General features: G+C 71.4%; 53 protein-coding genes (2 of these 53 only partly in view). 28 read left to right on the top strand and 25 right to left on the bottom strand.

Annotated features, from left to right (window positions below; all coding sequences use genetic code 11):
• Positions 1-1,051 carry the 5' portion of a glycosyltransferase family 2 protein gene (locus V5E28_RS33785; RefSeq protein WP_336213042.1) on the bottom strand. The gene continues 392 nt to the left of window position 1, outside the view, so only the first 1,051 of its 1,443 coding nucleotides appear in the window; it begins with the start codon at positions 1,049-1,051; its stop codon lies off the left edge, out of view.
• 121 nt (positions 1,052-1,172) lie between these two features.
• Between V5E28_RS33785 and V5E28_RS33780 the strand changes: the two genes are divergently transcribed.
• Together V5E28_RS33780 and pseI are read left to right on the top strand one after the other, a co-directional pair.
• Positions 1,173-1,673 (top strand): GNAT family N-acetyltransferase, encoded by a 501-nt coding sequence (locus tag V5E28_RS33780; RefSeq protein ID WP_336213040.1) that lies wholly within the window; start codon positions 1,173-1,175, stop codon positions 1,671-1,673.
• Positions 1,670-2,713 (top strand): pseudaminic acid synthase, encoded by a 1,044-nt coding sequence (gene pseI, locus V5E28_RS33775; RefSeq protein WP_336213038.1) that lies wholly within the window; start codon positions 1,670-1,672, stop codon positions 2,711-2,713. Before V5E28_RS33780 ends, pseI begins: the two co-directional genes overlap by 4 nt.
• Here pseI and V5E28_RS33770 read toward each other — a convergent pair.
• Both V5E28_RS33770 and V5E28_RS33765 read right to left on the bottom strand, forming a co-directional pair.
• Positions 2,694-3,692: a PseG/SpsG family protein gene (locus tag V5E28_RS33770; protein ID WP_336213036.1), complete on the bottom strand. Its 999-nt coding sequence runs from the start codon at positions 3,690-3,692 to the stop codon at positions 2,694-2,696. The genes pseI and V5E28_RS33770 overlap by 20 nt on opposite strands.
• Positions 3,689-4,417, bottom strand: a complete 729-nt coding sequence (locus V5E28_RS33765; protein ID WP_336213034.1) for a glycosyltransferase family protein — start codon at positions 4,415-4,417, stop codon at positions 3,689-3,691. The genes V5E28_RS33770 and V5E28_RS33765 overlap by 4 nt, the downstream gene beginning before the upstream one ends.
• A gap of 96 nt (positions 4,418-4,513) precedes the next feature.
• Between V5E28_RS33765 and pseB the strand changes: the two genes are divergently transcribed.
• Both pseB and V5E28_RS33755 read left to right on the top strand, forming a co-directional pair.
• On the top strand, positions 4,514-5,497 hold the full coding sequence (gene pseB, locus V5E28_RS33760; protein WP_336213033.1) for a UDP-N-acetylglucosamine 4,6-dehydratase (inverting): 984 nt from the start codon (positions 4,514-4,516) through the stop codon (positions 5,495-5,497).
• Positions 5,497-6,621: a DegT/DnrJ/EryC1/StrS family aminotransferase gene (locus V5E28_RS33755; RefSeq protein WP_336213031.1), complete on the top strand. Its 1,125-nt coding sequence runs from the start codon at positions 5,497-5,499 to the stop codon at positions 6,619-6,621. The genes pseB and V5E28_RS33755 overlap by 1 nt, the downstream gene beginning before the upstream one ends.
• Positions 6,622-6,624: 3 nt before the next feature.
• Here the strand turns inward: V5E28_RS33755 and V5E28_RS33750 are convergent, their stop codons facing one another.
• Genes V5E28_RS33750 through V5E28_RS33740 form a run of 3 tightly spaced genes read right to left on the bottom strand, consistent with a single transcriptional unit; the run spans position 6,625 to position 10,790 of the window.
• Complete coding sequence (locus V5E28_RS33750; protein ID WP_336213029.1) at positions 6,625-8,511, bottom strand: glycosyltransferase family 2 protein; 1,887 nt, start codon at positions 8,509-8,511, stop codon at positions 6,625-6,627.
• Between the two features lie 15 nt (positions 8,512-8,526).
• Positions 8,527-10,164, bottom strand: coding sequence for a hypothetical protein (locus tag V5E28_RS33745; protein ID WP_336213028.1), 1,638 nt, complete (start codon positions 10,162-10,164; stop codon positions 8,527-8,529).
• Entirely contained in the window at positions 10,161-10,790 is a 630-nt protein-coding gene (locus V5E28_RS33740; protein WP_336213026.1) for a hypothetical protein, read from the bottom strand. Before V5E28_RS33740 ends, V5E28_RS33745 begins: the two co-directional genes overlap by 4 nt.
• 368 nt (positions 10,791-11,158) lie before the next feature.
• On the opposite strand from V5E28_RS33740, the gene V5E28_RS33735 reads away from it, so the two are divergent.
• From V5E28_RS33735 to V5E28_RS33690, 10 genes are all read left to right on the top strand, one after another.
• A complete protein-coding gene (locus tag V5E28_RS33735; protein ID WP_336213024.1) occupies positions 11,159-11,407 on the top strand; it encodes an acyl carrier protein in 249 nt (82 codons plus the stop codon).
• Positions 11,382-12,140, top strand: coding sequence for an SDR family NAD(P)-dependent oxidoreductase (locus tag V5E28_RS33730; RefSeq protein WP_336213022.1), 759 nt, complete (start codon positions 11,382-11,384; stop codon positions 12,138-12,140). Before V5E28_RS33735 ends, V5E28_RS33730 begins: the two co-directional genes overlap by 26 nt.
• A 15-nt stretch (positions 12,141-12,155) precedes the next feature.
• Positions 12,156-13,517 (top strand): AMP-binding protein, encoded by a 1,362-nt coding sequence (locus V5E28_RS33725; protein WP_336213020.1) that lies wholly within the window; start codon positions 12,156-12,158, stop codon positions 13,515-13,517.
• Entirely contained in the window at positions 13,514-14,545 is a 1,032-nt protein-coding gene (locus V5E28_RS33720) for a LuxE/PaaK family acyltransferase (RefSeq protein ID WP_336213019.1), read from the top strand. Before V5E28_RS33725 ends, V5E28_RS33720 begins: the two co-directional genes overlap by 4 nt.
• Positions 14,545-15,789, top strand: coding sequence for an acyl-CoA reductase (locus tag V5E28_RS33715; protein WP_336213017.1), 1,245 nt, complete (start codon positions 14,545-14,547; stop codon positions 15,787-15,789). Before V5E28_RS33720 ends, V5E28_RS33715 begins: the two co-directional genes overlap by 1 nt.
• A gap of 614 nt (positions 15,790-16,403) precedes the next feature.
• Entirely contained in the window at positions 16,404-18,596 is a 2,193-nt protein-coding gene (locus V5E28_RS33710) for a hypothetical protein (RefSeq protein ID WP_336213015.1), read from the top strand.
• A gap of 175 nt (positions 18,597-18,771) precedes the next feature.
• On the top strand, positions 18,772-19,989 hold the full coding sequence (locus V5E28_RS33705) for a glycosyltransferase (protein ID WP_336213013.1): 1,218 nt from the start codon (positions 18,772-18,774) through the stop codon (positions 19,987-19,989).
• Between the two features lie 6 nt (positions 19,990-19,995).
• Positions 19,996-20,691, top strand: coding sequence for a class I SAM-dependent methyltransferase (locus V5E28_RS33700; RefSeq protein ID WP_336213011.1), 696 nt, complete (start codon positions 19,996-19,998; stop codon positions 20,689-20,691).
• 118 nt (positions 20,692-20,809) lie between these two features.
• Positions 20,810-21,487 (top strand): polysaccharide deacetylase family protein, encoded by a 678-nt coding sequence (locus V5E28_RS33695; RefSeq protein ID WP_336213010.1) that lies wholly within the window; start codon positions 20,810-20,812, stop codon positions 21,485-21,487.
• A 45-nt stretch (positions 21,488-21,532) separates the two neighbouring features.
• Entirely contained in the window at positions 21,533-23,050 is a 1,518-nt protein-coding gene (locus V5E28_RS33690; RefSeq protein WP_336213007.1) for a hypothetical protein, read from the top strand.
• 44 nt (positions 23,051-23,094) lie between these two features.
• On the opposite strand, the gene guaA is transcribed toward V5E28_RS33690, so the two are convergent.
• A complete protein-coding gene (gene guaA, locus V5E28_RS33685; RefSeq protein WP_336213005.1) occupies positions 23,095-24,642 on the bottom strand; it encodes a glutamine-hydrolyzing GMP synthase in 1,548 nt (515 codons plus the stop codon).
• A 91-nt stretch (positions 24,643-24,733) separates the two neighbouring features.
• Positions 24,734-26,227, bottom strand: coding sequence for a DUF885 family protein (locus V5E28_RS33680; protein WP_336213003.1), 1,494 nt, complete (start codon positions 26,225-26,227; stop codon positions 24,734-24,736).
• 95 nt (positions 26,228-26,322) lie between these two features.
• On the opposite strand from V5E28_RS33680, the gene V5E28_RS33675 reads away from it, so the two are divergent.
• Together V5E28_RS33675 and V5E28_RS33670 are read left to right on the top strand one after the other, a co-directional pair.
• Positions 26,323-26,502: a hypothetical protein gene (locus V5E28_RS33675; RefSeq protein WP_336213001.1), complete on the top strand. Its 180-nt coding sequence runs from the start codon at positions 26,323-26,325 to the stop codon at positions 26,500-26,502.
• A 12-nt stretch (positions 26,503-26,514) separates the two neighbouring features.
• On the top strand, positions 26,515-27,498 hold the full coding sequence (locus tag V5E28_RS33670; RefSeq protein ID WP_336212999.1) for a PLP-dependent cysteine synthase family protein: 984 nt from the start codon (positions 26,515-26,517) through the stop codon (positions 27,496-27,498).
• Here the strand turns inward: V5E28_RS33670 and V5E28_RS33665 are convergent.
• Both V5E28_RS33665 and V5E28_RS33660 read right to left on the bottom strand, forming a co-directional pair.
• Positions 27,479-28,222, bottom strand: a complete 744-nt coding sequence (locus V5E28_RS33665) for an N-acetyltransferase (protein WP_336212997.1) — start codon at positions 28,220-28,222, stop codon at positions 27,479-27,481. The two genes, V5E28_RS33670 and V5E28_RS33665, sit on opposite strands and share 20 nt — an antisense overlap.
• A gap of 11 nt (positions 28,223-28,233) precedes the next feature.
• On the bottom strand, positions 28,234-28,707 hold the full coding sequence (locus tag V5E28_RS33660; RefSeq protein WP_336212996.1) for an Lrp/AsnC family transcriptional regulator: 474 nt from the start codon (positions 28,705-28,707) through the stop codon (positions 28,234-28,236).
• Positions 28,708-28,770: 63 nt separating this feature from the next.
• On the opposite strand from V5E28_RS33660, the gene V5E28_RS33655 reads away from it, so the two are divergent.
• Positions 28,771-30,120, top strand: a complete 1,350-nt coding sequence (locus tag V5E28_RS33655; RefSeq protein ID WP_336212995.1) for a pyridoxal phosphate-dependent decarboxylase family protein — start codon at positions 28,771-28,773, stop codon at positions 30,118-30,120.
• 20 nt (positions 30,121-30,140) lie between these two features.
• On the opposite strand, the gene V5E28_RS33650 is transcribed toward V5E28_RS33655, so the two are convergent.
• Positions 30,141-30,668: a MerR family transcriptional regulator gene (locus tag V5E28_RS33650; RefSeq protein ID WP_336212994.1), complete on the bottom strand. Its 528-nt coding sequence runs from the start codon at positions 30,666-30,668 to the stop codon at positions 30,141-30,143.
• Between V5E28_RS33650 and V5E28_RS33645 the strand changes: the two genes are divergently transcribed.
• Positions 30,654-30,974 carry a hypothetical protein gene (locus tag V5E28_RS33645; protein ID WP_336212993.1) on the top strand — a complete coding sequence of 107 codons (321 nt, stop codon included), beginning with the start codon at positions 30,654-30,656 and terminating at the stop codon, positions 30,972-30,974. The two genes, V5E28_RS33650 and V5E28_RS33645, sit on opposite strands and share 15 nt — an antisense overlap.
• Before the next feature lie 290 nt (positions 30,975-31,264).
• On the opposite strand, the gene V5E28_RS33640 is transcribed toward V5E28_RS33645, so the two are convergent.
• Together V5E28_RS33640 and V5E28_RS33635 are read right to left on the bottom strand one after the other, a co-directional pair.
• On the bottom strand, positions 31,265-32,926 hold the full coding sequence (locus tag V5E28_RS33640) for a GMC family oxidoreductase (RefSeq protein WP_336212991.1): 1,662 nt from the start codon (positions 32,924-32,926) through the stop codon (positions 31,265-31,267).
• Positions 32,923-34,428 (bottom strand): succinic semialdehyde dehydrogenase, encoded by a 1,506-nt coding sequence (locus tag V5E28_RS33635; RefSeq protein WP_336212990.1) that lies wholly within the window; start codon positions 34,426-34,428, stop codon positions 32,923-32,925. Before V5E28_RS33635 ends, V5E28_RS33640 begins: the two co-directional genes overlap by 4 nt.
• 73 nt (positions 34,429-34,501) lie before the next feature.
• Here V5E28_RS33635 and V5E28_RS33630 point away from each other — a divergent pair, with 73 nt between their 5' ends.
• Positions 34,502-36,511 (top strand): serine/threonine protein kinase, encoded by a 2,010-nt coding sequence (locus V5E28_RS33630; RefSeq protein ID WP_336212987.1) that lies wholly within the window; start codon positions 34,502-34,504, stop codon positions 36,509-36,511.
• Between the two features lie 32 nt (positions 36,512-36,543).
• On the top strand, positions 36,544-38,532 hold the full coding sequence (locus tag V5E28_RS33625) for a beta-propeller domain-containing protein (RefSeq protein ID WP_336212986.1): 1,989 nt from the start codon (positions 36,544-36,546) through the stop codon (positions 38,530-38,532).
• On the opposite strand, the gene V5E28_RS33620 is transcribed toward V5E28_RS33625, so the two are convergent.
• Both V5E28_RS33620 and V5E28_RS33615 read right to left on the bottom strand, forming a co-directional pair.
• Positions 38,527-40,263 carry a glycerol-3-phosphate dehydrogenase/oxidase gene (locus V5E28_RS33620; RefSeq protein WP_336212984.1) on the bottom strand — a complete coding sequence of 579 codons (1,737 nt, stop codon included), beginning with the start codon at positions 40,261-40,263 and terminating at the stop codon, positions 38,527-38,529. The genes V5E28_RS33625 and V5E28_RS33620 overlap by 6 nt on opposite strands.
• A gap of 96 nt (positions 40,264-40,359) precedes the next feature.
• Positions 40,360-41,130, bottom strand: coding sequence for a DeoR/GlpR family DNA-binding transcription regulator (locus V5E28_RS33615; protein ID WP_336212982.1), 771 nt, complete (start codon positions 41,128-41,130; stop codon positions 40,360-40,362).
• 130 nt (positions 41,131-41,260) lie between these two features.
• Between V5E28_RS33615 and V5E28_RS33610 the strand changes: the two genes are divergently transcribed.
• Genes V5E28_RS33610 through V5E28_RS33595 form a run of 4 tightly spaced genes read left to right on the top strand, consistent with a single transcriptional unit; the run spans position 41,261 to position 45,005 of the window.
• A complete protein-coding gene (locus tag V5E28_RS33610) occupies positions 41,261-42,133 on the top strand; it encodes an SIS domain-containing protein (protein WP_336212981.1) in 873 nt (290 codons plus the stop codon).
• Positions 42,130-43,266: an N-acetylglucosamine-6-phosphate deacetylase gene (gene nagA, locus V5E28_RS33605; protein WP_336212979.1), complete on the top strand. Its 1,137-nt coding sequence runs from the start codon at positions 42,130-42,132 to the stop codon at positions 43,264-43,266. Before V5E28_RS33610 ends, nagA begins: the two co-directional genes overlap by 4 nt.
• Positions 43,263-44,171: a 1-phosphofructokinase family hexose kinase gene (locus V5E28_RS33600; RefSeq protein WP_336212977.1), complete on the top strand. Its 909-nt coding sequence runs from the start codon at positions 43,263-43,265 to the stop codon at positions 44,169-44,171. The genes nagA and V5E28_RS33600 overlap by 4 nt, the downstream gene beginning before the upstream one ends.
• Before the next feature lie 9 nt (positions 44,172-44,180).
• Complete coding sequence (locus V5E28_RS33595) at positions 44,181-45,005, top strand: class II fructose-bisphosphate aldolase (protein ID WP_336212975.1); 825 nt, start codon at positions 44,181-44,183, stop codon at positions 45,003-45,005.
• 240 nt (positions 45,006-45,245) lie between these two features.
• Here V5E28_RS33595 and V5E28_RS33590 read toward each other — a convergent pair whose 3' ends face one another.
• Complete coding sequence (locus V5E28_RS33590) at positions 45,246-46,022, bottom strand: phosphotransferase family protein (RefSeq protein WP_336212973.1); 777 nt, start codon at positions 46,020-46,022, stop codon at positions 45,246-45,248.
• A 9-nt stretch (positions 46,023-46,031) separates the two neighbouring features.
• Positions 46,032-46,445, bottom strand: coding sequence for a hypothetical protein (locus tag V5E28_RS33585; protein WP_336212972.1), 414 nt, complete (start codon positions 46,443-46,445; stop codon positions 46,032-46,034).
• On the opposite strand from V5E28_RS33585, the gene V5E28_RS33580 reads away from it, so the two are divergent.
• A complete protein-coding gene (locus tag V5E28_RS33580; protein WP_336212970.1) occupies positions 46,446-46,760 on the top strand; it encodes a dihydrofolate reductase family protein in 315 nt (104 codons plus the stop codon).
• Here V5E28_RS33580 and V5E28_RS33575 read toward each other — a convergent pair whose 3' ends face one another.
• Together V5E28_RS33575 and V5E28_RS33570 are read right to left on the bottom strand one after the other, a co-directional pair.
• A complete protein-coding gene (locus V5E28_RS33575) occupies positions 46,761-47,444 on the bottom strand; it encodes an SDR family oxidoreductase (RefSeq protein ID WP_336212969.1) in 684 nt (227 codons plus the stop codon).
• Positions 47,445-47,520: 76 nt separating this feature from the next.
• A complete protein-coding gene (locus V5E28_RS33570; protein WP_336212967.1) occupies positions 47,521-48,489 on the bottom strand; it encodes a DsbA family protein in 969 nt (322 codons plus the stop codon).
• Between the two features lie 57 nt (positions 48,490-48,546).
• Between V5E28_RS33570 and V5E28_RS33565 the strand changes: the two genes are divergently transcribed.
• On the top strand, positions 48,547-49,104 hold the full coding sequence (locus tag V5E28_RS33565) for a TetR/AcrR family transcriptional regulator (RefSeq protein ID WP_336212965.1): 558 nt from the start codon (positions 48,547-48,549) through the stop codon (positions 49,102-49,104).
• 76 nt (positions 49,105-49,180) lie between these two features.
• Here V5E28_RS33565 and V5E28_RS33560 read toward each other — a convergent pair whose 3' ends face one another.
• Together V5E28_RS33560 and guaB are read right to left on the bottom strand one after the other, a co-directional pair.
• Positions 49,181-50,302, bottom strand: coding sequence for a GuaB3 family IMP dehydrogenase-related protein (locus tag V5E28_RS33560; RefSeq protein WP_336212964.1), 1,122 nt, complete (start codon positions 50,300-50,302; stop codon positions 49,181-49,183).
• A 3-nt stretch (positions 50,303-50,305) separates the two neighbouring features.
• Entirely contained in the window at positions 50,306-51,787 is a 1,482-nt protein-coding gene (gene guaB, locus V5E28_RS33555; RefSeq protein ID WP_336212962.1) for an IMP dehydrogenase, read from the bottom strand.
• A 432-nt stretch (positions 51,788-52,219) separates the two neighbouring features.
• On the opposite strand from guaB, the gene V5E28_RS33550 reads away from it, so the two are divergent.
• Positions 52,220-53,239: a helix-turn-helix transcriptional regulator gene (locus tag V5E28_RS33550; protein WP_336212960.1), complete on the top strand. Its 1,020-nt coding sequence runs from the start codon at positions 52,220-52,222 to the stop codon at positions 53,237-53,239.
• A 39-nt stretch (positions 53,240-53,278) separates the two neighbouring features.
• The gene (locus tag V5E28_RS33545) at positions 53,279-53,656 is read left to right on the top strand and encodes a DUF5319 domain-containing protein (protein WP_336212958.1); all 378 of its coding nucleotides are present in this window, start codon (positions 53,279-53,281) and stop codon (positions 53,654-53,656) included.
• On the opposite strand, the gene V5E28_RS33540 is transcribed toward V5E28_RS33545, so the two are convergent.
• The 4 genes from V5E28_RS33540 to groES all read right to left on the bottom strand — a co-directional run.
• A complete protein-coding gene (locus V5E28_RS33540) occupies positions 53,617-53,772 on the bottom strand; it encodes a hypothetical protein (protein ID WP_336212957.1) in 156 nt (51 codons plus the stop codon). The genes V5E28_RS33545 and V5E28_RS33540 overlap by 40 nt on opposite strands.
• A complete protein-coding gene (locus V5E28_RS33535; protein ID WP_189141441.1) occupies positions 53,769-54,404 on the bottom strand; it encodes a sigma-70 family RNA polymerase sigma factor in 636 nt (211 codons plus the stop codon). The genes V5E28_RS33540 and V5E28_RS33535 overlap by 4 nt, the downstream gene beginning before the upstream one ends.
• 878 nt (positions 54,405-55,282) lie before the next feature.
• Positions 55,283-56,902 (bottom strand): chaperonin GroEL, encoded by a 1,620-nt coding sequence (gene groL, locus V5E28_RS33530; RefSeq protein ID WP_336212955.1) that lies wholly within the window; start codon positions 56,900-56,902, stop codon positions 55,283-55,285.
• A 72-nt stretch (positions 56,903-56,974) separates the two neighbouring features.
• A protein-coding gene (gene groES / locus V5E28_RS33525) for a co-chaperone GroES (protein WP_043623565.1) crosses the window boundary here: on the bottom strand, positions 56,975-57,169 show its 3' portion. Its footprint extends 117 nt past the window's final position; the window shows 195 of its 312 coding nt (coding positions 118-312); its start codon lies beyond the right edge, outside the window; the stop codon is at positions 56,975-56,977.

Raw genomic sequence — 57,169 nt, 5'->3', positions numbered from 1 at the left:
TGCGGTTGCGGAAGTACGGGTAGTCGCCGTACCACTTCGTCTCGCGCCAGCCGCGCGGCACGATGCGGGTGCCCTCGGGCGAGGCTCGCCTGAAGTTGCGCACCCGGCACAGCTGTTTGATCAGGCCGCGCTGCACCAGGTGAAGTTCCAGCCGCCGCAGCGAGGGCGCGGCGGCGCGGGCGGCGGGGCTCAACTCGGCCACCCACTGCCTGGCCAGATCGAGCACCGGCCCGGCGTCGACGCCGCTCTCCAGCGCCTGGAAGAGGAAGAGGATGTCCTTCTCCAGCACCAGGCCGTCGAAGGTGTCCAGCAGCTCGGGCGCCGTGTCGTCGAGGAAGGCGCGCACCGAGCGGATGGCTGCCAGGCGTTCGGCCAGGTTGGACAGCTCGGTGCGCCGCTGGGTGATCGAGACCTCGCCGCTGTCGCGCCTGCGCCAGTGGTAGACGACGTCGTCGAGCACGTCCACGCTCGTGGCCAGGACGTGGGCGCGCATGGCCACCGGCACGTCCTCGTAGATCCCGGCGGGGAACTCCAGCCTGCGCCGGCGCCAGAAGTCCGTCCGGTAGACCTTGTTCCAGACCGTGCGGTCCCTGACGAGCGAGCGCCTGTCCATGATGTGCGTGCACAGCACCCGCCGCCTGAACACCTTCTCGTGCAGCGATGACGGCCCCGGCTCGCCGTCCTCGATCCGCAGCACCGCGCCGCACGCGAGGTCCGAGCCGGTCTCCTGCAACGAGCCCACGAGCAGGTCGTACGCCCCGGGCGGGACGACGTCGTCGGCGTCGGCGAAGGCGAGGTAGGGGGCGCTGGCATGCCGCACGCCCAGGTTGCGGGCGGGACCGGGGCCCTGGTGCGGCTGGTCCAGCAGGACGAACCGGGCGTCGCGGCAGGCGAAGTCCTCGGCCAGCCGCCTGCTGCCGTCGAGCGAGCCGTCGTCGACCATGATGACCTCGAAGTCCTCCAGCGTCTGGGCGGCCAGGGACTTCAGGCATTCGGCGAGGTACGGCTCTACGTTGTAGATCGGGACGATGATGCTGAGCAGGGGGATCATGCCGAGCACTCCTTCGTTCGCTGGGGTGGGATGAGGGCAGGATGCCGCGACGACCCCGCGAAGAAGCGATTCTTTACGCTACGTTGTGCAATGAATCGAGCACAGTACGTAAGGAGAGCCGGTGCTCAGACCCGTCGAGGAGCACGAACTCCCCGCGATGCGCCACTGGCGCAACCACCCGCGGGTGCGGGCGTCGAGCTTCACCACCCACGTGATCAGCGAGGCCGAGCACGCCCGCTGGTGGACCGCGGTGAAGGGCGACCCGGCCAGGCGGGCGCTGATCTACGAGCACCAGGGAGTCGCCGCCGGAGTGGTGTCCTTCTCCGGCCTCGTCCCCGGCAGGCGGAGCGCCGACTGGGCCTTCTATCTGGACCTGGCCGGGCTGGAGGGGTCGGGCGCGCTGCTCGCCGCGTGGATCGGGCTGGAGCGGGCGGCGATCGAGCACGCCTTCGGGCCACTTGGCCTGACCACGCTGCGCGGCGAGGTGCTCGCCTGCAACGAGCCGGTCAGGCGGCTGCACCGCCGGTTCGGGTTCGCCGAGGTGGCCGCGTACGAGCTGAAGCTGGCCGGGCTGTGCCGGGAGGTCGTCGCCATCGAGCTGACCAGAGGGGAAAGCACATGATCCAGATCGCGGGCCGGACCATCGGAGCCGGCGAGCCGCCGTTCGTCATCGCCGAGATGTCCGGCAACCACAACGGCAGCCTCGATCGCGCGCTGTCGATCGTGGACGCGGTGGCCGGCAGCGGCGCGCACGCCCTGAAGCTGCAGACCTACCGCCCGGACACGATCACCGTCGACGCCGACGGCCCCGCCTTCCGCCTGGGCGACGGGCACGAGCTGTGGGGCGGCGAGCGCCTCTACCAGCTCTTCGAGCGTGCCCACACGCCCTGGGACTGGCACGAGCCCCTGTTCGCCAGGGCGCGCGAACGCGGGCTCATCCCGTTCTCCTCGCCCTTCGACCCCACGGCCGTGGAGCTGCTGGAGAGGCTCGACGCGCCCGCCTACAAGATCGCCTCGTCGGAGATCGTCGACCTGCCCCTGATCAGGCTGGCCGCCGCCACCGGCAAGCCGCTCGTCATCTCCACCGGGATGGCCTCCATCGGCGAGATCCACGCGGCGGTCGAGGCCGCCAGGGACGCCGGCTGCGACCAGCTCGCCGTCCTGTCCTGCACCGCCTCCTACCCCGCCTCGCCGGCCGAGAGCAACCTGCGCTCGCTCCCGCTGCTCGCCGGGATCACCGGCGCCGTCACCGGCATCTCCGATCACACCCCAGGGCTCGGCGCCGCGCTCGCGGCCGTCGCCCTGGGCGCCTGCCTGATCGAGAAGCACGTGACGCTGTCGCGGGCGGACGGCGGGGTCGACTCCGCGTTCTCGCTGGAGCCGGCCGAGCTCGCGGCGCTGGTCGTGGAGAGCGAGCGGGCCTGGCAGTCGCTGGGCGACCCGGTCATCGGGCCGCGCGCCTCAGAGCGGGAGGGGCTGCGCTTTCGCCGGTCCCTGTACGTGGTGCGGGACGTGCGGGCGGGCGAGCCCGTGACGGAGCTGAACGTGCGCTCCATCCGGCCCGCCGGCGGTCTGCCGCCCGAGGCCGCGGCCGAGGTGAGGGGCCGCCGCTTCACCCGCGACGCTCCGCTCGGCACCCCGCTCACCTGGGATCTCGTCTGACCTCCAGGAGGGCGTCGGCGACCCGTTCGCGGCCCCGGCCGTCGACCAGGTCCCTGCCCCGCTTGCCGTACTCCGCTCGCAGAGCCGGCGTGGCGAGCAGGCCGGCCAGCGTGGCCACGGCGGCCGGGCCGGGCTCGGGCCCGAGCCCCGCCGCCAGGCCGCCACTCACCAGTGCCTCGTAGCCGACGAGCTGGTTGCCGGCCACCCAGGTCAGCGCGGCGGGAACTCCCAGGTGGAGCAGCTCCCAGCTCGCGGACCCGGCGGCGGTGATCACCAGGTCCGCGGCCGCCATCAGCTCAGGCAGACTGTCGGTCGGCGGGATCACCCGGACGCGGCCCCCCGCCTGGAAGGGGGCCGGGCTGATCACCGTGGCCGCGAACGGCAGTCCCGTCGCGTGCAGCGCCTTCGTCCAGGCGGGCGCGACCCCGGCGCTGTCGGTGCCGCCGAAGAAGCAGAGCACCCGGGGCGCGCTCTCCCCCTGCCGCGCGTGCGGCGACCGGCGGTTGCGGCGGACGCTGTCACGCAGCAGCACGTAACGCGCCCCGGCCAGCCGCACCCCCTCCCGGTGCGCGGACAGCGGGAAGGGACGGTGCTCGGCGCCGAGGTTCTGGTCGAGGTAGAGGTCCGCCTCCTGGCCCAGCGGGTCGCCGTCCACGATCGCCAGCACCACCGCGCCACGCGCCCTGAGCGCCGCGCCCGCACCCGAGGCGAGCGTGTAGGAGTCGAGCACCACCGCGTCGAGACCCAGCTCGCACACCTGTGACGCCAGCGGCTCGGGCTCCCGTGGCGCGGCGAGCAGCGGCAGCCCCCGGGCTCGCAGTTGCGCCGCGGCCCAGTCCGACCCGGACACCTCACCGAGGAAGACCACCTCGGTCCCGCGCGCGCACAGCTCCTCGGCCAGCGCCACGCACCGCACCAGATGGCCGACACCGATCGCGGGCCCGGCGTCGCACCGGATCCCGACGCGCCCTCCCCTCACGCCTCCTGCAGCTCCTTCTGCTCGACGTGCGCGTTGAGGCGGCGGACCTCCGGCCTGGCCCGCAGCCAGTCCACCAGCGCCCGCGCCGGGACGCACCCGTCGCCGAGCTCGCCGACCACGCGGGAGATGAGCCGCCAGTCGTCCTCGGTGTCCAGGGTGACCCGCAGGTCGGCCGCCCCGGGCGGGTAGGCGAGCCCGAGCAGCCGGGCGTCGCCGGGATGGGAGTAGACGTAGGAGGTGACGTGTGCGCGGTGGTGGGCGGCGGCCTCCCGGTCGGCGCGGCGCAGCGCCGGCAGGCCGACGATCTCCACGTCGAGCCCGCGCGGCAGCGTGCCCGCCAGGCCGGTGCTCACGTAGTCGAGCCCGGGGACCGCCCGGTAGACCTGCGCCGCCTCGCGGATCACCGCCGGGTCGAGCAGCGGGCAGTCGGCGGTGAAGCGCATGACCGCGTCACCCGGCCACCGGACCACCACCTGCATGAATCGGGTGAGGACGTCGTCCACCGGCCCCCGATGGCAGGCCACGCCGAGGGCCAGGCACTCGGCGGCCACCGCGTCGTCCACCGCCTGCGTCGTGGTGGCCACCACCAGCTCGTCGACCGCCCGCGCCTGCCGTACGGCACGCACCACCCACCCCAGCACCGACCGGCCGCCGAGGTCCCGCAGGACCTTGCCGGGCAACCGGGTGGACCCCATGCGAGCCTGAATGATTCCGACAATACGCACCGAAGCCCCATTCCCCCGTGTGACCGTGCGTTACTTTTTCGTCGCGCTATGCTACCGGCCAGCTTCTGATCCGAAGACGCGAGTTCGGGGGACCGCTTGAGCATTCTCAGTGGATCGTCAATCTTGATCACCGGGGGCACGGGCTCCTTCGGCAAGGCCTTCATCCGCCACGCGCTCGACTCACTCGCCGTGCGCAGGCTGGTGGTGTTCTCGCGTGACGAGCTCAAGCAGTACGAGCTCCGCCAGCTCCTCGGCGAGGACGAGCGGCTGCGCTACTTCATCGGCGACGTCCGCGACCGGGACCGCCTGAGCAGGGCCATGCACGGAGTCCAGTACGTGGTTCACGCGGCCGCGCTCAAGCAGGTCGACACGGCCGAGTACAACCCCTTCGAGTACGTGAGGACCAACGTCGGCGGCTCCCAGAACGTGGTGGAGGCCGCGATCGACTGCGGCGTGCGCAAGGTCGTGGCGCTCTCCACCGACAAGGCCTCCAGCCCGATCAACCTGTACGGCGCGACGAAACTGGTCGCCGACAAGCTGTTCGTGTCGGCCAACCACTACGCCGCCAGCCACGAGACCCGTTTCTCCGTGGTGCGCTACGGCAACGTGGTCGGCAGCCGCGGCTCGGTCGTGCCGTTCTTCCAGCGCCTGGCCGCCGAGGGGGGCAGCCTGCCGATCACCGACAAGCGCATGACCCGCTTCTGGATCACGCTCGACCAGGCGGTCAGATTCGTCGTCGACTCCTTCGAGATGATGCAGGGCGGCGAGCTCTACGTGCCGCGCATCCCCAGCATGCGCATCGTCGACCTGGCCGACGCGCTGGCGCCGGGCTGCCCGATCTACGAGGTCGGCATCAGGCCGGGCGAGAAGCTGCACGAGGAGATGATCGGCCCCGACGACGGCCGCCGGACGCTGCGCCTGGCCGACCGCTACGTGGTGCAGCCGACGGTCGCGGACTGGGGATATGTGCCGCCGGCCGGCGGCGAGACGCTGGCGGAGGGGTTCGCCTACCGCTCCGACGGCAACGACCGCTGGCTGTCGGTCGACGACCTGCGCGCCATGGTGTCGGCCGGCGTCTGATGCTCCCCTACGGACGGCAGTCCATCGCCGAAGACGACGTCCGCGCGGTCACCGAGGTGCTGCGCGGCGACTGGCTGACCACCGGCCCGGCCGTCGGCCGGTTCGAGGCGGAGCTGGCCCGCTGGACGGGCGGCGTGCCCTGCCTGGCGGTCACTTCGGGCACCGCCGCCCTGCACGTGGCCTACGTGGCGGCCGGGATCGGGCCCGGGGACGAGGTGATCACCTCGCCGCTGACGTTCGTGGCCACGGCCGCCACCGCCGCGCTGCGCGGCGCCCGGGTGGTCTTCGCCGACGTCCAGCCCGACACCGGCAACCTCGACCCGGACTCCGCCGCCGCCCTGGTGACCGGGCGGACCCGGGCGATCACCGCGGTGGACTACGCGGGCCATCCCGCCGACTACGACGAACTGCGCGCGCTCGCCGTGCGCTGCGGGGCCCTGCTGATCGGCGACGCCGCCCACTCCATCGGCTCCACCTACAGGGATCGGCCGGTGGGCGGGCTCGCCGACCTCACCACGTTCTCCTTCTTCCCGACGAAGACCGTGACCACGGCCGAGGGCGGCGCCGTCGCGGCGACCGACCCGGAGCGATTCGGCAGGGCGTCCAGGTTCAGAAATCACGGCCTGGTCAGGGATCCGGCCGAGCAGCGCGACCCGGACCACGGCGGCTGGCACCAGGAGGTGCACGACTTCGGCCTGAACTACCGGCTGCCCGACGTGCTCTGCGCGCTCGGCGTGAGCCAGCTGAGGCGGCTCGGGCGGTTCCGCGCCAGGCGGGCCGAGCTGGTCGCCCGCTACAACACGCTGCTGGCCGGTCTGCCTGGCCTCACGCTGCCCGCCCGGCGGCCCTACACCTCCCCCAGCTGGCACCTCTATCCGGTAAGGATCGGCGACGGCCGCAGGCGCGAGGTCTACGAACGCATGCGGGCGGCCGGCATCGGCGTGCAGGTCAACTATCTGCCGGCCTACTGGCATCCGGTGTTCGAGGACCTCGGCTACAGGCGGGGGCTGTGTCCCGCGGCCGAGTCCTACTACGCCGAGCAGCTCTCGCTGCCGCTCTTCCCCGATCTCACCGACGCGCAGCAGGACCGGGTCGTCGAACGCCTGACGGCCGTCCTGGGCTGACTCTCAGCGCTCCAGCAGCAGGAGGCAGCCGTCGTCGCTCCTGTCGACGAGGAAGTTGCGTCCCGTGACGTCCGCGGGCGGCAGGTCCCGGGCGCGGACCAGGGTCCGGATCGCCTGCCCCTGGTCGATGACGACCTCCCACCACGACTCCTCGCCGACGCTCTCGTCGATGCCGGCCAGCGGGACGCGGGCGCGGAAGTCGCGCCCGGCCAGCGTCACGGGGAAGTACATCTCCTCGCCGTCGCTCCTGCGCACCAGCCTCACGACCGGCTCGCCGTCTCCCGGGTCGGCCAGCTCCCCCGTGATGACCAGGTCACCGCCGTCCATGCGGCACTCGCCGACCAGTGCCGCCGCCTTGCGCAGCCGCAGCCCCCACGCGCCTCTGAAGCCGAGCACCGGGACCAGCCACACCCCGGCGCGGCGGCGCGGCGGCGGAACGACCGGCGGGAGCCGGCGATCGCCGCGCACCCTGCCCTCCAGCCGCAGTCCCGGCCCCTTGAGCCGGACGCGCAGGTCCCAGTGGCCGAGCCGGGCGAGCCGCCCCCTCGACAGCGCGGCCGGGTCGAACGCGAACCGGAACGGGAACCCGTGCTCCGGCACACAGCCGCCGTCGGGCACCTCGACGCTGTCCCAGACCGGCGACGCGCTCTCCTCCGACAGAGGCAGCCGGTCGCCGGTCCTGCGCTCCTCCAGCCACACGCTCACCCGCATCGGGCCCAACTCGCCCACGTCGAACCGGCCCATGCCGGCCCGTCCGGCGCCGCACAGCACGCCGTCGCGCCACTCCAGCTCCACCAGCCTGGCTGTCAGGCCCAACTCCTGCGACACCTCCGACAGGCGTCCCGGCAAGGCCGGATGCCGGCCGTACCAGCGCTTGCGCAGCATCCCCGCGGAGCTGATCCGGGGCTGCAGGCGGCCGTCACGCACCTGGGCGAACGTGCTCGCCAGCTCGTCCAGGCGGCGCTGGTGCAGCAGGTGCACCAGGAGGCGGTGCGCGAACGGCAGGTCTCGCAGCACGGCCCGCGGAACGCCGTCGAGATACCGTACGCAGAGATCGACGAGGTCGTCGCCGGCGGCGGCGCCCAGGCGGGCGATGGCCTCGACCGCGACGCCCATGTCGATCTCCATCGTGTCCCGGTCGAACTCCGGCCTGAGCCTGGGCGCTCCCGCGTCCAGCAGCGCGGCGGTCTCCAGCACCGACAGCAGCCGATCGCGCAGGTTGTCCGGCTCCAGGCGGCGCTGCGTGATCGAGGAGCCGGGCTCGTCGCGCTGGCGCCAGTGGTAGACGACCTTGTGCAGGACGTCCACCGCGTTCGCCCCCACGTGGGCGGCCATGGCTACCGGCTGGTCCTCGTACATCCGGTCGGGAAAGCTCAGTCCGAGCCCGTCCCAGAAGGAGCGCCGGTAGACCTTGTTCCACAGCATGCGGTCGCGGATCAGCAGGCGGTGGCGGGTGATGTGGGTGCGCTCGGCCGGCTCGGCGAACGCCTCCTTGTGCGCCCACGAGGGGATGAGCAGGTTGCGGTGCAGCCGCATGACGTTCCCGCAGGCCAGGTCGGAGCCCGTCGATTCGAGCGAGGCCACCAGGCGCTGGAACCCCGCCGGCGGCACCGTGTCGTCGCCGTCGACGAAGGCCAGGTAGCGGCCGCTCGCCTGCCGCACGCCCGCGTTGCGGGCCTGCCCGACGCCGAGGTTCTCCTGCCGGATGAGGCGGATGCGCCCGTCCGCCGCCGCCCTGGCCTCCACCACGGCGGCCCCGCCGTCGCGGCTGCCGTCGTCCACGCAGATCGCCTCGAAGTCCCGCAGCCGCTGCGCGGCCAGCGAGTCCAGGCAGGGGCCGAGATACTTGCCGACGTTGTGAAAGGGCACGATCACGGAGAGGACCGGCACGTGAGCTCCTGTTCTTCAGCCGGACAGCAGGCGCATGACCCTGCGGGCCACCTGCCGCGGGCGGGACAGACGTCGTGACAGGCGGTAGCCGAGAGTCCTACGGTACGCGGAGGCCTTGCGCTGGGTCCTGCGCAACTTGCCGCGTGCCCTGACCAGCTCTCGCTCGCGATAGGTGAGCTTGGTCTCCAACCGGGCGATCCTGGCCAGGGCCGCGGTGAGCTGGTCGGCCAGGCGGTCTCGGGCGCGTAGCAGGTCGCGGTAGGTGGGAGCCGTCCCGGCGAGCTCGGCCGGCCGGCCGAGCTCGGCCTCCAGCTTGCGTGCCAGATCCAGCTCCCTCTGCTCGCATGGCCGGCCGGCCATGCCGCAGAGCGTCAGCGTCAGCTGGTCGGCCTGCAGCGGCCAGGGCCACGGATGGTGATGCCCGGCGGCCAGCAGGCGGACCGCGAAGCGCCACAGGATCCGGCAGAGCACGACCTCGGGAGCGGGAGTCCGCTGCGGGGCCGGGCCGGTGCCGATGGCCGCGAACCGCTCGCCGTCCCACACCAGGCTGTCGGTCGTGGCGGAGGCGTCCCCTCCGTCCTCGACCCACCGGGCCAGCGCGGCGAGCAGCTCGCGCACCGCTCGCACGTCCTCACGGGCGCACGCCTCGACGAGGATCTCCTCCACGACCCTCCCGGCCGGGATCGGCCGGTCCTCGCCGTCGGGCAGCCGCCGCATCGCGACCGGCCGCGTGTCGGTGGCGACCGCCGGCACCACCTCGTGTACGGCCTGCCCCTCCTCTATCAGGCCGAGCGGCAGGTCAACCGGGTCGGCGGTGTCCTCGGACCTGACGGCCACCGTCAGCCAGAAGGGGGCGAGTTCCTCGCCGAGCCGGTGCCTGAAGACCAGCCGGGCCAACCGGAGCGGGTCGGACACCAGCATGCGGTCGTCGGCACGGGAGCTCAGCGGGAACGTCAGCGCTTCCGGGAGGTCGTGGGCGAGCGCCTCGCGTGACAGCAGCGCGCGCGGCGCCAGGCTGTCGGGATAGGCGGCGTAGGCGCACCGCACCTGCAGCCCGGCCGCCTCCAGCCCCGCGTCGAGGGCGGCGGGCCCGTCGGGGTAGCTCGGGTCGAAGCCGTGCGGCTCCCACTGGTCGTCGCCGCCGTCCCTGTCGGGAGGCCGCGCCTCCAGGAACCGGTCGACACCGAGGTCGTTGCGTACGCCGAGGACCAGCCGCCCGCCCGGCGCGACGAGGGCTGCCAGCGCGGACAGCGACTCGCGCCAGGCCGCCGCGGGCGCCTCCGCGGAGTGCGTGCGCTGGAGCCCGTCGAACGCCAGCACCAGGTCGTACGGCTCGTCGCCGGCGAACGCCTCCAGCCTGCCGCAGTGAACGGCGAGGTCGGGGTGGCGTTCGCCGAGCGCGCAGGCGTCGGGATAGGAGCGCAGCAGGAGTGCGGCGGACGGGGCGCGGGCGGCCACCTCGTCGACGAGGACCTGCGGATGCGGCCCCACCAGCAACACCCTGCGGGGTGCGGGAAGGTCAGCCGGGAGCAGCCGGGCCATCAGCTCCAGCGCCACGCCGCGCCAATCGGTGAACCCCGACACGTTGGACAGGTCGGACCACAGCAGCATCTCGCCGCCGATCAAGCGGACGTTCTCGGGTGCCTCGGTCATGCGCATCGCACCCGCTTCCAGCCGAACATTCGCCGTAGCTCCTCAGGTGTCGCCTGATAGTCGAATCCCAGCTCGCGCCGCGCGGCCTGCCGGGCCAGCTCGGGGTCGACGCCGACGCCGTGCAGCTCGGGCCAGAGCCGCAGGCGGCGGGCCGTGCCGCCGTACTCGGGCCGCTCGTCCTCAAGCTGCATCGGGTCCCCGTAGACGGCCACGTCGCAGCCCACCGAGGCGCCGTAGAACAGGGCGCTGCCGAGCCTGTTGGAGGCCACCCTGCGATGCCGCCTGAGCTGCGTGAGCTGCTTACGGAGGAAGTCGCGCCCTCCCGCGTCCCAGCGCGACCCGCGCTCGCCGTGGCAGATGACGCGAAACCCCTGCGCCTCGTACGCCTGCCGGATGCGGGGATTGGCGAATTCCAGCCAATAGAGGCAGACGGTGACCGGGCCGGTCTCCACGTCCTTGATCTCGGCGGCGAGCCGCGCATGGTCGCCGCTGACGGAATGTTTCTCCCAGCCATGAAAGGGATACCAGATCGTGCCCTCCCGTTTGGCCTTCGCGCCGAGATCGGGCTCCAGGTCAAGCAGGTAAATCCAGGGCGCGCCGATGAGGTAGTGGCCGCGTCGCCCCATGGACCACCCCCGCCGTCGCAGCACGTCTGACCAGACAAAACGGGGATATCCGGGACTGCACCACTGGTCATTCGGCGGAAATCCATGCAAATAGTTCCAGCCATGCTGGAGGAATCCATGAATTCTCTTGGGCGCTTCGTCCGAGAGGCCACAGTATTGCCCGAGTATGCGGGAGTGACCGTACCAGTGATTGGATTCGTCCATTGTTTCCCCTTTAGCGGTTGGCGCGCCCCATCAGACGTTCGCAGCCCCTCACGGGCGGCACGCGCCTTTATACGGTTCCATTACCTGCGACGGGGGCTTGGTTTCAGTTGACTCAGGATCACCGCTACACTAAGTCTTGGCTTGACCACAGAGAGTGAGTGCACATGAGTCATCTCGACCGCCTGCGTGCCGTCTTCCGCAGCTCGCTTAACCTGCCGGCCGACGCCGACGTCGACGGCCTCGAATACCGCGTCCTCCCCCAGTGGGACTCGCTCGCCCACATGTCGCTGATCGCCGCGATGGAGGACGAGTTCGCCGTGATGATCGACACCGATGAGATGATCGACATGAGCTCGTTCGCCAAGGCGGCCGAGTTGCTGGAGAAGCATGGCATCGGCGCAGCGGCCCACTGACCCCCGCGTCGTCCTGGTCACCGGCTCGACGACGGGCATCGGGCGGGCCGTCGCCATGAGGCTCGCCATGACCGGTCGTGCCGTCATCGCCCACGGGCGCGGCGCCGACAGGACGGCGAAGGCGGCGGCCGAGATGGCCGCACTCACCGGCGGCAGCGTCGAGGCCGTCCACGGCGACGTCTCCGATCCCACCGCGGTCTCCGCGATGGCGCGCGACATCCATCAGCGTCACGGCCGGCTCGACGGCCTGGTGATCAACGCCGGCATCCACGCGGCCGGGCTGCTCGGCATGATGCGCAGCGACACGATCCGCGACCTCTTCCAGGTCAACGCGCTCGGGGCCACGCACACCCTGCAGGCCTCGGTCAGGCTGCTGCGCAGGGGCACCAGCCCGTCCGTGGTCCTGGTCTCCTCGGTCATGGGCCGCGCCGGAGCTCCCGGCCACGCCGTCTACTCCGCCACCAAGGCCTCGGTCCTGGGCCTGGCCAAGGCCGCCGCCAAGGAGCTCGGCCCCGCCGGCATCCGGGTCAACGCCGTGTCGCCCGGTTACATCCAGACCGGCATGCTGTCCACACTCGACGACGACGCCCGCGCCGCCACTGTCGCCGCCACCCCGTTGGGCCGCCTCGGCACCCCCGACGACGTGGCCGCCGTCACCGCCTTCCTGCTCTCCAGCGACGCTTGCTTCATCACTGGGCAGGTCATCGGCGTGGACGGCGGGCTGGTGCCGTGACCGATGGGCGACCCGATGGATTACCTGCCTCACCCGCACGCCCGCCTGGTCATGGCCGGAGAGCCGGGCGACCTCGGCGGTAACCGGCTCGCCGCGCGCGTCGCCCGCGCCGCCGAGGCACTGGCGGCGCTGCCGCCCGGCCCGCTGTTCTGCGGCATGCGCAACGACCTTCCCTCGGTCCTGCGCTACCTCGGCGCCTGGCAGGCCCGCAGGCCCGTGGCGCTGCTCGACCCGGACCTGTCCGCGAGATCGCTGGCCGAGCTCGTCGCCCGGTTCAAGCCCGCCGCCCTGCTCGGCTTCGCCCAGGCTCCCAACGGCGCGAGCGTCCCGCGCGGCACGGCGGCGATCCGCCGCACCCGGCGCGACGGGGCCGGCTCGCGCGAGGAGGCTGCCGAGCCGCACCCCGAGCTGGCCGTCCTGCTCGCCACCTCGGGATCCACCGGCGACCCCAAGCTGGTGCGGCTGTCGCGGGCCGCCGTGCTGGCCAATGCGCGCGCCATCGCGCAGGCACTGGCGATCGGGCCCGAGGAGGTGGCGCCGACCAGCCTGCCGCTGCACTACAGCTACGGGCTGTCGGTGCTCAACAGCCATCTGATGGCGGGCGCGAGCGTGATGCTGACCGACGCCGGGTTGCTGGAGCGGTCCTTCTGGAGCTGTCTCGACGAGCACCGGTGCACCTCGCTGGCCGCCGTCCCCTACCAGTACGAAATGCTGCGTAGACTGCGCTTCGACCCGGCCGAGCATCCCGCCCTCACCACCCTGACCCAGGCCGGCGGGCGCCTGCGGCCCGACCTCGTCACCGAGTTCGCCGCCAAGGCGGCGAGGCTCTACGTGATGTACGGCCAGACCGAGGCGACCGCGCGCATCGCCGTGCTGCCACCGGATCAGGTGGCCGCAAGGCCTGACTCGGTGGGAGCGGCCGTCCCCGGCGGGCGGCTGACCGTCGAGGACGGCGAGGTCGTCTACCACGGGCCCAACGTGATGATGGGCTACGCCGAGACCGCCGCCGACCTCGCGAGAGGAGACGAGCTGGGCGGGGTGCTGCGCACCGGCGATCTCGGCCGGCTCGACGGCGACGGATTCCTCTACATCACCGGCAGGGTCAAGCGCATCGCCAAGATCTTCGGCGTCCGGGTCAACCTGGACGACGTGGAGCGGCTCCTGCGCGACTGCGGCCCCGTCGCGGCGACCAGCGGCGACGACCGGGTCACCGTGTGGGCCGAGGGCATCGACGCCAAGGGCTGCTCCATTCTCGCCAGGCGACTGGGCACCGAGCTGCGCCTCCACTGGAGCGGCTTCGACGTGCGAGGCGTGGACCGGCTGCCCCTGCTCACCACCGGCAAGATCGACTACCGCGCCCTGGAGGCCCGGACATGACCGTCTTCACCCTGTCCGCGGCCGAGCGGGAGGCGGCGCTGCTGCCCGAGCTGGCCGCGCTCACCGAGCGGCATCGCCACGCCTGCCCGCCCTACCGGCGGATCCTGGGCGCGATCGGATCCGCACCGCCCTACACGCGGGTGTCCGACCTGCCGTGGTTGCCCGTACGACTGTTCAAGACCCACGAGCTGCGCAGCGTGCCGGACGAGCAGGTCTTCAGAGTGCTCACCTCCAGCGGCACCACCGGCCACGAGCCCAGCCGGATCTACCTCGACAGGGAGGCGGCGGCCACCCAGCCGCGCATGCTGGCGGCGACGTTGCGGGCGGTGCTGGGCGAGCAGCGGCTGCCCATGCTGATCGTCGACAGCCGCACGGTGGTGCGTGACCCGACGCTGAGCGCCCGCGGCGCGGGCGTGCTCGGCATGATGAACTTCGGCAGGGACCACACCTTCGCCCTCGACGAGCACGGGGCGCTCGACGCCGAGGCGGTCAAGGGCTTCCTGGCCCGCTACGGCGACGAGCCCTACCTGATCTTCGCCTTCACCTACATGGCCTGGCTTCACCTGCGCGAGCTCGGCATGGACCTGTCGCAGGGGGTGCTGATCCACTCCGGCGGCTGGAAGAAGCTGGCCGAGCAGTCGGTGGACAACGCCGAATACCGCAGGCGGCTGGGCGAGGAGTGCGGGCTGAGCCGCATCCACAACTTCTACGGCATGGTCGAGCAGATCGGCACCGTCTTCCTCGAAGGGCCCGACGGCGGCGGCCTCTACTGCCCCGACTTCGCCGACGTGGTGATCCGCGATCCCGACACCTGGCAGGAGGCTCCGCCGGGCGTGCCGGGACTGATCGAAGTGGTCAGCACCCTGCCGACCTCCTACCCCGGCCATGTGCTGCTGACCGAGGACCTCGGCGTCGTGCACGGCGTCGACGACGGGATCTGGCCCGGCAAGCGCTTCTCCGTCCTCGGCCGGCTCCCCCGCGCCGAGGCCCGCGGCTGCAGCGACACCTACGCGCAGGCGGCCGCGTAATGCTCGACGTCAGGTTCCCCGCCGGTCCGCCCGTCTCCGTGGACTGCCTGCTCGACCAGGTGACGGACGGCGGCGGCCTCGCGATCGGTCAGGCTACCGCCGGCGGCGCTCTCGCGGTCGGCGACGAGCGGATCCGCGACTTCCTCACCGCGTTCGGCAGGCGGCTGCTGCGCCCCACCCTTTCGCGCCGGCACCCCGAGCTCGGCTCGCTCGGCTTCTTCCTCCGCCGCAGCGAGCTGCTGCGCACCGTCGAGAGCCTGCGAGGCGAGCATGTACGGGTGCCGCGCGGGCTGGTCTTCCACATTCCGCCCGCCAACGTCGACACCGTCTTCGTCTACTCCTGGGCCCTGTCGGCCCTGATGGGCAACCGCAACGTGGTGCGCCTGTCTCCCCGGGCGGGCGCCGTCGCCGCCACCATCGTCCGGACGCTGCAGGAGACGCTCGAAGACGCCGACCCGGTCGTGGGCGCGACCCAGCGCGTCATCTGCTACGACCGCTCCGACGGCATCACGGCCGCGCTCTCCTCCGCCTGCGACCTGCGCGTCATCTGGGGCGGCGATCGCGCCGTCGACGAGATCCGCAAGCATCCGCTGCCGCCACACGCCCGCGACCTCACCTTCCCCGACCGGTCGTCGTTCGCCGCCGTCCGGGCGCCGGCCTGGCTGTGCGCGCCGCGCGCCATCCGGCTGGCGGTCGCCGAAGGGTTCGTCAACGACTCCTACTGGTTCGACCAGGCCGCCTGCTCCTCCCCGCGCACGGTCTTCTGGGTGGGGGCGCGCGCCGACTGCGACGCCGCCCGCGCCGACTTCACCGCCCACCTGTCGCGGGCGGTGACCGAGCGGGGCTGGGCGGTGGACGCCGCGATGGCGGTGGAGAAACGGGTGGCCACCTACGGCCTGGCGGCCGACGGCGCGGCCGGGGCCATCGACTTCCACGGCAACGCCCTGGCCAACGTCACGCTCTCGACGGCCGTGGCGGCTCCCCGGCGCTGGCTCGGCACCGGCACCTTCGCCCACGCCCAGCTCGACTCCCTGGGGGAGCTGGTGCCCCTGGTGGGGCGCCGCGACCAGACGATGACCCACTTCGGCTTCCCCCGGGACGAGTTGCTGGAGCTCGCGCAGGCGCTCGCCGGGCGCGGCGTCGACCGCATGGTGCCGTTCGGCGACGCGCTGAGTTTCCACCGCGTATGGGACGGCGTGGATCTGGCCGCCGAGTTCACCCGCCTGGTCACGGTCTCCGTCTGACCCCCGCGCCATGCCGCCCACTCCGCTCCACCCCTCCACCACCTTTCCCGGCTCCCCTCCCTCCCGCTTGCCGATCTCGCCCCGCCCACCTCACCCCCGCCCCCTTCGGCAGCCCACCCCCGCGCTCTCCCTGCTCAGCCCTCCCTGCTCAGCCCTCCACTCGGCCTCTTGGCGCAGTGTCTGGCTCGGCTTCTTGGCACGGGCTCTTGGCACTGGCTCTTGGCACTGGGCTCCCAGTGCGGCCTTCCTGTACGGCCCCTGGCCTGGCCTCCCCGTCGGCCCGACCCCACTGCCACCTCGGTCCCTCTCAGGATCTGCCACATGCTGCCGTCTCGGACCGCCTGTCTCGGGCCGTACGTGTCGAGCCCCTCTCCGTCTTGGACCAGCAGTCGCAGTCCGTTCGGTTCAGTCCGTCGTTTCGGTTGCCTGCTCAGCGCGCCTGCCTGGGGGTTGGCGGCTCCCCGGAGAGGCTGGCTTCGGGGCTCGCCTCACTTGTCCGACGCGACACCCGAGGGTGTCGATCCTTTTCGGGGGTACGAATGACCGTCGCTCTGCCTGCCAGGACTCCTGCTCCCCCACGGGGGCGGGCTCTGTGGAGGCCCAGTGCTGGGTGGGTGCCGGCTGGGCTGGTCGCGGTGGCGGCGGTGGTGGTGCTGTGGCGGTTCGGGGTGCCGGCGTGGGAGGTCGGGGCGTTCGCGGGTTATGTCGGGTTCGGCGTGATGTTGCCTGGGTTGCTGCTCTGGCGGGCCCTGGGGCCGGGGGGTGGGTCACTGCCCGCGGACATGGCGGCGGGGCTGGCGGTGGGCTACGCGGTCGAGGTGCTGGTGTACATCGCGGCGCGGGCTGCCGGGGCGCCGTTGGCGGTGCTCGCCTGGCCTGTGGCCACGATCGTGGTGTTCGCGGTCGTGCCGGGGCTGCGGCGGCATTGGCGTGGGTGCGGGGTGCGGGTGCCCGTCGGGTGGGCGTGGGCGATGTCGGGGGTCGTCGGCTATCTGCTCGCGTGGAGCGCTCAGCAGTTCTATCGCGTTCATGGGCTGAGTTGGCCAGGGAACGCGGGGCCGTATGTGGACATGTCGTATCACCTGGCGCTTCTGGGGGAGATCAAGCATCATGTGCCACCGACGTTCCCCGCGGTGCTGGGTGAGCGGCTGTCGTATCACTGGTTCGTGTACGCGGAGATGGCGGCGACCAGCTGGGTCACCGGGATCGAGCCGCAGACGCTGCTCTACCGCCTGACCGCGCTGCCCATGCTGGCGGGCATCGTCGTGCTGGTCGCCGCGGTCGCCTGGCGGCTGACCGGGCGGCCATGGGTGGGGGTCGCGGCGATCCTGGTCACCTGCTTCGCCTGCTCTCCCGCGCTGCACCAGGGGAGCCTGGATCTGTTCACCACCCGGTCGCTGTTCACCGCGTGGCTGAGCCCGACGCAGAACTTCGGGACGCTGCTCTTCGCGCCGGTGGTCCTGCTGCTGATCGCCTTCCTGCGGTCGGAGCGCGGGCGGTGGTGGGCCATGCCGATCCTGCTGCTGGCACTGGCCGGGGCGAAGGCCACGTTCCTGCCGATGCTCCTCGGCGGGCTGGTGCTCGTGCTCGGCGTGCACGCACTGGCACGCCGGCGGCTGCACCGGGCCGCGCTGACCGCCGGCCTGACCACTCTGGCGTGCCTCCTGGCGGCGCAGTTCGTGCTCTTCGGCGGCGGTGCGCAGGGGATGACGATCTCGCCGATGGACATCATCCGGCGGGTGTGGGAGCTGGCCGCCGACCCGGTGGACGGGCTGGAGACCGAGGCGGCCCCCGGTCTCGTCCTCGGGCTGGCGGCCCTTTACCTGACCTGCCTGGCGTGCGTGTGGGCGGGGCTGGCCGGCCTCGCCGCGCGGCGGGTCACCCCCTTGGAGCCGGCCGGCCCCTCAGCCGCCGGGCGTCGTGCCGCGCTGCTCGATCCTGCCGTGCTGTTGCTGCTCGGCATCGGGGCGGCGGGTGTGGGCGCCATGCTCATGCTCGGACATCCGGCCGCTTCGCAGCTCTACTTCCTGGAGGGCGCCAGGCCGTATCTCTCGATCGCGGCGGTGGCCGGCGGGCTGGCGCTGGTCAGGGCGTACTCGACCTGGTGGGCCGTGGGGGCGGCGGCTCTCGGCGCGGCGCTGGCGGCGGCCGTCACGGCGGTCCTGGGGCCTGAGGTTCCCATGCCGGACCAGCGGCTGCTGCCCCTCGTCCTGCCCTATCTGGTCCTCGGGCTCGCGACCGTGGCCGTCTGGCTCGTGCTGGCGTGGCGCCGCGGGCCGGTGGCGCTGGTGCTGGTGGCGCTGGTCTCGGGGTACGCGCTGCCGTCCACGGCCGTCAAGGTGATCCAGCCGCTCGGACCTCCCGGGCAATTCACCCCTACGCTGCCAGAAGGCGGCATGGAGGCGGGCAGGTGGCTGCGGAAGCACTCCAGGCCCGATGACGTGGTGGCCACCAACGCGCACTGCCGCCCGGTGCGCACCTACTGCGACAGCCGCCACTACTGGGTGTCGGGCTACAGCGAGCGCCGGGTGCTGGTGGAGGGCTGGGCGTACGCCGAGAGCACGCTGTCGCGGGCCCCGCTGACCGAGGAGTCCTATCTGAGCCTGGGGTTCGCCGACCCGGACCGGCTCGCGGTGAACGACGCCGCCTTCATGGCGCCCTCTGCCGAGAATATCGAGCGACTAATTCGCACATATGGCGTCAAATGGCTATTTGTCGATGAGTCCCAGAACATTCCCTCGCCGGCCCTCGAAAGGTTTGCCCGGCTGCGTTTCCGCAGCGGCGCATGTTCGGTCTACGAGTTGTGAGGTCCCGGGATCCGCGCAGGCAAGACCAGCGGCGACACCCCTATCCCAGGGCAGCGTAAAAACCTCGCCAGCGCCGAGAATATTGCACGGAAATCACCCGTCCACGCGCGGTTCGCCTGAGCACCATTTCCGTAATCCCGGCCACAAGCGATCAGGGGAACCTATGGAAACGCGCGTGCGCCCAGGCATCGCCGTCGTCGACGGCCCGGCCAGACTCGCGACCGTCGACATCGTCATTCCCGTACTCAACGAGGAGCGCGCACTGCCCGGCTGCGTCCGTACGCTGGCCGCGTTCCTCACGGATTCCTTCCCCCTGCCGTGGCGCGTCACGATCGTGGACAACGGCAGCACCGACGCCACGTGGCCGATCGCCGAGGCGCTGGCCCGCGAGTTCGACCAGGTGCACGCCAAGCGGCTGGAGATCGCCGGGCGGGGAGCGGCGTTGAAGGCGGCCTGGCGCGACAGCCCGGCCGACATCGTCGCCTACATGGACGTCGACCTGTCCACGGGGCTCGGGGCGCTGTTTCCCATGGTGGCGTCGCTGGCCAGCGGGCACTCCGAGATCGCCGTGGGCTCCCGCCTGTCGCACGGCTCCCGCATCCGGCGCTCGCTGAAGCGGGAGGTCGTCTCGCGCGGCTACAACGCGCTGCTGAGGTTCGGCTTCGGCGTCGGGTTCAGCGACGCCCAGTGCGGTTTCAAGGCGGCCAGGACGGACGTGGTCAGGCCGTTGCTGGAGCGGGTCGAGGACGACGCCTGGTTCTTCGACACCGAGTTGCTCCTGCTGGCCGAGCACAACGGGTTGCGCGTGCACGAGGTGCCCGTGGACTGGGTCGAGGACCTGGACTCGCGCGTACGGGTCGTGCGGACGGCGGTCGACGATCTGAAGGGCCTGGCCAGGCTCGCCTGGTCGATGTCGAGGGGCCGGGCGGCGGTCGAGGTGCCGCGGCCGGCGGAGCCCGCGCCCACGCATCCGGACGCGGTGGTCGCCGCGCCGCGGGCGGCCACTCTGGCGAAGTTCGCCTCGTTCGCCGCCGTCGGCGCGTTCACCACGCTGCTGTACGCGCTGCTCTATCTGCCGCTGCGGGAGTTCCTGTCACCCGTGACGGCGAACCTCGCCGCGCTGGTCCTCACCGGGGTCGTCAACACCGAGGCCAATCGCCGGTGGACGTTCGCTCTCCGGGGCGGAAACCGTACCGGACTGCACTTCAGGGCGACGGCGGTCTTCGTCGCCAACTACGCCGTCACCACCACGGCCGTGCTCGGCCTGCACGGGCTCGTCCCGGAGGCGGGACGGCTGCTCGAAGTGAGCGCGGTCGTGGCCACGTACGGCCTGCTCACCCTCACCCGCTTCATCGCACTCGACCGCTGGGTTTTCGCCCGCTCACGGAGCTGATTCATCTTGGACGCCACGGAAATCCGGCAGCTGGTCGCTCTCGAGCGGACTCACTGGTGGTATCGGGAGCGGCGCGCCATCCTGCGCGGGGAGCTGCGGACGCTGCGGCCGGGGCGCGCCCTGGACGTGGGCGCGGCGGGCGGCGGCAACACGATGGTGCTGGTGGAGGAGGGCTGGGACGCGACCGCGACCGACTACTCGGAGGTGGCGGTGGAGGTCGCGCGGGAGCGCGGGCTCAGGGCTCTGCTGGCCGATGCCCGCAGCCTGCCCGTGGAGTCGGCGAGCGTGGATCTGGTGACCGCCTTCGACGTGCTGGAGCACGTCAAGGAGGACTATCTGGTCACCGAGGAGATCGCGCGGGTGCTGAGGCCGGGCGGGCACGCGCTGATCGCGGTGCCCTGCGACATGACGCTGTGGTCATCGCATGACGACGCGGTCGGCCACGTGCGCCGCTACTGCCACGACTCGCTGATCGGCGTGGTGGAGAAGGCCGGGCTCCGGGTCGAGCGGATCTGGAGCTGGAACGTCCTCCTGCGCCCGCTGGTCGCCAGGCATCGGCGCGGCTCGACCGGAAGCGACCTGCGACGGCTGCCCGCGCTCGTCAACGCGGGCCTGTCGGCGGTGGTCATCGCCGAGCGGTATCTGCCCGTCAAGTCGCGCAGGGGCGTGACGCTGTTCTTGCGCGCCCGCCTCGAAACGTGAACGGGTAGGTAACAAAAAACGGTCCATTTTGGATCCTGCCCGCGATGACCTGCGGATTCTTTCCGAAGCCGATGCGGGGCGCCCAGATGGAATGCCCCTTTCGTCATAAAGTGTCGCTGTGCTGATTCAGGGCTTGCTCGCTGTGTCGTTGGTGCTGGCCGGCTCCCCCGCGGCCACCACCCAGGCGAAGATCGACTGCGCCAAGGTCAAGTGCCTCGCGCTCACCTTCGACGACGGGCCGGGCACGAGGACGCCCGCCCTGCTCGACCTGTTCAAGAAGGAGCGCGTCAAGGCCACGTTCTTCCTGGTGGGCAAGCAGGTGGAGCGGCACCCCTCGATCGCCAGGCGCGCCGCCGCCGAGGGCCACGCGATCGGCAACCACACCTACTCGCACCCGTCGCTGCCCACGCGCTTCGACGAGGACATCCTCAACGAGCTCCAGGTCACCCAGGAGATCATTCAGGCCGCCACCGGCCAGGCGCCGAAGATGTTCAGGCCGCCGTTCGGCCACACCGACGACCGCGTCCTGGAGCTGGCGAACCAGGCCGAGCTCGCGCAGGTGCTGTGGACGGGCACCACGCTGGACTGGAGCCTGCGCGACGCCAAGAAGATCAAGGCCTCGGTCCTGCGGCTGGCCAAGCGGAACGGCGTGCTTCTCATGCACGACACCGTCCCGCAGACGGTCAAGGCCATGCCGGGGATCGTCAATGAGCTGAAGAAGCGTGGCTACCATCTGGTCACGGTGCCGACGCTGCTGCGCGGCAAGGGGCTGGAGTCCGGAGTGAGTTATCCGTAAAGCTCGCGGCGCGGGGTAGATCCTTCGGTGTCCCGGGGGTCAGCGATGCAGAGGCGGATTGCCGCCACGCGTGGGCGTGGCACGCGCATGTTCTGGGTGGCCACCTTCGCCGCCATCCAGGCGGTTCTCGCGTGCTGGTGGGCGGCGTTCTATCCGGGCCTGTTCAGCCGTGACTCGGTGCAGTATCTGAGCCACACGCTGGCCGGGCCGTGGGTGAGCGACCACTCGGTGCTGTACGACGCGATCCTGTGGCTCAGCTTCACCACCACCGGCGATCTTGGAATGGTCACCTTCGCCCAGACCACGGCCATGGCCGGGGCCCTGACCTACCTCGCCCAGTCGCTCAAGGCGCTCGGCGCGCCGCGCAGGACGACCACGGCCGTGGCGATCGCCCTGCCGTTCGTGCCGACCACGGGCGCGTTCACGGTCACGCTCTGGAAGGACGTGCCGTTCACCATCTGCGCCATCGCCATCGCCGGGGCCTGCGCGGGCCTGGCGGCGCGGCGGGCGGTCACGCCACTGAGACTGGCGGGCCTCGGCACGTTGCTGACCCTGCTGGGTCTCTTCCGCGCGAACGGCTTCCTGGTCGTGGCGATCACCGTCGCCGTGCTGCTGGTCGTCGTCACGGCGGCACGGGTCCGGCTCGCCCTCGTCGGCGCCGGCGCGGCGGCGCTCCCGCTGCTGCTCAACAGCTTGATCTTCCCCCAGTTCGGCATCTCACCGCCGTCCGGGACGTACGTCTACCACACGGCCTTCGGCGACATCGCCGTCGTCTACCGGGAGCATCCGGAGCTGTTCACCGGCGAGGACAGAGCGCTGCTGGCATCGGTGGCGCCGCTGACGAGGTGGACCGAGGGCGGCACCTGCTACACGGTCAACCCGCTCATCTGGCGCCCCGACTTCGACTGGGCGCGGGCCGACGCACACGCCGGGGAGCTGCTCGGCCTGTGGAGGCGGCTGCTGGTGGAGCAGCCCGGCCTGGTGGTGGACGCCCGCGTGTGCCGGGGTTCGATCGCCTGGAGAGTGGCCGCCGACCAGCTGGCGGTCGGCGGCTCGACGTACCGCATGTCCCTCAGGCCGAACGCCGACACCTACGTGGGCCCCAACAAGGTGTCCGACTTTCAGGGACGGCAGGTGTTCTCGCTTCGGCCGCTGTCGCCGGAGCTGTACCAGGTGGCGCAGACGTGGCTCACCGCCACGCTCGTGCCGCGGTTCGACTGGCTGCTGTGGCGGGGCGCGCTCTGGTCCTATCTGTCATACGCCGCCGTGGCGCTCGCCGCCTGGGCGCTGCGCAACAGGTTCGTCCCCGCCGTGGCGGCGGTCGTGGTGGGGCAGCAACTCGCGATCCTGGCCAACATCTCCGCGCAGGACTTCCGCTATCTGGCCGCGCCGATCTTCGTCGGAGTGCTGCTGGTGCCACTGCTCGCCGCCGCACCGGCGAAGCTCCTCAGGCGTCTGGTGCGACGGCGCGCCCCCGCCGACTCACCCCCGCCCGAACCCGGCCGCAGGCGCGACGCCGAGAGCGCGCTGTTGAGCGAGCCGCCCGACGAGGACGAGTCCTAGCCGGGGGGCCGCGGGTCGTCGCCCGCATACAGGCGACCGAGGTGTTACTCCCACTCGATGGTGCCGGGCGGCTTGCTGGTCACGTCGACCACCACCCGGTTCACGTCCCGCACCTCGTTGGTGATCCGCGTCGAGATGCGCGACAGCACGTCGTAGGGCACCCGCGCCCAGTCGGCCGTCATCGCGTCCTCGGACGTCACCGGCCGGAGCACGACGGGATGCCCGTACGTCCGCCCATCACCCTGAACACCCACGGACCGGACATCGGCCAGCAGCACCACCGGGCACTGCCAGATCTCCCGGTCCAGCCCGGCCCGCGACAGCTCCTCACGCGCGATCGCGTCGGCCTCGCGCAGCAGGTCGAGACGCTCGCGGGTCACCGAGCCGACGATCCGGATGCCGAGGCCGGGACCGGGGAACGGCTGGCGCCAGACCATGGCGGACGGCAGGCCGAGCTCCTCGCCCGCGCGCCGCACCTCGTCCTTGAACAGGGTGCGCAGCGGCTCCACCAGCTTGAACTGCAGGTCCTCGGGCAGGCCGCCGACGTTGTGGTGCGACTTGATGTTGGCGGTGCCGGTGCCTCCGCCCGACTCCACCACGTCGGGGTAGAGGGTGCCCTGGACCAGGAAGTCCACGGGCCCGTCGGCCATGATGGCGCGCTGCTCGTCCTCGAAGACGCGGATGAACTCACGGCCGATGATCTTGCGCTTCTCCTCCGGGTCGCTGACGCCGTCAAGGGCCTTCAGGAACCGGTCCGAGGCGTCCACGACCCGCAGGTTGACGCCCGTGGCGGCGACGAAGTCACGCTCGACCTGCTCGGCCTCGCCCTTGCGCAGCAGCCCGTGGTCGACGAAGACGCAGGTCAGCCGGTCGCCGATGGCGCGCTGGACGATCGCGGCGGCGACCGCGGAGTCGACGCCGCCGGACAGCGCGCAGATGGCCCGGCCGTCGCCGACCTGCTCGCGGACCGCCTCGACGGAGTCTTCGACGATGTTCAGCATGGTCCAGGTCGGGCGGCAGCCCGCCGCGTCGAGGAAGTGCTTGAGCACCGCCTGGCCGTGCTCGGAGTGCAGCACCTCGGGGTGGAACTGCACGCCGTAGAGGCCGCGGCCGGGGTGCTCGAAGGCGGCGACCGGCGTCTCGCTGGTGGAGGCGGTCACCGCGAAGCCGGCCGGAGCGGCGGCGACGCTGTCGCCGTGGGACATCCAGACCTTCTGCGCGGCGGGCAGCCCGGCGAAGATCACGCCCTCCTGCAGCACCTCCAGCGAGGTGCCGCCGTATTCCGCCACGCCGGTGCGGGCCACCTCGCCGCCCAGCGCCTGGGCCATCGCCTGGAAGCCGTAGCAGATGCCGAACGTCGGGACGCCGGTCTCGAACAGGCCGTGCGGCACGGCCGGTGCGTTGTCGGCGTAGACCGACGAGGGGCCGCCGGACAGGATGATCGCCTTCGGCTTCTTGGCCAGCATCTCCTCGACCGGCATCGTCGAGGGGACGATCTCGGAGTAGACGTGGCACTCGCGCACCCGCCTGGCGATCAGCTGTGCGTACTGCGCACCGAAGTCGACGACGAGCACTGTGTCGAATTCAGACACCGAGAGAACCCCCCAAAGGCGAATGCGGTGCCCCCAGTCTATCGGCCCCCAGGCCCAAGCCCTCGCCGCCCGCCTGCCGCGGGTCCGCCGGTCACAGGATCGCGTCGACCAGCCCCAGCGGCGGCGAGCCGAGGTCGAACATGGCCTTGTGGAAGCGCTGCAGAGAGAAGCCCGCGCCCCACTGCCCGCGTGCCCGCTCGCGCAGGTCCATGATGACCAGCTTGCCCCAGGTGTAGCGGCCGTAGGTGGGGTCGAACGAGGCCCGCCTGGCCTCCGCCAGCGCTGCCGGGCCGGCCAGATGCGTGTCGGACTCGAACCGCCTGGCCGCGTCCTCCACGGTCATGGCCCCGGTGTGCACGCCGATGGCGCAGGCCAGCCGGGTGACGCGGATCAGCGCCTCCACCCAGACGCCGATCTCGAAGCGCGGGTCCCGCTCCTCGAAGCCCTCCTCCACGCAGAGCTCCTCGGCGTAGTGCGCCCAGCCCTCGATGAACGACACCGACTGCAGCAGCCGCCGCACGTCCGACCCGGCCCGGCGCAGGGCCAGGCCGTGCGAGAAGTGGCCGGGCGCGACCTCGTGCACGTTGATCGCGGGCAGCGTGGTGTCGCTGAAGATCTCCAGCCACTCCTCGGCGTCCCGCTCCGGCCAGGAGGGGTCGGGTGGGGTGATGTGATACCACGACGGGCCGTCGGGCTCGCCCGGCGCGTTCCACGCCATCATCGCCATCGCCCACCGGCGCGACTCCGGCGCGAGCCCCACCAGGCACTCGCCGTCGTGGTAGGGCACCAGGTCCTTCTCGCGGGTGAACTCGATGGCCTTACGCGTGCCGATCCTGGCCGCCTCGATCACGCCGTCGGCGTCGGGGTGCTGCTTGACCAGCTCGCGGACCACGTCGAGCGGCGCCCTGTCCTGCTCGCCGAGCTTGGCGCAGCCGTCGGCCAGCCGGGCCAGCAGCCGGTCCCGCTCGGCGTCGGCGCGCTCGGCCAGCCTGCCCAGGTCCACCTCCAGGCCCTCACCGGCGCCCATCAGCCGGGCCAGCGCCTGCGCGCCGAGCGAGGCGTCCGGGTCGCCCTCGGTCGCGGCCCGCTCGACGTGCGCGACGAGGTCGCCGTGCGCCTTCAGCGCGGCCTCGTCGGTGATCCCCGCGGCCAGCCCCTTGACGGCGCCGAGCAGGGATCGTGCGACGGGGGCGCTGACCTGGTCGAGCGCGGTGATCGCGTGCCGAACCGCCTGCGGCCAGAGCGCGAGGTGGGCCGCCCTGGCGGCGGCTCGCTCCGGCTCGGGACCGTAGTCGCGGTCGTAGCAGGCGAGGTCGAGGTTGGACAGGTGGAACAGGGGGTTCCGGCGGTGCAGCTCCAGCTCGCCGAGCTGGATGCGCAGGCTCTGCTCGAACACGCGCATGTGCCGGGCGTCGTAGGGGTCGTCCGGCGCGGCGCCCTCGCCCAGTCGCGCCAGGCCGGCCCGCACGCCTTCGGGCGAGAGGTCCTGGATCGTGCCGTCGTACTCGTGCCTGCCGCCCGCCTCGCGCGCCTCCGCCACGGTCAGATCCGTGATGGCACGCAGTCTGGGCTGGAGTTCCGTCATGCCTGCGACGCTAGCGCAAGCCGCCGATCTTGACATTTCCGATCTGTACGGCGGCGACCGGGAATAGCCGGGCCCGCCTCCGGGTCGTGAAGTCCATGGACATCCGTTACGCAGGCGGCCCGACCGCAGTGCACTTCACCCAGGGCCGGGACACGCTGGTGAAGGCGTTCGAGGGGGCCGGGCAGCGGGTCCACCTGCTGCAGCCGGGTGAGCGGGTGACGCCGGCCGGCCCCGCCTGGCGCGACCGCCCCCCGAAGCCGACGCGCTCAAGATGAAAAGGTGAGTGGGTGAGCTGGGACATACGGGCGCTCGGCCTGCTCCAGGCCGAGCCGCCCACGCCGCTGATCGACTTTCCCGTCCGGGCGGCCGGGATCCGGCTGCTGCTCAAGGACGAGTCGGCGCAGCCCACAGGCAGCCTGCGGCACCGGCATGCCAGGGCGCTGTTCCGGCAGGCGGTGCTCGACGGACTGCTCGCCGAGGGGACGACCGTGGTGGAGGCCACCGGGGGCAACGCCGCCGTGTCGCAGGCCTGGTACGCCAGGCGGCTCGGCCTGCCGTACATCGCGATCATGCCGGGGACCCGCGCCGACGGGCGGGCGCGGCCGGTGGAGGAGTTGGGCGGCGAGTGCCGGTTCGTGACGCCGCCGGTGGCCATCTACGACGCGGCGCGCCAGGTCGAGGGGCACTTCCTCGACCAGTTCGGGCGGGCGGCCGAGCACGACCTCGCCGCCGAGTTGTTCGCGCAGGTACGGCCGGACTGGGTGGTGGTGGGGGCGGGCACCGGGGCCACGTCGGCGACGCTCGGCCGCTGGAGGCGGGACCACGCGGGCGGGCCTCGGGTCGCTGTGGCGGATCCCGAGAACTCGGCCTACTTCCCCGGCTGGACGCTCGACGCGCCCGACTACGCGACCGGGATGCCGTCCAGGATCGAGGGGATCGGCCGGCCCCGGATGGAGCCGGGGTTCCGGCCCGACCTCGTCGATCTGGTCATCCCGGTGCCCGACGCGGCGAGCGTGGCGGCGGCCCGGCACATCAGGGAGGTGACCGGGCTGCCCGTGGGCGGTTCGTCGGGCACCGCGCTCTGGGCGGCGCTGGAGCTGGTCGAGCGGATGCGCGAGCGTGGAGAGAGCGGGACGGTGGTGTCGGTGCTGGGCGACGCGCACGAGCGGCATCTGGCGACCTGTCACGATGACGGGTGGGCTGCCGCCAAGGGGCTGGACGAGCGGCCACACGGGGAGCGGTTGGGCCGGATCAGCTCAGCGGGTGGCTGACCCAGACGTTGGGCTCGACGTAGACGGCGTAGTCGCGCTCCACCTCGCAGTGGACGGGGTTGAGCGCGCCCGGCACCTCGATCGCGCCCGACCGGTCGAACGGCAGGCCCGTCCAGCGGCGCCACTCGGCGAGCGTGCCCGGGACGACCATCGAGCGGGGCGCCACCTTGACGATCTTCCCGCCGGCCCGTACGTGCACGCGCAGCCAGGCGTCGTGGGGCAGGCTGTCGGCGCGGGCGCGGAAGGCGTACTCGCTCATGGGGGTGTGCGGTTCGAGGTGCTTCTGGTTGGGCCTGACCGGTGCCAGGAGCTCGTCGAAGCCCAGCCTGGCCGCGTTGTCGCGCATCGCGCGCACCATGCGCGGCGAGATCCCGCTGCCCAGCAGGTCGCTGCGGACCGTGATCTCCAGGGCCGAGATCCTGTTGGGCCGGACGCCTCTCTGCCCGGCCAGCCAGCCTCGCCGGATCACCCCGTCCCAGCCGTCGTCGGGCGGCTCGCCGCCGTCGTGGGAGAAGGGCATCGTGCAGCCTCGCGCCACGAGCCTGCCGGGCTCTCCGTCGTCGTCGGCCACCAGCACGTACTCGGGGTAGGTGCGGGCGGCGACCGCGTAGAAGAAGTCGGCGATCGGGTCGTTCAGCATGAACTCCTGCCAGGAGCTCGGCATGTCCCACAGCGTCGCCGCGAACTCGGGGCGCTCGGCCAGGGTCGTGATCCGGAGGGTCATGCGGGCTATTCTCACATTTCGGCAGGCCGCTGGATGGGCTGGTGCTCGGTCTTGAAGATCAGCGTGGTCTGCAGGTGCACGATCTCCGGCCGGATCAGAAACCTCTCCAGGCACAGCCGGTGCAGGTGGTCGGCGTCGGCCACGGCCACGTGCACCAGGAAGTCCTCGGTGCCGGCGACGTGGAACAGCGTGATCGTCTCCGACAGCCCCAGCACGAACACCCGCAGCGGGTCCACGAGCTGGCTGGTGTGCGGCCGAACGCGCAGCGCCAGCAGCGCCTGGAGCGGGCGGCCGAGCCTTGCGGTGTCGACCGAGGCGCGGAACCCGGTGATGATCCCGCGGCGGCGCAGCGCACGCACCCGTTCGAGCGAGGTGGAGGGGGCGACGCCGAGGCGCTCGGCGAGATCCTTGTTGGGCAGCCGCGCGTCCTTCTGGAGCTCGGCCAGGATCGCGAGGTCGATCGAATCCAGTTCGGCGTTATGCACCTATGTCACCCTCCGATTCGGCGAGACTAGCCGCAGGCCGATGAAATCACCACCATCTCGAATATGTGGAACATCGAGGAGTTCACCGAGGCGGCCGGGATCACGGTCACCGAGCTGGCGGCGTACGTGGTCGAGAGCCAGCGGGGCGAGACCGCCGCGCTCAGGCGCACGTCGCCGCGCGAGCTGGCCGAGCGGCTGGGGCTCACGGATCTGATCGCGAAGGGCGGCATGACGCCCGACACCTACCGCGACTTCCTCCGGACCTTCCTGAGCGAGGGCACCAGGCTGCACCACCCGGGGTTCCTCGCCCACCAGACGGCCTCTCCCGACTTCCCGGCCGCGCTCGCCGACTTCGTGCACGGCGCCACGAACAATCCGATGGCGATCTACGAGATGGGCGCGGCGGCGGCCACGGTCGAGTTCGAGGTGCTCAGGTGGATGCTGGCCAAGGTGGGCTTCCCCGCGGGCGGCGGGGTGCTGACGCACGGCGGGTCGCTCGCCAACCTGACGGCGCTGCTGGCGGCCAGGGCGCGGGCCGTGCCGGACGCCTGGGAGGACGGCGTCCCGGACGATCTGATGGTCCTGGCCCCGCCCTCGGCCCACTACTCGATCTCGCGGGCGGTCTCGATCCTGGGCCTGGGCCGGCGCTCGCTGGTGCCGCTGGAGACCGATTCCCTGGGGAGGATCGACCCCGCCCGCCTGCCCGACATTTCGGGGAAAAGGGTGATGGCACTGGTCGCAGCGGCCTGCGCCACCGGCACCGGCCTCCACGACGACCTGCGCGCCGTCGGCGAGTGGTGCGCCGAGCGCGGCGTCTGGTTCCACGTGGACGCCGCGCACGGCGCCTCCGCGCTTCTGTCGGACCGGCACGCCCACCTGCTCGACGGCATCGCGCTGGCGGACTCGGTCATCTGGGACGCGCACAAGATGCTGCGCACCTCCTCCCTGGCGGCGGCCGTCCTGGTGCGCCGCGAAGGCGACCTGGACGCCGCCTTCAAGCAGGAGGCGAGCTATCTCTTCTACGGAGATCAGGGCTTCGACCTGATCGGCCGCGCGGTCGAGTGCACCAAGGCGGAGCTCGGCCTGAAGATCTTCCTGAACCTCGCCTGGCGGGGCGAGCGCGGCCTGGGCGCCTACGTGGACCGGCAGTACGCCGCCGCGCACCGTTTCTGGGAGCTGGCCCGGGACCGCCCCGGATTCACCCTGCCCTACGAGCCGGAGAGCAACATCGTGTGCTTCCGCTACGGCAGCGGCGACCAGGCGGAGATCCGCGAGCGCCTGATGCGGGACGGCGCCTTCTACCTCACCTCGACCGAGCTGGGCGGCGTCCGTCACCTGCGGGTCACGGTCATGGCCCCGGCCACGGACGACGCCACGCTGCGAGCCCTCCTGGACGAGATCGAGGCGCTCTAAACTGTGCGAACGTCAGATCTTCAGATGGTTGAAGGCTTCGAATCCACAAGACGGCTCCGCAGTCGGTCAGTCAGAAATCCCTGGAAATGCGGGCACGTCATGATGTCGTCGTGCGGGCATTCCAAGCCGCCCTCGAGCATGTCGAGTGCGGCCTGCGCCTGGGCGATCCGTGCCAGCAACCTCTCGCGGTGGCGGGCCATCACCTCATGGCGGGCCGGTGCGGACCGGGCGGCCAGCATCGTCCGGATGTCCGCGAGTCCGAAGCCCGCCTCCTTCGAGATCAGGATCGCCGCCACCCGGTACAGATCCGCGTCGGTGAAGCGGCGGCGGTCGCCCGCGCGGGCCAGCGTCAGCAGTCCTTCCGCCTCCCAGTGTCGCAACACGTGTGTCGGCAACCCGAACTGAGCCGCCACCTCGCCGATTGACTTCATTCGGTCACCGGCTACCGCGCCGACAAGGTCCTGCACACCCTCGCCGAGCCCGAGCGCGCCGTCGTCGAGGCCCGCCGGGTCCTCGCCAGGAACGGCCGCGCGGTGCTCGTCGGCCACGACTGGGACACGTTCGTGATCGACTCCGACGATCCCGAACTCACCCGCACGCTCGTCCACGCTCGCGCAGACGGCATGCCGAACCCTCGGGTCGCCCGCCGGTACCGGAACCTCCTGCTGGACAACGGGTTCGTCAACGTCACCGTCGAGGTCCACACGATCGTGTGGACAGACGCCGCGTGCCTGCCGATGCTCGCCACCGTCGGAGAAGGCACCTGGCTCGACGACCAAGCCGCCAGGGCACGCAACGACCGGCTGTTCGTCGCCGTCCCGGTCTTTCTCGCTTCCGGGACTCGCGCCCAGTGAGTACCGGCTCGGCTTCAGGCGATGCCCTGCCGTTGTAGTCGTTACCGGGGCCGGTGTGGTCGCCGTGCTTGGCGTGGATGCTCACGCAGATGTTCTTGCCGTAGACCTTGACCGGCCCGGCGTAGTACTTGAACGCCGGTGAGACGGCCAGGTGCAGCCCCATGGCGACGACCCCGGCCAGGGAAACGGTCAGTGTCTTCTTCAGCATGGTTAAAACCCCGAAAGAGACTGATTTCCGTAAAGTCCCCAACCGCTCTCCCCTGCGCGCCTAACCACCAGCACGCGGGTCGTTACCGTTTCGTGATCCACAGAGCGGCGGGAGCCCTGGCGGGCACCGCCGGCGAGCGCGGCGCGACGGCGGGTACCCGCAGGTAGGCGGAGCCGAGCGGCGGGCGGCCGTCGGGCTCGCCCGCGTTCGGCCAGAACGACATGGCCCGCTCGGCCAGGGCGGTGATGGTCAGCGACGGGTTGACGCCCAGGTTGGCCGAGACGGCCGAGCCGTCGATCACGTGCAGGCCGTCATGCCCGAAGACGCGGTGGTAGGGGTCGATCACGCCGTCGGAGCCGGAGGCGCCGATCGCGCAGCCGCCGAGGAAGTGCGCCGTCGCGGGGATGTCGAACAGATCCAGCCACGATCCGCCGGCCTCGCCGCCGATCTCCTCGGCCGCGAGCCGCACCGCCTCGTGGCCGACCGGGATCCAGGTGGGGTTCGGCTCGCCGTGGCCGCGCGAGGCGCGCAGTCCCCAGCGGGTGCCGCGGACCGTGATCGAGTTGTCCTTGGCCTGCATCACCAGCGCGATCAGGGTCCGCTCTGACCATTGCCGCAGGTCGAGGAGCCGCAGCGCGCGCAGTGGCCGCCTGGCCGCCTCCCGGCCGAACGCGCGCCAGCGGGACTGGCCCCCGTCGACCAGCAGCGTGCGCAGCAGGCCCATGGCGTTGGAGCCGTCGCCGTAACGGACCGGCTCGATGTGGGTCTGGCCGTCCGGATGGATGGAGGAGGTGATGGCCACCCCGCCGTTGAGCTTCTCGCCGTCCGTCGACAGCCGTTCGAAGCCGAGCAGCGCCTCGGAGTTGGTCCTGGTCAGCGCACCGAGCCGGGCGGAGATCCGGGGCAGCGTGCCGTCCGCGCGCAGCCGGTGCAGCAGCCGCTGGGTGCCGTACGTGCCCGCGGCGAAGACGACCTGCCCGGCGGTGAACACCCGCCGCTGCCGCACCGAGCCGGTCCTGCGGGCGAGCACCTCGTAGCCGCCTGAGGGCAGGGGGCGGACGGAGGTGACCGTGCACTCGGCGAAGACCCGGACGCCCGCCTTCTCGGCCAGGTGGAGGTAGTTCGTGGTGAGCATGTTCTTGGCGCCGTGGCGGCAGCCCGTCATGCACTCGCCGCACTCGACGCAGCCACGGCGCGCGGGCCCGGCGCCGCCGAAGTAGGGGTCGACGCCGTCCTCGCCGAAGTAGACGCCGACGGGCGCCAGCCGGAAGGTGTCCGCCACGCCCATCCGCTCGGCGACCTTGCGCATGATCTCGTCGGCGCGGGTGAACGTCGGGTTGACGACCACGCCGAGCATCCTCTTGGCCTGGTCGTAATGGGGCGCCAGCTCGGCCTTCCAGTCGGTGATGGCCGCCCACTGCGGGTCCTGGAAGAAGGGGTCGAGCGGCTCGTACAGGGTGTTGGCGTACACCAGCGAACCACCGCCGACCCCGGCGCCCGCCAGCACCATCACGCCGCTGCCCCGCTCACCGCGCAGCAGGTGGATGCGCTGGATGCCCTTCATCCCGAGCCAGGGCGCCCACAGGAAGTCGCGTACCCGCCAGGAGGTGGCCGGGAGCGTGGACTCGTCGAAGCGCCGCCCCGCCTCCAGGACGGCGACCCGGTAGCCCTTCTCCGCGAGCCTGAGCGCCGAGACGCTGCCTCCGAACCCGGAGCCGATGACGACGACGTCGAAGCCGCTCACTTGAGCCGGAGCCTCCGCATGGTCTTGAGGGTGTTGGCCAGCACGTCGGCCCAGGTGTCGTAGGTGAGGTCGAACGGCGGCTCGAAGCCCAGCCAGGTCGCCTGTGAGGCGACGGTCTGCGACTCGGTGTAGCGCAGCAGCCCTTCGGCACCGTGCCTGCGCCCCAGGCCGGACGCCTTCATCCCGCCCATGGGGGCGTCGTAGGAGGCGTACGCGGAGCCGTACCCCTCGTTGATGTTGACGGTGCCGGCCCTGATGCGGGCGGCGAGCGCGCGGCCGCGCGCGAGGTCGGAGGTCCAGACGGAGGCGTTGAGCCCGTAGACGGTGTCGTTGGCCAGCTCGACGGCCTCGTCGTCGGAGGCGAACGGATAGAGGGCGACCACCGGGCCGAACGTCTCGTTGCGACACAGCTCCATGTCGTCGGTGACGCCGGTGAGCACGGTCGGCTCGTAGAACAGCGGGCCGAGGTCGGGCCTGGCCTTGCCGCCGGTCAGCACGGTGGCGCCGCGGGCGACGGCGTCGTCGACGTGCGCGCTGACGGCGTCGAGCTGGCGCTGGAAGGTGAGCGAGCCCATCTGGACCGACCAGTCGCGCCCCGCGCCCAGCTTGAGGTTGCGCACCTGCTTGACCAGCCGCCCGGCGAAGGCGTCGAAGGTGGACTCGTGCACGTACAACCGCTCGATCGACAGGCAGAGCTGGCCCGCGTTGGTGAAGCAGGCGCGGATCGCCCCCTGGACCGCGTGGTCGAGGTCGGCGTCGTCGAGCACCACCATCGGGTTCTTGCCGCCGAGCTCCAGCGAGCAGCCGATGAGCCGCTTGGCCGCCTCCTCGGCGATCTTCCTGCCGCTGCGGGTGGAGCCCGTGAAGGCCACGTAGTCGGCGTCGTCGAGCAGCGCCTCGCCGACGGCATCCGGCTCGCCCGGCACGAGCTGCCAGATGTCGCGCGGCATGCCCAGCTCGACCAGCAGGTCGACGGCCCACTGGGTGGTCCGGGCCGTCTGGATGTCGGGCTTGTGGACGATCGCGTTGCCTGCCAGCAGCGCCGGCACGGCGTCGGTGACGCCGAGCGACAGCGGGTAGTTCCACGGGGAGATCAGCGCGACCACGCCCTTGGGCCTGCGCAGCTCGCTCACCCGGGTGGCCACGGGGAAGATGCCCCGGCGCCGGTGCGGGGCGAGCAGGCCGGCGGCGCGGCGGGCGTAGTAGAGGGCGCAGCCGGCGACGTCCAACACCTCCTCGAAGGCGTGCCTGCGCGCTTTGCCGGTCTCGTCCTGCAGCAGGTCCAGGATCTCGTCCCGGCGGTCCAGGATGGCGTCGTGCAGCAGCAGGAACGGCCGTGCCCGCGCCGCGACCGGCAGCGCGCCCCACCCGGCCTGCGCCGCCCTGGCCCTCCGGTAAGCCTCGCGTACGTCGTCCGCGCCGGAAAGGCGCAGCTCGGCGAGGGGTTCACCGGTGAACGGGGCGGTGATCTCCCTGGTGCTGCCGCTGGTCGTCACGTGCATGGCAGAAGGATATTCCGGAACGCTACCCGCCGGTAGGTTTTTCCCGTGGGCGGCATGGGGCCAGTATTTACCCATGCCCAACATCACGCCGCTCAGATCGGGAGACCCGCGCACGCTCGGCGGTCTGGAGCTGGTCGGCCGGTTAGGCGAAGGCGGCCAGGGCGTCGTCTACCTGGCCGCAGACGCATCGGGCGGGCGGGTCGCCGTCAAGTGGCTGCGCCCCGACCTGTCGGGCGACGAGGTGAGCATCGGGCGGTTCCTGCGCGAAGTGGAGGTGGCCCAGCAGGTCGCGCCGTTCTGCACGGCGGCCGTCCTCGGCACGGGCGTCGAGCTCGACCGGCCCTTCATCGTCAGCGAGTTCATCGAGGGCCCCTCCCTGCAGCAGGTCGTCCAGCAGGAGGGGCCGCGCACCGGCTCGGCCCTGCACCGCCTGGCCATCGGCACCGCCACCGCGCTGGCCGCGATCCACCAGGCCGGAATCGTGCACCGCGACTTCAAGCCGGCCAACGTGATCGTGGGCGCCGACGGCCCCCGGGTGATCGACTTCGGCATCGCCCGCGCGCTCAACGCCACCTCCACGATCAGCAGCATGCCGGTCGGCACACCCTCCTACATGCCGCCCGAGCAGGTCCTGGGGCATCAGGTCGGCCCCGCGGCCGACCTGTTCTCGTGGGCCGGCACGATGGTCTACGCCGCCTCCGGCAAGCCGCCGTTCGGCAGCGACACCATGCCCGCGGTGATCCACCGGGTGCTCAACCAGCCGCCCGACGTGAGCGGGCTCGACGGCCCGTTACGCGAGGTGGTGCTGGCGTGCCTGAGCAAGGATCCGGCGCAGCGGCCCACCGCCGAGCAGGTCATCATGCGGCTGCTGCAGCGGCCGGTGCCCCCGTCGGGCATCCTCGCGCAGGGTTCCGCGGCCGCGGTTCCGGCCGAGTCCTGGCCCGCCCCCGCGCCCTACCCCACCCATCCGCCGACCGCCCCCAGCAGGCGCACCCAGGCGCCGAGGGCCAGGACGTTGCTCGTCATGGGAGTGACCGTGGCCTGCGCGCTGCTGCTGCTCGGCGGAGTGATAACGATCATCCGGATGGACAAGGCCACGGGCGCCGCGCCGCCGACCGGCACACCCAGGACCACCACCAGGACCACCACCTCGGCGCCCGCCCGCGCCGTGCCCGCCAGGGGCACCGCGCGGCAGGTCCCCGGCGGCGAGATCACGATCTACGAGCACCCGTCCGACCCGATCACGCTGACGTCCTACGAGGTCTACAGCGAGAGCGGCAAGGAGTGGACCGACTACGCCAGGCAGTCGCTGCGCGGCACGTTCGTCAAGTACGCGCGCAACAAGGAGTCGCTGGTCTCGCCCGACGGCCGCTACCTGGCGACCCGCGGCAAGCAGTACTCCTCCGACGACTTCGACTTCATCGACATCCACGACCGCAAGGCGGGCGGGAAGGTGACGGTCAAGACCGTCCGCGCGCCGCTGGAGAGCACCATCCGGTCGTGGTCCAAGGACGGTTCCAAGATCCTGCTCAACATCGAGGAGGAGAAGGGCGAGGAGTGGTACTACGTCGGCTTCGCCGTCGTGGACGTGTCCACACGCGACCCCGAACTCGTCCTGGTCCGCGACAAGCAGGTGCAGGAGACCGCCTTCGGCTGGGACGGCGCCGAGAACGGCGTGGTCAACGCCTACGGCGGCAAGAACAAGGGCCTTCGCTTCTACGACCCGGCCGGCAAGGCGACCCGCAACGCCACCGGCATCGGCACCCTCGCGTCGGGCACCCTGGACATGTTCTCCCCCTCCGGCGATTCCTTCTTTACCGACTGCCCCGACGGGGGCGACGGCGACCACTGCGTCTGGAACGCCGCGACCGGCAAGCGCCTGCGCACGTTCACCTCCGAATGCGACAAGGTGCTCGGCTGGTATGACGAGACCCACCTCTACTGCTGGGAGCAGGACAACGAGACCAGGGACTCGGTCCAGGTGGTCGACTTCGAGGGCAAGCTCGTCCGCAAGCTGCTCGACATCGACGAGGATCTCGACTTCAGCCCGATCTACACCCGCAATCCCGGCGACGGCTCCTGAACCGGCGGCCGCCCGAATCCGTCAATGAGGGCATGAAGACGCTGAAGCGCCCGGCCCTGGCCGCCGCCGCCCTCGCGACGGTCCTGACCGCCTGCTCCTCTCCGGCTTCTCCCGGCGGGGAGAGCGCCACGCCGCCGCGGCAGAGCCTCGGAGCCGTCCGCCTGGTCGCCTACAGCGGCTGCGACGACATGCTCGCCGGCCTGCGCGAGAAGGCGGCCGAGAATGTCGGCCCATGGGGCTTCGGCGGCCCCAAGGTGATGTACATGGAGGACACGGCGGCGGCCAGGCAGGGGAAGGTGGCCCAGACCCCCGACCACTCCACGACCAACACGCACGAAGCCGGAGTGGACGAGCCGGACCTGGTCAAGACGGACGGCGACCGCGTCTACACCGTCAGCGGCGGCATCCTGCGGATCATCGACGCCGCCAGCAGGAAGGTCACCGCCTCGCTCCACCTCCCGGAGGACAAGGCGCGCGGCTACGCGCCCGCCGACCTGCTCGTCTCCGGCGACCGCGCGCTGGTCATGTTCCAGGGCGGCGGCAGCATGGACGGACCCACCGTCCGGAGCTTCGCCCCCATGGGCGAGACCAGATACGTCATCGTGGACCTCGCCGGCGAGCCCAAGGTGCTCGGCACGATCAAGCCCGAGGGCGGCCACGTCGACGCCCGGATGGTCGGCTCCACCGTCAGGTTCGTCACCCGCAGCCAGCCGGACATCACCTTCCCGCAGCCCAGGGACCAGACCTCCGAGGCCGAGCGCACGCGGGTCAACCAGCAGGTCGTACGGCGCGCGCCGCTGGAGGCGTGGCTGCCGGACATCGAGATCACCGACGCCTCGGGCTCCGTCAGGAAGGAGTCGGTCCCGTGCGAGCGGGTCAGCCACCCGGCCGGCTACACCGGCACCTCGCTGCTGACCCTGCACACCCTCGACCTGTCGCAGGGCCTCACGGCGGCGGGCACCGGCCCGATCAGCCTGGTCGCCGACGGCGACATCGTCTACGGCACCGGTCAGAGCCTCTACGTGGCGAGCAACCCGCGCTGGTGGTTCCCGATCCAGCCCGCCGTCGCCGAAGAGCCCGTCCCCAGCGTCAAGGACACGGCCGTGCCCCCCGCCACCGAGCCGGTGCCGACGGAGCCCACCCCCACGCCCACGATCACCGCAGAGCCGGCGCCGCCTCCCGAGGAGACGGAGGTGCACCGCTTCGACGTGAGCAAGCCGGGCGCGCCCGCCTACGTGGCCTCGGGCAAGGTGCCGGGGCGACTGCTGAACCAGTACTCGCTGTCGGAGCACGACGGCAACCTGCGGGTCGCCACCACGCTCACCTCCGCCGACGGCAGGACCAGCTCCAGCGGCGTGCACGTGCTCGCCGCGGACACGCTGGCCGAGGTCGGCAAGGTGGGCGGCCTGGGCGAGGGCGAGCGCATCTACTCGGTCCGGTTCATCGGCCCGGTCGGCTACGTCGTCACCTTCCGCCAGGTCGATCCCCTCTACACGCTGGACCTGCGCGACCCGGCCACGCCCAAGGTGACCGGCGAGCTGAAGATCACCGGCTACTCCGCGTACCTGCATCCCGGCGGCGAGGGACGGCTGATCGGCATCGGCCAGGAGGCCAGCGACAAGGGCCGGACGCTCGGCACGCAGGTCTCGCTGTTCGACGTCAGCGATCCCGCCGCGCCGCGCAGGCTGTCACAGCTGTTCCAGAAGGAGTCGGGCTCCGAGGCCGAGTGGGACCCGCACGCCTTCCTCTACTGGCCCAAGACCGGCACCGCGGTCATCCCGCTCAACTCCTATGCCGAGGGCAAGCAGGAGAGCGGCGCGGTGGTGCTGAAGGTCACCGACTCGGCGGTGAGCCGGCTCGGCATGATCACGCACCCGGCGCAGCAGAACGGCGCCTACCAGCCCGGCATCCAGCGCTCGATGATCATCGGTGACTCCATCTGGACGTTCTCCTACGAGGGCGTGCAGGTCAACGACGCCGCCACGCTGGCCAAGCAGGCGTGGATCCCGCTGGGGTCATGACCGCTCAGGGGCGGCCACCGGCACGATCTCGGGAGCGCCGAGCCTGATGGCGTCGGCCGCGTGGTCGGTGTCCTGCTCCTGCGACAGGCGCTCGGACTCGACCCGCTTGGTGAAGTACTCGACCTCGCGTTTGACCTGCTCGCCGTCCCAGCCGAGGGGATCGGCGAGCAGCTCGGCGGCCTCCTGCGCCACGGCCAGGCCGCGGTGGAAGGTCTCGATGGAGATGTGGGTACGGCGCGTCAGCACGTCGTTGAGGTGCCTGGCGCCCTCGTGGGTGGCGGCGTAGACGACCTCGGCACGCAGATAGTCGTCGGCGCCGTGCAGCGGCCGGCCCAGCGACGGGTCGCGCTGGATCAGTTCGAGCACCTCGTCGATCAGCGAGCCGTAGCGCTGCAGGAGGTGCTCGATCCTGGCCACGTGCAGGCCGGAGGTGTGGGCGAGCCGGTGCCTGGCGTTCCACAGCGCCTGGTAGCCCTCGGCGCCGGCCAGCGGGATCCGGTCGGTGCAGGAGCGCGGTACCCGCTGGTCCAGCCCGTGGGCCACGGCGTCCACGGCGTCCTTCGCCATGACGCGATACGTCGTGTACTTCCCACCGGCGATCATCACGAGCCCGGGCACCGGGTGCGCCACCACGTGCTCGCGCGACAGCTTCGACGTCTCGTCCGACTCCCCCGACAGCAGCGGCCGCAGTCCTGCGTAGACGCCTTCGACGTCGTCCCTGGTCAGCGGTACCGACAGCACCTCGTTGACATGGTCGAGCAGGTAGTCGATGTCCGCTCTGGAGGCTGCCGGATGCGCCTTGTCCAGCGTCCATTCGGTGTCGGTGGTGCCGATGATCCAGTGCCTGCCCCACGGGATCACGAAAAGCACGGATTTTTCGGTACGAAGGATGATTCCCGTGACGGAGTGGATGCGGTCGCGAGGCACCACCAGGTGGATCCCCTTGGACGCCCGGACGTGGATCTGCCCGCGCCCGCCCACCAGTTCCTGGATGTCGTCGGTCCACACGCCGGTCGCGTTGACCACCTGCTGCGCCCGCACCTCCAGCTCGTCGCCGGACTCCAGGTCGCGCACCCGCACTCCGGTGACCCGCTCCCCCTCGCGCAGGAAGCCCACCACCTGGGCGCGGGGGGCCACGTGCGCGCCGTAGGTGGCGGCCGTGCGCAGCATGGTCATCACGTAGCGGGCGTCGTCGACCTGCGCGTCCCAGTACTGCACGGCGCCGGTGAAGGAGGTGCGCTTCAAGGCGGGCGCCAGCCGCAGGGCGCGGCTCCTCGACAGGTGGCGGTGTCCCGGGACGCCTCTGGTCACCCCGGAGGCGAAACCCAGCGTGTCGTACAGGGCCACTCCCGCCCCCACGTACGGCCGCTCCCAGCCGAAGTGGGTCATCGGGAACAGGAACGGCACCGGCCGCACCAGGTGCGGCGCGATCCGCTGCAGCAGCAGGGCCCGCTCCTGCAGGGCCTCCCTGACAAGTTCGAAGTTGAGCTGTTCGAGATAGCGCAGCCCGCCGTGGATCAGTTTGGACGAGCGCGACGAGGTGCCCGAGGCGAAGTCCCTCGCCTCCACGAGGCCCACGTCCAGCCCGCGCGTAGCCGCGTCGAGCGCGATCCCCGCACCGACCACTCCCCCGCCGACCACGACCACGTCCAGCTCGCGCGCGGCCATGGTGTCCAGTGCCGCACTCCGCTCGACGGGCCCCAGCCGGGCCACGCCCCTTCCCGCCGCCATGAGTCTCCCCTGAGATACGGGCTCTGTCCCCTTGCGTCCCATACTTACCCGTTCACCGAGCCGGATGTAACGCCCACGGCTCTGTGCGGCCTCCGATCAGGCGCGGATCACCTTCACTCCGGCCTCCGTGAGCTGGGCCGCAGCCGAATCCGAAAGCTGCACATCTGTGACAAGGGTGTCGATCTGCTCGATGGGGCAGATACGGGAAAATGCCCTCTTACCTATTTTTGACGAGTCTGCCACCACCACGACCTGCGCGGCCCGGGTGATGAGCAGATGGTTCACGCTCGCCTCGCCCTCGTGGTGCGCCGAGGCGCCGAGCTCCACGTCCAGCCCGTCCACACCGAGGAACGCCACGTCGAGCGTCACCTGCTCCAGCACGCCCGAGGCGAGCGGGCCGATGAGCTCGTAGGACTGCTGCCTGGCCACCCCTCCGGTGACCACGATCTTGACGTGCTGCCGGACCGTCAGCTCCGCGGCGATGTTGAGCGCGTTGGTGACGACCGTGAAGCCCGACTCCAGCGTGGCGTGGGTGGCCAGCGCGCGGGCCAGCTCGGAGGTCGTGGTGCCGCCGTTCAGGCCGACCACGCCGCCGGGGCGGACCAGCTCGGCGGCGGCCGAGGCGATGCGGTGCTTCTCGTCGGCGTGCCTGGCCGTCTTGTAGCGCAGCGGCAGGTCGTAGCTGACGCTCTGGGCGACCGCGCCGCCGCGGGTGCGCATGAGCATCTGCTGCTGGGCGAGCTGGTCGAAGTCGCGGCGGATGGTCGCGGTGGAGACGTCGAGCGCCCGGGCCGCCTCCTCGACGGAGAGCCGGCCTTCCTGCGCGAGCAGCTCAAGGATCGCGTTCCAGCGGTCGTAACGGGACAAGATCGCCTCCCTTCGCCTGATCCGTCAGGGAGCAAGCGTGGCATACGGGCGAGGTCGGGGCCAGCACTGCCCATTGCTGCTCTATCCTGGTATAAAAAGTGCAGAAACAATCAACTTGTGGAGGTAAGCGGTGACCACCCACACCGAGGCGGAGATCGCCTCCCAGCCCGCGTGCTGGCGTCGCGCCGTCGAGAGCGTCCCCGCCGGCGCGCTGCCCGCCGCCGGGGAGCGGGTCGCCGTCGTCGGCTGCGGCACCTCGTGGTTCATCGCGATGGCCTACGCCACGCTGCGGGAGCGTGCCGGACAGGGCGAGACCGACGCGTTCGCCGCCTCCGAGGCCCCCGACGGCCGCCGCTACGACCGCGTGCTCGCGCTGACCCGCTCCGGCACCACCACCGAGGTGCTGGACCTGCTCCGCAGGACCTCCTCCAAGACCACGGCCATCACCGCCGACCCCGAGACGCCGATCATGCAGGCGGCCGACGAGGTCATCGTGCTCGACTACGCCGACGAGCGATCCGTCGTGCAGACCCGCTTCGCCACCACCCAGCTCGCGATGCTCCGGGCCAGCCTCGGCGAGGACCTCGGCCAGGCCATCGCCGACGCCGAGCGGGCCGTCTCGGCGCCGCTGCCCGACGAGCTGGTGGGCGCCGAGCAGTTCAGCTTCCTCGGCTCCGGCTGGTCGGTGGGCCTGGCGCAGGAGGCCGCGCTGAAGATGCGCGAGGCGTCGCGCTCGTGGACCGAGGCCTACCCGGCGATGGAATACCGGCACGGCCCGATCAGCATCGCCGGGCCCGGCCGCGTCACCTGGATGCTCGGCACCGCCCCCGAGGGCCTGCGCGAGCAGGTCGAGGCGACCGGCGGCACGTTCTTCGCCACCGACCTGGACCCGATGGCCGAGCTGATCCGCGCCCAGCGAGTGGCGGTGGCCAGGGCCTTCGCCCGCGGTCTCAACCCCGACGAGCCCATGCACCTCACGCGATCTGTGATCCTTTCTTCATGAGCCTCACTCTCGCCGACGCCCGCATCGTGACCCCCGAGGGAGTGCACGAGGGGTGGCTGACCATCGAAGACGGCCGCATCACCCACGTCGGCCACGGATCCGCCCCGCGCCCTGGTCACAGCATCGGCGGGCGGCACGTCGTGCCCGGCTTCGTCGACATCCACAACCATGGCGGGGCGGGCGGCTCCTTCCCCGCCGGCGAGCAGGACAAGGCCCGTGACGCGATCGCGCTGCACGAGCGCCACGGCACCACGACCATGGTGGCCAGCCTGGTCACCGACTCGCTCGACCGGCTGTCCAGGGCCGCCTCGTCGCTCGCCGAGCTCTGCGACGACGGCCTCCTGGCCGGCATCCACTTCGAGGGGCCCTACATCGCCAGGGCCCGTTGCGGTGCGCACGATCCCGCGCTGCTGCGCGAGCCGTCCCCGCAGGAGGTCGGCGAGCTGTTCAAGGCGGGGCGCGGGCACGTCCGCATGCTGACGATCGCGGGCGAGCTGCCGGGCGCCCTCGACACCATCCGGATGGCCGCCGCCGAAGGCGTGATCGCCGCCCTCGGCCACAGCGACGCCGACTACGACCAGACCCTCACCGGCATCGAGGCGGGCGCCACCGTCGCCACCCACCTCTACAACGCGATGCCGCAGCTCGGCCACCGCGCCCCCGGACCGATCGCCGCACTGCTGCAGGACGAGCGCGTCACGGTCGAGCTGATCAACGACGGCGTGCACGTACATCCGGCCATGCTGCGCCTGGCCTGCGAGGTGGCGGGCCCCGGCAGGACGGCGCTGATCACCGACTCGATCTCGGCCACCGGCCTGAGCGACGGCGAGTATCTCCTCGGCCCGATGCGGGTCGGCGTCGTCGACGGGGTCGCCAGGCTGGTGGAGGGCGGCTCGATCGCGGGCTCCACGCTCACCATGGACGTCGCCTTCCGCCGGGCCGTCCGGGAGCTGGGCCTGTCGCTGCCCGACGCGGCACAGGTGGCCTGCCTGACTCCGGCCCGTGTCCTGGGGCTGGCCAGCAGCGTCGGCTCGATCGCCGTCGGCAAGTCTGCCGACCTGGTGGTGCTCTCCGACGAGCTGGAAGTGGCCGGAGTGATGAAGCGCGGCGCGTGGATCTCGGAGCCCCGATGATCCTCACCGTGACGCTCAACGCCGCCCTCGACGTCACCTACGAGGTGCCGGGGGTCGTCTGGGACGGCGTCAACCGGGTCGGCGCCGTGCACCGGCGAGCGGGCGGCAAGGGCGTCAACGTGGCCCGCGTCCTGGCGGCGCTTGGCCAGGAGGTGCTGGTCACCGGCCTCGCGGGCGGGCCGACCGGCCGGGCCGTCGAGGCCGATCTGCGAGCCGCCGGGCTGCCCGGCGCCCTGGTGCCCATCGCCGCCGACTCCCGCACCACGCTCGTGGTCTCCGAGACGCCGGGCGGGGGCGCCACGCTGTTCAACGAGCCGGGCCCCGAGGTGACCAGGGACGAGCTCCGAAATTTCGTGAAAACGTACGAGTCCTTGCTGGAGGACGCCCAGGCGGTCGTCCTGTCGGGCAGCCTGCCACGCGGCGTTCCCGACGGCACCTACGCGAGCCTGGCCGCCCTGGCCGCGGCGGCGGGCGTCCCGGCCATCGTGGACGCCGACGGCGAGCCGCTGCGCCACGCCCCCCGCGGCCGGCCCGCGATCGTCAAGCCCAACGCCGAAGAGCTGGCCCGGGCCGTGCCGCACGGCACCCCGGAGGAGGGCGCCGAGGCGCTGCGCGGCCAGGGCGCCGAGGCCGTGGTCGTCTCCATGGGCCCGGCGGGACTGCTGGCGGTCACGCCCGAGGGCACGCTGCGCGCCCGCATGCCGTACGAGGTCGAAGGCAACCCGACCGGGGCCGGCGACTCCCTGGTGGCGGGCCTGGCGCTGGGCCTGGTGGAGCACTGCTCGTGGCCGGACCGGCTGCGGAGAGCGGCGGCGCTCGGCGCCGCGGCGGTCGCCGCGCCGGTCGCCGGTGACTTCGACCGCGCCGTCTATGCCGACATCCTTCCCCTGATCGAGATCGCATAAGGAGCCGTCATGCCTCTCGCCGGAATCGGCGACATCGTCCGCGAGTCACCCGCCGGGGTGGGCGCGTTCAATGTGATCCAGCTCGAACACGCCACCGCCATCGTCGCGGGCGCGGAGGCCCTGAGCCTGCCGGTGGTGCTCCAGATCAGCGAGAACTGCGTGCGCTACCACGGCGAGCTGGAGCCGATCGCGCTGGCCTCGCTGGCGGTCGCCAGGCGGGCCGCGGTCCCCGTCGCCGTGCACCTCGACCACGCCACCGACCGCGCGCTCGTCGAGGAGGCCGTGGAGCTGGGGCTGGGCTCGGTGATGTTCGACGCGTCCGCGCTGCCCGACGAGGAGAACGTCACCGCCACCGCGAGCGTGGCCGCATGGTGCCACGAGCGCGGCGTGTGGGTCGAGGCGGAGCTGGGCGAGGTCGGCGGCAAGGACGGCGTGCACGCCCCCGGCGCACGCACCAAGCCGGACGAGGCCGCCGACTACGTGGCCAGGACCGGCGTCGACGCGCTGGCGGTCGCCGTGGGCTCCTCGCACGCGATGACCACCAAGGACGCCGTGCTCGACCTGGCGCTGATCGCCGAGCTACGGGCCACCCTGACGGTCCCGCTGGTCCTGCACGGCTCCTCGGGCGTGCCGGACGAGATCCTCCGGGAGGCCGTACGCGAAGGCATGAAGAAGGTGAACATCGCCACGCACCTGAACAAGGCGTTCACCGGTGCGATCCGCGACTATCTCGGGCACGACCAGAAGGTGGTGGACCCCCGCAAGTACGTCAACGCGGGCAGGGACGCGGTGACCCGCGAGGTGATCCACCTGCTCGGCGTCCTCACGGGCTGAGCTCCTTGCGCATGAGCACGGCCGAGCGCCCCTCGATGCCGGCGCGCCCGGTCCCGACATAGCCGAGCGACTCGTACAGGGCGATGTTGCCGGTCATCTTGACGTTGGTGTAGACCGTAGTCGGCCTCCATCGGCATCGGCCGCATGCCGACGATCGGCACCCACGGGGAGTAGGCGTCGTGCACGAGCTGCTCGACGGCGGCCCTGTCAGCCGCTCCGGCCAGCCTCATGCGCGTCACCCTACTGCGCGTCCAAGGCCGCGAGGACCCGCTCGACCTGCCTGCGGAAGGTGCCCGGCGGGTTGCGCGGCCCCTCGCCCGACAGCAGGAACAGCCAGGTCAGGGCGTGCAGCCTGCTGCAGTCGCGGAGCCGGGCGTGCTCGGCCTCCGACAGCTCGAAGTAGCGCAGGACGTCGATCTCGCCGTCCACCCACATCGACACGTGCTGTGACAGGTCCGCCAGCTCGAAGGCCCGGTCACTGCGGCCGGAGTCCTCGAAGTCCACCATCCGCACCCGCTCGCCGTCCCACATGAAGTTCGCCAGGTTGCCGTCGCCGGCGCCGAACACCGGCCGGACCCCGCTCTCGTCCGGCCGCCACAGCTCCAGCCAGCGGCAGCCCTCCCTGATGGCACGGTCGGTCAGCGGATCCCGGCCCGGCCACCGCTCGCACCACTCGCGCACCTGCTCGGCCAGCGCCTGGCGATGCCAGTTGCGCAGCGGCACCCCGGCCAGGACCTCCCGCGGCACCGCGGCATGCAGCGCGGCGACGGCGGCGGCCATCTGGCGGGCGTGCGCCGCCGGCTCGGGCAGCGCGCGCAGCGGCTGCCCCTCGATCCGCGACATGATCACGCTGCCCTTGAAGGAGATCGGCCGCGGCGCGAGCCCCGGAGCGTAGCGGGCGAGCAGCGTCAGCGCCCGCCACTCCCGCTCGGCGGCACCCGGCCTGTCTGGTCTGTAATGCTTGGTGACGACATCACCCCGCACGTCAACCGTGTGCGTCCCCTGAAGATCGGCCACCTCCGCATGCTAGGGGAGCATGCGGTCCACCGCGCTCTCGACGAGGCCGTGAACCTCCTCCTCGCTGAAGATGTCGGGCAGGGTGAGCCGCTCCACGATCAGCCAGTTGAGCGCCAGATAGAGCAGCAGCACGGTCGTGGAGTCACCGGGCAGGCCGGACTCCTGGTGATGGGCGACGTTGGCGTCGATGTCCGCGCGGATCCGCTTGGTGAGCACGGCTCGCAGCTCCGGCCGCCGGGTCGCCTCCAGCCGCAGCTCCAACAGGGCGAGGTAGCCGGAGCGGAAGGCGGAGATCCGGTCGACGAGCTTCCCTGGCCAGCACCTCGATGGCGGCGTCCACGAGCGCCGCTCGCCTGGCCACGTTCTGTCGCACCAATTGACCAGGCCGCCCTCGACGCGGGGGTCACCAGCCCGTACGCCCACATGCGCCAGTACGTGATCTCCAGCACGATCCCGGAGATCACCGATCCTGCGGTGGAGCTGGTCTCCGGCGACCCGCTCGGCCTGGCCCGGCGCCTGAAGCAGGAGGACGGCATGGACATCTGGCTCTGCGGGGGCGGCAAGCTGGCCGGCTCGCTCCTGTCCGAGATCGACGAGCTGGTCATCAAGTGCTACCCGGTGGTGGCGGGCACCGGCGTGCCCGTCTTCGACGGTGAGTTCAGCCCCACGTCCTTCGCGCTCACCGGCACCCGCACCTTCAGCAACGGAGCGGTCGTCCTGACCTACGGCCGTGGGTGATCACCAGGGCAGCGGCCTGCCGTCACGGAAGAAGCCCCCCGTGGGCCCGCCGTCCGGCAGGTCGACCGCCCACAGCACGCTCCCGGCCCCTTCGGCGACCGGCCGCCCACCTGGCCCGCCCATGTCGGTGGCCACCCACCCCGGGCAGACCGCGTTGACCAGGATGCGATCGCGGCGCAGCTCGGCGGCGAGCATCCTGGTCAACGCGTTCAGCGCCGTCTTGGAGACCGTGTAGGCCGGGGTCCCGCCGCCCATGCCCGTCAGGGACCCGATCTCGCTTGAGACGTTCGCCACCCGGCCATGGCGACTCGCCCGCAGGAGGGGCAGCATAGCCAGCGTCACCCGCCAGGCGCCCAGGAGGTTGGTATCCAGCGCCTCCCGGACGACGTCCAGATCGGCGCCGTCGGCCCGCTGCCAGGTGTCGTAGTGAATGGCGGCATTGTTGACCAGCACGTCGAGCCGTCCCAGCCGGTCGCCCACCTCCCGGGCGAGCGCGTCCACCGACGCCTGGTCGCCGACGTCCAGCCGCATCGGCACGGCCCCGGGCAGCCCCGCCGCCGCCTTCTCCGCCTTGCCCAGGTCCCTGGCGGCCAGCACGACCGTGTCCCCGGAACGGGAGAGCTGCCGGGCGATCTCGAGCCCGATCCCCCGGTTGGCCCCCGTCACCAGGCACACTCGGCTCACGGCATGTCCCCTTCCATCCAGAAGGCCAACTCTACGTGGGCCCATGCACACGGATCGCACGGGCCCACGCCGTACGTCAGCCGTACTCGGGTGACATGGCGCTCGCCATCCGCAGGTGCGGCTCGGCCTCCTCGCGCAGTCCCTGCCGCTGCAGGGTGCGGCCGAGCAGGTGGCGGGCATAGGCGTCGTCGGGCACGGCCGCGACCAGCCGCTCCAGCACCGTCCTGGCCCGGCCGAGCTGCGCGGAGGCGAAGTAGGCGCGGCCCGCGACCGTGAGCACGCCGCGGTCCTCGCCGTGCTCGTCGAGCAGCGGCTTCAGCAGGACGAGCGCTCCCAGCGGATCCCGCAGGTCCAGGAGTGACTCGGCCATCCGCAGGCGCTCCACCTCCTCAGGCAACCGTCTGGGCTCCTCGCCGCCTTCCAGCACGAACGCCCGGATCACCGCCGGCGACTGGGCTCCGGCCAGCGCCCGGCCGCCCACGACGATCGTGGGCGAGGTCTCGACCCCGATGGCCTTTCCCCTGAGCAGCAGCTCTCGCACGAGCTCGTCGCCCGCGCCACCGTCCAGCAGCTCCGCCCCCTCGGCGAAGCCCGCCTCGGCGGCGATCCGGTGCAGGGTCTCCCTGCCGCTGATGTCCAGGCCGTCGATGAAATGCGCCTTCAAGACCCGCTCGGCCACCGCGTCCTGGAGCCCGCTGCCCCCGGCGTCCAGGGCCAGGGCGATCAGCCGGTGCGCGTCATGGCTGCTGGCCCGCCAGGCGGCCCCCCACCGCCAGCCGAACCCCTCCTCGGCGGCGATCAGGGACATCCGCACGCGGTTCTCGCCAGGGGTCAGCTCATCCGGCGTGCACTGCCGCAGCGCGTCCTCGACCATCGGGTCGGCCACCGCCTCCTCGAACGGCACCGCCCGCTCGGGCGCCATCGGGTCGATCCGGAACGGCCTCCAGACCACCTCGACGTCCAGCCCCTCGACAGCCTTCTCCACCCGCCGCTTGCCGATATACGCCCACCCGCAGACCACGTCGGCCCAGATTTCCATCCGCATATCGGCACACTATGCGACAATTGTCGTTTAAGCAACATATGTCGTATAGTGGCGGTCATGAACCCCGATGATCCGCGCGCCCAGCGCACCCGGGCCCGGCTCCGAGCCGCCGTCCTCGACCTGGCGACGGAGCGGGACCTCGGCACGATCACCGTCTCCGAGGTCGCCAAACGCGCCGCGGTCAACCGGGCCACGGTCTACCTTCACTACCCCGACGTCGACGCCCTGGCCGCCGACGCCATGGAGGACGCGGTCACCGAGGTGGCCCGCGCCGCCGCACTCTGCCCGCTGGACGCCGCCCGCGACCGCGTCCCGGAGCCGCTGGCCAGGCTGTTCGCCCACGTCGAGGCCAACGCCAAGCTGTACGAGTGCATGCTCGGCACCCAGGGCAGCCCGCGCTTCTCCGCCCGCCTGCGCGAACGCCTGACCGGTGAGCTGGAAACCCGCTTCGCCCACGGCTCGCGCCCCGGCGGCTTCGACGACGTCCCCGCCGGCGTCCACGCGGCCTACCTGTCGGGCGCCCTCATCGGCGTGATCGCCCACTGGGTCACCACCGCCGGGCCCACCCCGCCCACCGAGGCGGCTCTCGCCTTCTGGCGGCTGTTCCGGCCGTAACCGGAGACGGGGCGCGGAGCCGTACAGACAGAAGAGGGCGCGCCACGTCGGTGGCGCGCCCTCGCAGAAGGAGAAGTCAGCGCTGGATCGGCGCGACGACGACCTCGACGCGCTGGAACTCCTTGATGTCGGAGTAACCCGTGGACGCCATCGTCCGCTTCAGCGCGCCCATGAGGTTCATCGAGCCGTCGGCGATGCTGGACGGCCCGTGCAGGATCTGCTCCAGCGTGCCCACCGTGCCGAACTCCACCCGGCGCCCGCGCGGCAGGTCGGGGTGGTGCGCCTCGGAGCCCCAGTGGAAGCCGTGGCCGGGCGCCTCGGCGGCCCTGGCCAGCGGCGAGCCGACCATGACGGCGTCCGCGCCGCAGGCGATGGCCTTGGCGATGTCGCCGGAGGTGCCCATGCCGCCGTCGGCGATCACGTGCACGTAGCGGCCGCCGGACTCGTCCATGTAGTCGCGGCGGGCGGCGGCGACGTCGGAGATCGCGGTGGCCATGGGCACGGCGACGCCCAGCACGTTGCGGGTGGTGTGGGAGGCCCCGCCGCCGAAGCCGACCAGCACGCCTGCCGCGCCGGTGCGCATCAGGTGGAGCGCGGCGGTGTGGGTGGCGCAACCGCCCACGATCACGGGCACGTCGAGCTCGTAGATGAACTGCTTGAGGTTGAGCGGCTCGGCCCGCCCGGAGACGTGCTCGGCCGAGACGGTGGTGCCGCGGATGACGAAGATGTCCACGCCCGCGTCGATGACCGCCTTGTGGTACTGGACGGTGCGCTGCGGCGACAGCCGGACCGCTGTGGTCACGCCCGAGGCGCGGATCTCCTCGATGCGGCGCCCGATCAGCTCTTCCTTGATCGGCGCGGCGTAGATCTCCTGGAGCCTCCTGGTCGCGGCCTCGGTGTCGAGCGAGGCGCACTCCTCCAGCAGCGGGGACGGGTCCTCGTAGCGGGTCCAGAGTCCTTCGAGGTCGAGCGGCGCCAGACCGCCGAGCCGCCCGATCTCGATCGCGGTGGCCGGCGAGACGACGCTGTCCATGGGCGCGACGATCACGGGCAGCTCGAACCGGTAGGCGTCGATCTGCCAGGCGATCGAGACCTCTTCCGGGTCGCGGGTGCGCCGTGAGGGCACGAGCCCGATCTCGTCGAGCGAGTAGGCGCGGCGGCCAGACTTGCCCCGGCCGATCTCCACCTGCTGAGTCATGGATTACCTTCTGTGATAGTTCGGAGCTTCCACGGTCATCTGGATGTCGTGGGGGTGGCTCTCCTTGAGGCCCGCTGCCGTGATCGGCATGAGCTCGCAGTCGGTGTGCATCTGGGTGATGGTGCGGCAACCTGCGTACCACATGCCCTGGCGCAGGCCGCCGACGAGCTGGTGGGCGACGGCCGAGACCGGGCCTCGGTAGGGGACCTGGCCCTCGATGCCCTCGGGGATGTACTTGTCCTCGCCGCCGACGTCGGCCTGGGCGTAGCGGTCCTTGCTGAAGGAGGTGCCGCCGCGCTCGCGGTTGCGCACCGCGCCGAGCGAGCCCATGCCCCGGTAGGACTTGAACTGCTTGCCGTTGATGAAGATCAGCTCGCCGGGCGACTCCTCGCAGCCGGCCAGCAGCGAGCCGAGCATGACCGTGTCCGCGCCCGCGGCGATGGCCTTGACGATGTCGCCGGAATACTGCAGGCCGCCGTCGCCGATCACCGGCACACCGGCGGGCGCGCACGCGAGCGAGGCTTCGTAGATGGCCGTGACCTGCGGCGCGCCCACCCCTGCCACCACGCGGGTGGTGCAGATGGAGCCGGGCCCGACGCCGACCTTGACCGCGTCGACTCCCGCTTCGACGAGCATCTGCGCGCCGGCCCTGGTGGCGATGTTGCCGCCGATGACGTCGACCTTGCTGTTGGCCTTGACCTTGCCGATCATGTCCGCGAGCCCTCTGGAGTGGCCGTGTGCGACGTCGACGACGACGACGTCCACGCCGGCCTCGATGAGCGCCTTGGCGCGCACCTCGGCATCGCCTCCTACGCCGACCGCCGCGCCGACCACCAGACGGCCGTCGGCGTCCTTGGTGGCCAGCGGATATTGCTCGCTCTTGGTGAAGTCTTTGACCGTGATCAGGCCGCGCAGCCTCCCGTCGGGGTCGACCAGGGGCAGCTTCTCGATCTTGTTCTGCCTGAGGAGGGAGTAGGCGTCGTCACGCGAGACCCCCACCGGGGCGGTGACGAGCGGCATCTTCGTCATGACCTCGCGCACGGGCCGCGCCTGGTCGGTCTCGAAGCGCATGTCGCGGTTGGTCACGATGCCGACGAGGATGCCGGAGGGGTCGGTGACGGGCACCCCGGAGATCCGGTAGGTGGCGCACAGCCGCTCGACGTCGGCCAGCGTGTCGTCGGGGCTGCAGGTCACCGGATTGGTCACCATGCCCGCCTCGGACCGCTTGACCAGGTCGACCTGCTGGGCCTGCTCCTCCACCGACAGGTTGCGGTGCAGGATGCCGATGCCGCCCTGCCTGGCCATGGAGACCGCCATGCGGGCCTCGGTCACGGTGTCCATGGCCGCGGAGACCAGCGGGATGGACAGCGTGATCCCGCGTGACAGGCGGGTCCTGGTGTCGGCGTCGCCTGGCTGGAGGTCCGAATAGCCCGGCACCAGCAGCACGTCGTCGAAGGTCAAACCTGTCTCGGTGAACTTGGACATGCTGCGGCCCCTCCTGCCGATGCGCTGAATGAACCAAGTCTAGGGCCTACGTGCAAAACAGCAGGATGCCGGGAGGACGATGACCCCCACGGACCGTCGTACTCCCGGCATCCCGGCCGGTGTCGCGAAAGCGCCGAGAGGCGGGACGGTCGGTGTCGCCGTCCCGCCCCCCGGCCACCGGCACCCGGGCTGGGCGCGCGTGTCGCGCCACCCGAACCCCCCTCCGCGTCCTGATGGCGAGCGCTGCCCGGCCCCTCGGGGGTGCCGACGCTGAGTTAAGCCTGGGTTACGCAACGGAACAGCGCAACGTGAAAACGTGCAATTGCACGAAGTTGCACTCCGCCCTGACGAGTCCCGTGCAAGGAGCGGACAAGTGCGTAATGCCGGGTTATCCTCGCGGCACGCCGTGTCCCCCCTACGGAGCCCGTCAACATGCGCAACGAGCAGCAGACCATGCCCGATCCGCTGGAGACGCTGGGCCTGGCCCCCACCCAGACCGCCCTTTACACCGCGGTGCTGCGGCTGCATCGGGCCACCCGCACCGAGCTCGCCGAGGCCATGGACGGTCCGGAGGACAAGGTCGGCCGCCAGCTCGACGACCTAGTCAGGCTCGGCGTGGTGGACGAGCAGTCCGGCGAGTATCTCGCCAGGCATCCGGCGGCCGCGCTCGGCCGGCTGATCGCCGAGCGCCTGGACCGGCTGGCCGAGGAGAGCCGCAGGATCGACTCGGCGCTCGGCTCGATCCGCGGTCTGGTCCGCGACTACGACGCCGGCCGCGACTACCAGAGCGGCCCCTTCCCGGTGGAGCTGGTGAGCGGGGCCGACGTGCTGTACGAGAGCGTCGTGGGCATGGCGGTGCAGGCGCCGCCGATGACGCTGCTGAGCGCCATCCCGGACCAGCGCACGATGATCGACTTCGCCCGCAAGTTCGCCGATCCGTGGATCGACGCGCAGCAACGCAAGCTGCTGCGCGTGCGGGTGGTCATCCCGGTCGGCACCCTGACGCTGCCCGGCGTGCGCGACCAGCTCACCCGCCTGGTCGAGGCCGGCGGCCGGGTGCGCACGCTGGACCGGGTGCCGAGCTGGTTCGTGGCGGCGGGGCCCGACGCGGCCGGCCTGCCGGCGCTGTGGGGCGGCAACCTGCCCGACCACGCCTACAACTTCTACCTGATGCGCACCCCCATCGTGGTCGGCATGCTCCACTCCCTGTTCGACGAGCTGTGGGGGCGCGCCATGCCCCTGCCGTGGCTGCCCCGGGGGCGCGAGGGCGGCGGCATGGTGCAGGTGCTGCGGCTGGCCGCGCAGGGCATGTGCGACGACTCCATAGCCCGCCACCTCGGCGTGTCGGTCCGTACGGTGCGGGCGAGATTCGCCGACGCCATGACCGAGCTGGGCGCCCAATCACGCTTTCACGCAGGTGTGGAGGCCGCGCGACGCGGATGGCTGGGCTAATGGCCACCGCTCGCGCCGCATCGGTCATATGGTGGGAAGGTGCTGGAAGACGTCCCCCGCGACCCGTTCGCGGACGATCCTAACGACCCTTCCTCAGCGATGGGCGAGCTCGACGACGCCGAGCCGCTGACCGCCGCCGAGCGCGATGAGGCGATCACCGACCTGGCCGACGTCGAGGTCTTTCGCTCCCTGCTGGAGCCACAGGGGGTGCTGGGCCTCGTGCTCGACTGCCCGGAATGCGGCGAGCAGCACTTCTTCGACTGGGACCTGCTGCGCGGCAATCTGCGCCAGATGATCGAGCTGGGCCAGCCCCAGGTGCACGAGCCGGCCTTCGAACCGGATCCGGCCGACTACGTCAGCTGGGAGTACGCCAGAGGCTACGTCGACGGCGTCATCGACACCGAGGAGCGCCGCTGATCGAGCACGTCACCGAGGAGGACAGCGAGCACCCGAGCCGCGGAATCTCCGCAGTCGGGCAGCTCTCCCGCGGCGAGCGCGTCGAGCAGCGCGTCGCTCTCTTCCTCTGGCGTCAAGCCGACTCCAGCTCGGCCATCTGCCTCAGCCTGGCGAGCGCCCGATGCTGGGCGACCCTGACGGCTCCTGGTGACATGCCGAGTACATTACCGGTCTCCTCGGCCGACAGTCCCGACACCACCCGCAACAGCAGCAACTCCCGCTGATTCGGCGGCAGGCGGGCGAGCAGCCGGCGTGCGTGCTCCACCTCGATGTAGCGGACCACCGTCTCCTCCGGCCCGGGCCCGTCGTCGGGCCCGTCCGGCAGATCCTGAGTGGGTACGGCCGAGCGTACGGAGCTCCGCAGCGCATCGGCCACCTTGTGCGAGGCGATCCCGAACACGAAGGAGGCGAACGGCCTCCCCATGTCCCTGTATCGCGGCAGCGCGGACAGGACCGCGATGCACACCTCCTGGGCGACGTCATCGGCAATGTGATATTGCCCGGTAACCCTGCCCAGCCTGGCGCGGCAATACCGCACCACCATCGGACGCAACTCGCCGAGCAAGGATTCGATCGCACTGCGATCTCCTTGCACAGCGAGGCTCGTTAGTTCCCTTAGGTCGGAGTCATCCGTCCGTGCCGGAAGTCTCGACGCGAGCCTTACCCCAATTTTGGCGTCGGCGACGCTTCCCTCGCTCACGTTAGGCATGATGCCCGCACTGATCGGGCCTGTCGTCATGGCGAACGGCTACGGATTGGTCACATTGAAGAGACGATAACGGTCAGTAATCGCCCGACAACACTAAGCCTTAATGCCTGGCGACATATTTCACCTGATAACCCGAAATGCACGACATTCGTCAGACGTGGACGCTTAACACCCACTCCAGGTTTACTCAAATAAACATGCATTCTCTCCCCAAGTTCCCCCACAACACAACAACCCAGCGCCACGTGACATACCGCCGCCGCCCCAGCCGGCCAACGAACAGACCCACCGCCCCGCGGCCCCTCGGAACACCGGCGGACCTTGTACGCCCACTCAGCGCCCCTCGGGTGGAGATGAGAACCTCTTCGACGGCGCTTCTCGGGGGAGGAGGAGAGAACCTCTCGGCAGCGCCCCGGCGACGGGCCCTCCACACGAGCCACACCCCGCCCCAGGCACAGGACTCCCCCCGCCAGGGGGACGAGCCCATCGGCGTGGACACGGCCCACACCTCGCCCCGGCGACGGTAAAGCAGGCGCCGTTACGGCGGCCCGCCACGTGCGGGTCAGAGGGCGTCACCCTGGAGGCCCCGAGCCACGGTCGGCGGGCGGTCCAACTTGGCCGTGCCGTAAAGAAAGACAGTCCCCCGACGGCGGGAGAGCCCGTCACTCACGCGAGGCATCCCCACGCGGAGGACTCCACTACCCACACCAGGCGGGACTCCGCCACCCACACCAGGCATCCCCCAACGGGAGATCTCACCGCTCATGCGGAGGGGCGCCGGTGAGGCGGACATCATGGAAAACACGCACGGCCCGCACCAGTGGCCGGAAGACCACGGGTGCGGGCCGTGCGAAAAAGCGTGCCGAAAGGCGATCGACCTAGTGGCCGTGGCCGTGGCCGTGACCCTGGCCGGCGGCGGCAGCCTCTTCCTCGGGCTTGTCCACCACGAGAACCTCGGTGGTGAGCAGCATGCCCGCGATGGAGGCGGCGTTCTGCACGGCGGAGCGGGTGACCTTGACCGGGTCGATGACGCCCTGGGCGAGCAGGTCGCCGTACTCGCCGGTGGCGGCGTTGAGCCCGTTGCCGGCCGACAGCTCGGCGATCTTGTGCGTGACCACGTAGCCCTCGAGGCCGGCGTTCTCGGCGATCCAGCGGGCCGGCTCGGCCAGCGAGCGGCGGACGATGCCGACGCCGGTGGCCTCGTCGCCCGTGAGGCCGAGGTCGTCGAGCTCCTTGGAGACGTGGATCAGCGCGGAGCCGCCGCCGGAGACGATGCCCTCCTCGATCGCGGCGCGCGTCGCGGAGATCGCGTCCTCGAGGCGGTGCTTCTTCTCCTTGAGCTCCACCTCGGTGGCCGCGCCGACGCGCAGCACGCACACGCCGCCGGCGAGCTTGGCCAGGCGCTCCTGGAGCTTCTCGCGGTCCCAGTCGGAGTCGGACTGCTCGATCGCGAGCTTGATCTCCTTGACCCGGTCCTCGATGGCCTTGGCGTCACCGGCGCCGTCGACGATGGTCGTGGCGTCCTTGGTGACGACGATGCGACGAGCGGTGCCGAGCACCTCCAGGCCGACGTTCTCCAGCTTGAGGCCGACCTCTTCGCTGACGACCTGGCCACCGGTGAGGATGGCGATGTCCTGCAGCATGGCCTTGCGGCGGTCGCCGAAGCCCGGAGCCTTGACGGCGACGGAGGTGAAGGTGCCGCGGATCTTGTTGGTGACCAGGACGGCCAGGGCTTCGCCCTCGACGTCCTCGGCGACCACCAGCAGCGGCTTCTTGGTCTGCGCGATCTGCTCCAGCAGCGGCAGGAAGTCCGCGATGGAGGCGATCTTGCCCTGGGTGAGCAGGATGTAGGCGTCCTCCAGGACGGCCTCCATGCGCTCGGGGTCGGTCACCATGTAGGCCGACAGGTAGCCCTTGTCGAACTGGAGACCCTCGGTGAACTCGAGCTCCATGCCCATGGCGTTGGACTCTTCGACGGTGAGCACACCGTCCTTGCCGACCTTGTCGAACGCCTCGGCGATCAGGTCGCCGATCTGCGCGTCCTGCGCGGAGATCGTCGCGACGTTGGCGATCTCCTTCTTGTCCTCGACGGGGCGGGCGCTGGCCAGGAGCTTGTCGCTGACCGCCTTGGCCGCCTTGTCGATGCCACGCTTGAGCGACAGCGGCGAGGCGCCGGCGGCCACGTTGCGCAGGCCCTCGCGGACCATCGCCTGGGCCAGGACGGTCGCGGTGGTGGTGCCGTCGCCCGCGATGTCGTTGGTCTTGGTGGCAACTTCCTTGGCGAGCTGGGCGCCGAGGTTCTCGTAACGCTCCTCCAGCTCGATCTCACGAGCGATGGTCACGCCGTCGTTCGTGATCGTCGGAGCACCGAACTTCTTGTCGATGACGACGTTGCGGCCACGGGGGCCGAGGGTAACCTTTACGGCGTCCGCGAGGGCGTTCACGCCACGCTCGAGTGCGCGGCGAGCGTTCTCGTCGAATTCCAGGATCTTCGCCATTTTGCTGAGAGTCCTCTCCTGGCGTCGAAGGCCCCGGTCGCGCTAAGCGCCCGGGGCCACGACACAACCGGCTTACTTCTCGATGATCGCGAGAACGTCGCGGGCGGAGAGCACGAGGTACTCCTCGCCGCCGTACTTGACCTCGGTGCCGCCGTACTTGCTGTAGAGGACGATGTCGCCCTCACTGACGTCGAGCGGAATCCGCTTGTCGCCGTCCTCGTCCCAGTTGCCAGGGCCTACCGCGAGGACCTTGCCCTCTTGCGGCTT

The organism is Nonomuraea sp. LPB2021202275-12-8, assembly GCF_037044575.1.
Lineage (GTDB): Bacteria > Actinomycetota > Actinomycetes > Streptosporangiales > Streptosporangiaceae > Nonomuraea.
The sequence above is the reverse complement of the archived record's forward strand: the minus strand, read 5'-3'. Positions and strand labels throughout refer to the sequence as shown.

Coding starts and splice junctions, on each gene's coding strand:
- V5E28_RS33675 (WP_336213001.1), top strand. CDS start 26,323: ATGGACATCCGTTACGCAGGCGGCCCGACCGCAGTGCACTTCACCCAG.
- guaB (WP_336212962.1), bottom strand. CDS start 51,787: ATGTCCAAGTTCACCGAGACAGGTTTGACCTTCGACGACGTGCTGCTG.
- V5E28_RS33655 (WP_336212995.1), top strand. CDS start 28,771: ATGTGGAACATCGAGGAGTTCACCGAGGCGGCCGGGATCACGGTCACC.
- V5E28_RS33630 (WP_336212987.1), top strand. CDS start 34,502: ATGCCCAACATCACGCCGCTCAGATCGGGAGACCCGCGCACGCTCGGC.
- nagA (WP_336212979.1), top strand. CDS start 42,130: ATGAGCCTCACTCTCGCCGACGCCCGCATCGTGACCCCCGAGGGAGTG.
- pseI (WP_336213038.1), top strand. CDS start 1,670: ATGATCCAGATCGCGGGCCGGACCATCGGAGCCGGCGAGCCGCCGTTC.
- V5E28_RS33745 (WP_336213028.1), bottom strand. CDS start 10,164: ATGACCGAGGCACCCGAGAACGTCCGCTTGATCGGCGGCGAGATGCTG.
- V5E28_RS33620 (WP_336212984.1), bottom strand. CDS start 40,263: ATGGCGGCGGGAAGGGGCGTGGCCCGGCTGGGGCCCGTCGAGCGGAGT.
- V5E28_RS33755 (WP_336213031.1), top strand. CDS start 5,497: ATGCTCCCCTACGGACGGCAGTCCATCGCCGAAGACGACGTCCGCGCG.
- V5E28_RS33735 (WP_336213024.1), top strand. CDS start 11,159: ATGAGTCATCTCGACCGCCTGCGTGCCGTCTTCCGCAGCTCGCTTAAC.
- V5E28_RS33595 (WP_336212975.1), top strand. CDS start 44,181: ATGCCTCTCGCCGGAATCGGCGACATCGTCCGCGAGTCACCCGCCGGG.
- V5E28_RS33635 (WP_336212990.1), bottom strand. CDS start 34,428: ATGCACGTGACGACCAGCGGCAGCACCAGGGAGATCACCGCCCCGTTC.
- V5E28_RS33740 (WP_336213026.1), bottom strand. CDS start 10,790: ATGGGGCGACGCGGCCACTACCTCATCGGCGCGCCCTGGATTTACCTG.
- V5E28_RS33725 (WP_336213020.1), top strand. CDS start 12,156: ATGGATTACCTGCCTCACCCGCACGCCCGCCTGGTCATGGCCGGAGAG.
- V5E28_RS33560 (WP_336212964.1), bottom strand. CDS start 50,302: ATGACTCAGCAGGTGGAGATCGGCCGGGGCAAGTCTGGCCGCCGCGCC.
- V5E28_RS33730 (WP_336213022.1), top strand. CDS start 11,382: ATGGCATCGGCGCAGCGGCCCACTGACCCCCGCGTCGTCCTGGTCACC.
- V5E28_RS33535 (WP_189141441.1), bottom strand. CDS start 54,404: ATGCCTAACGTGAGCGAGGGAAGCGTCGCCGACGCCAAAATTGGGGTA.
- groL (WP_336212955.1), bottom strand. CDS start 56,902: ATGGCGAAGATCCTGGAATTCGACGAGAACGCTCGCCGCGCACTCGAG.
- V5E28_RS33565 (WP_336212965.1), top strand. CDS start 48,547: ATGAACCCCGATGATCCGCGCGCCCAGCGCACCCGGGCCCGGCTCCGA.
- V5E28_RS33680 (WP_336213003.1), bottom strand. CDS start 26,227: ATGACGGAACTCCAGCCCAGACTGCGTGCCATCACGGATCTGACCGTG.
- V5E28_RS33570 (WP_336212967.1), bottom strand. CDS start 48,489: ATGCGGATGGAAATCTGGGCCGACGTGGTCTGCGGGTGGGCGTATATC.
- V5E28_RS33665 (WP_336212997.1), bottom strand. CDS start 28,222: ATGACCCTCCGGATCACGACCCTGGCCGAGCGCCCCGAGTTCGCGGCG.
- V5E28_RS33550 (WP_336212960.1), top strand. CDS start 52,220: ATGCGCAACGAGCAGCAGACCATGCCCGATCCGCTGGAGACGCTGGGC.
- V5E28_RS33715 (WP_336213017.1), top strand. CDS start 14,545: ATGCTCGACGTCAGGTTCCCCGCCGGTCCGCCCGTCTCCGTGGACTGC.
- V5E28_RS33600 (WP_336212977.1), top strand. CDS start 43,263: ATGATCCTCACCGTGACGCTCAACGCCGCCCTCGACGTCACCTACGAG.
- V5E28_RS33625 (WP_336212986.1), top strand. CDS start 36,544: ATGAAGACGCTGAAGCGCCCGGCCCTGGCCGCCGCCGCCCTCGCGACG.
- V5E28_RS33720 (WP_336213019.1), top strand. CDS start 13,514: ATGACCGTCTTCACCCTGTCCGCGGCCGAGCGGGAGGCGGCGCTGCTG.
- V5E28_RS33690 (WP_336213007.1), top strand. CDS start 21,533: ATGCAGAGGCGGATTGCCGCCACGCGTGGGCGTGGCACGCGCATGTTC.
- V5E28_RS33580 (WP_336212970.1), top strand. CDS start 46,446: ATGCGCCAGTACGTGATCTCCAGCACGATCCCGGAGATCACCGATCCT.